At 38.4% G+C, this 47,122-nt stretch carries 32 protein-coding genes and 4 pseudogenes; 8 read left to right on the forward strand and 28 right to left on the reverse strand.

Annotated elements, in window-relative coordinates; translation table 11 throughout:
* Window positions 1-113: pseudogene (locus tag ACFINY_RS07140) on the reverse strand (DUF3792 domain-containing protein); the annotation flags it as partial.
* 481 nt (window positions 114-594) lie between these two features.
* On the opposite strand from ACFINY_RS07140, the gene pyrF reads away from it, so the two are divergent.
* The 3 genes from pyrF (at window position 595) to ACFINY_RS07155 (ending at window position 4,397) form a co-directional block, all read left to right on the forward strand.
* The gene (pyrF, locus tag ACFINY_RS07145) at window positions 595-1,440 is read left to right on the forward strand and encodes an orotidine-5'-phosphate decarboxylase (protein ID WP_375612171.1); all 846 of its coding nucleotides are present in this window, start codon (window positions 595-597) and stop codon (window positions 1,438-1,440) included.
* Between the two features lie 348 nt (window positions 1,441-1,788).
* The gene (gene hisS, locus ACFINY_RS07150; protein WP_375651243.1) at window positions 1,789-3,273 is read left to right on the forward strand and encodes a histidine--tRNA ligase; all 1,485 of its coding nucleotides are present in this window, start codon (window positions 1,789-1,791) and stop codon (window positions 3,271-3,273) included.
* 590 nt (window positions 3,274-3,863) lie between these two features.
* A complete protein-coding gene (locus ACFINY_RS07155) occupies window positions 3,864-4,397 on the forward strand; it encodes a replication protein (RefSeq protein WP_375613583.1) in 534 nt (177 codons plus the stop codon).
* Between the two features lie 876 nt (window positions 4,398-5,273).
* Here ACFINY_RS07155 and ACFINY_RS07160 read toward each other — a convergent pair.
* The gene (locus ACFINY_RS07160) at window positions 5,274-5,798 is read right to left on the reverse strand and encodes a peroxiredoxin (RefSeq protein ID WP_375612208.1); all 525 of its coding nucleotides are present in this window, start codon (window positions 5,796-5,798) and stop codon (window positions 5,274-5,276) included.
* 217 nt (window positions 5,799-6,015) lie between these two features.
* Here ACFINY_RS07160 and ACFINY_RS07165 point away from each other — a divergent pair, with 217 nt between their 5' ends.
* From ACFINY_RS07165 to ACFINY_RS07175, 3 genes and pseudogenes are all read left to right on the forward strand, one after another.
* Complete coding sequence (locus ACFINY_RS07165; protein ID WP_375612175.1) at window positions 6,016-7,644, forward strand: alpha-D-glucose phosphate-specific phosphoglucomutase; 1,629 nt, start codon at window positions 6,016-6,018, stop codon at window positions 7,642-7,644.
* Between the two features lie 1,081 nt (window positions 7,645-8,725).
* Window positions 8,726-9,061 carry a zinc ribbon domain-containing protein YjdM gene (locus ACFINY_RS07170; RefSeq protein WP_273790940.1) on the forward strand — a complete coding sequence of 112 codons (336 nt, stop codon included), beginning with the start codon at window positions 8,726-8,728 and terminating at the stop codon, window positions 9,059-9,061.
* 877 nt (window positions 9,062-9,938) lie between these two features.
* Window positions 9,939-10,019 (forward strand): annotated as a pseudogene (locus ACFINY_RS07175) (DUF4102 domain-containing protein); the annotation flags it as partial.
* 469 nt (window positions 10,020-10,488) lie between these two features.
* On the opposite strand, the gene ACFINY_RS07180 reads toward ACFINY_RS07175, so the two are convergent.
* The 25 genes and pseudogenes from ACFINY_RS07180 to ACFINY_RS07300 form a co-directional block, all read right to left on the reverse strand.
* Window positions 10,489-11,067: a NifU family protein gene (locus ACFINY_RS07180; RefSeq protein WP_375612176.1), complete on the reverse strand. Its 579-nt coding sequence runs from the start codon at window positions 11,065-11,067 to the stop codon at window positions 10,489-10,491.
* Window positions 11,068-11,126: 59 nt separating this feature from the next.
* A complete protein-coding gene (locus ACFINY_RS07185; RefSeq protein ID WP_375612177.1) occupies window positions 11,127-11,618 on the reverse strand; it encodes a universal stress protein in 492 nt (163 codons plus the stop codon).
* A 62-nt stretch (window positions 11,619-11,680) separates the two neighbouring features.
* Entirely contained in the window at window positions 11,681-12,751 is a 1,071-nt protein-coding gene (trpS, locus tag ACFINY_RS07190) for a tryptophan--tRNA ligase (protein ID WP_375700948.1), read from the reverse strand.
* Window positions 12,752-12,811: 60 nt separating this feature from the next.
* Window positions 12,812-14,383, reverse strand: a complete 1,572-nt coding sequence (gene murJ, locus ACFINY_RS07195) for a murein biosynthesis integral membrane protein MurJ (protein WP_375700949.1) — start codon at window positions 14,381-14,383, stop codon at window positions 12,812-12,814.
* 793 nt (window positions 14,384-15,176) lie between these two features.
* Entirely contained in the window at window positions 15,177-18,407 is a 3,231-nt protein-coding gene (locus ACFINY_RS07200; protein ID WP_375700950.1) for a BID domain-containing T4SS effector, read from the reverse strand.
* Between the two features lie 316 nt (window positions 18,408-18,723).
* The gene (locus ACFINY_RS07205) at window positions 18,724-20,688 is read right to left on the reverse strand and encodes a BID domain-containing T4SS effector (protein WP_375700951.1); all 1,965 of its coding nucleotides are present in this window, start codon (window positions 20,686-20,688) and stop codon (window positions 18,724-18,726) included.
* Between the two features lie 294 nt (window positions 20,689-20,982).
* Window positions 20,983-22,266, reverse strand: a complete 1,284-nt coding sequence (locus ACFINY_RS07210; protein WP_375612182.1) for a BID domain-containing T4SS effector — start codon at window positions 22,264-22,266, stop codon at window positions 20,983-20,985.
* 354 nt (window positions 22,267-22,620) lie between these two features.
* Window positions 22,621-23,580: a BID domain-containing T4SS effector gene (locus ACFINY_RS07215; RefSeq protein WP_375612183.1), complete on the reverse strand. Its 960-nt coding sequence runs from the start codon at window positions 23,578-23,580 to the stop codon at window positions 22,621-22,623.
* Window positions 23,581-23,921: 341 nt separating this feature from the next.
* Window positions 23,922-25,055 carry a BID domain-containing T4SS effector gene (locus ACFINY_RS07220; RefSeq protein ID WP_375612184.1) on the reverse strand — a complete coding sequence of 378 codons (1,134 nt, stop codon included), beginning with the start codon at window positions 25,053-25,055 and terminating at the stop codon, window positions 23,922-23,924.
* Window positions 25,056-25,364: 309 nt separating this feature from the next.
* The gene (locus tag ACFINY_RS07225) at window positions 25,365-26,963 is read right to left on the reverse strand and encodes a BID domain-containing T4SS effector (protein ID WP_375700952.1); all 1,599 of its coding nucleotides are present in this window, start codon (window positions 26,961-26,963) and stop codon (window positions 25,365-25,367) included.
* A 1,195-nt stretch (window positions 26,964-28,158) separates the two neighbouring features.
* A pseudogene (locus tag ACFINY_RS07230) lies at window positions 28,159-28,341 on the reverse strand (type IV secretory system conjugative DNA transfer family protein); the annotation flags it as partial.
* A 248-nt stretch (window positions 28,342-28,589) separates the two neighbouring features.
* Window positions 28,590-30,218, reverse strand: coding sequence for a BID domain-containing T4SS effector (locus ACFINY_RS07235; RefSeq protein ID WP_375612186.1), 1,629 nt, complete (start codon window positions 30,216-30,218; stop codon window positions 28,590-28,592).
* A gap of 516 nt (window positions 30,219-30,734) precedes the next feature.
* A complete protein-coding gene (traG, locus tag ACFINY_RS07240; protein ID WP_375612187.1) occupies window positions 30,735-32,651 on the reverse strand; it encodes a Ti-type conjugative transfer system protein TraG in 1,917 nt (638 codons plus the stop codon).
* Window positions 32,652-32,806: 155 nt separating this feature from the next.
* Window positions 32,807-34,441, reverse strand: coding sequence for a BID domain-containing T4SS effector (locus ACFINY_RS07245; protein WP_375700953.1), 1,635 nt, complete (start codon window positions 34,439-34,441; stop codon window positions 32,807-32,809).
* A 10-nt stretch (window positions 34,442-34,451) separates the two neighbouring features.
* Window positions 34,452-34,667, reverse strand: coding sequence for an antitoxin VbhA family protein (locus ACFINY_RS07250; protein ID WP_375612189.1), 216 nt, complete (start codon window positions 34,665-34,667; stop codon window positions 34,452-34,454).
* Between the two features lie 65 nt (window positions 34,668-34,732).
* Window positions 34,733-35,803 (reverse strand): P-type DNA transfer ATPase VirB11, encoded by a 1,071-nt coding sequence (virB11, locus tag ACFINY_RS07255; protein ID WP_375612190.1) that lies wholly within the window; start codon window positions 35,801-35,803, stop codon window positions 34,733-34,735.
* A complete protein-coding gene (virB10, locus tag ACFINY_RS07260; RefSeq protein WP_375700954.1) occupies window positions 35,800-36,960 on the reverse strand; it encodes a type IV secretion system protein VirB10 in 1,161 nt (386 codons plus the stop codon). The genes virB11 and virB10 overlap by 4 nt, the downstream gene beginning before the upstream one ends.
* Window positions 36,953-37,819: a P-type conjugative transfer protein VirB9 gene (gene virB9, locus ACFINY_RS07265; protein ID WP_375612192.1), complete on the reverse strand. Its 867-nt coding sequence runs from the start codon at window positions 37,817-37,819 to the stop codon at window positions 36,953-36,955. Before virB9 ends, virB10 begins: the two co-directional genes overlap by 8 nt.
* Window positions 37,816-38,520, reverse strand: coding sequence for a virB8 family protein (locus ACFINY_RS07270; RefSeq protein WP_375610599.1), 705 nt, complete (start codon window positions 38,518-38,520; stop codon window positions 37,816-37,818). Before ACFINY_RS07270 ends, virB9 begins: the two co-directional genes overlap by 4 nt.
* Entirely contained in the window at window positions 38,474-38,776 is a 303-nt protein-coding gene (locus ACFINY_RS07275; protein ID WP_375610598.1) for a type IV secretion system protein VirB7, read from the reverse strand. Before ACFINY_RS07275 ends, ACFINY_RS07270 begins: the two co-directional genes overlap by 47 nt.
* Window positions 38,777-38,986: 210 nt before the next feature.
* Window positions 38,987-39,973 (reverse strand): type IV secretion system protein, encoded by a 987-nt coding sequence (locus ACFINY_RS07280; RefSeq protein WP_375610597.1) that lies wholly within the window; start codon window positions 39,971-39,973, stop codon window positions 38,987-38,989.
* Window positions 39,960-40,445 (reverse strand): type IV secretion system protein VirB5, encoded by a 486-nt coding sequence (locus ACFINY_RS07285; RefSeq protein WP_375610596.1) that lies wholly within the window; start codon window positions 40,443-40,445, stop codon window positions 39,960-39,962. Before ACFINY_RS07285 ends, ACFINY_RS07280 begins: the two co-directional genes overlap by 14 nt.
* Window positions 40,442-42,796, reverse strand: coding sequence for a VirB4 family type IV secretion/conjugal transfer ATPase (locus ACFINY_RS07290; protein ID WP_375700955.1), 2,355 nt, complete (start codon window positions 42,794-42,796; stop codon window positions 40,442-40,444). Before ACFINY_RS07290 ends, ACFINY_RS07285 begins: the two co-directional genes overlap by 4 nt.
* 22 nt (window positions 42,797-42,818) lie before the next feature.
* A complete protein-coding gene (locus ACFINY_RS07295) occupies window positions 42,819-43,127 on the reverse strand; it encodes a type IV secretion system protein VirB3 (RefSeq protein WP_273723684.1) in 309 nt (102 codons plus the stop codon).
* Window positions 43,128-43,451 carry a TrbC/VirB2 family protein gene (locus ACFINY_RS07300; RefSeq protein WP_375613587.1) on the reverse strand — a complete coding sequence of 108 codons (324 nt, stop codon included), beginning with the start codon at window positions 43,449-43,451 and terminating at the stop codon, window positions 43,128-43,130.
* Between the two features lie 398 nt (window positions 43,452-43,849).
* Between ACFINY_RS07300 and ACFINY_RS07305 the strand changes: the two genes are divergently transcribed.
* Both ACFINY_RS07305 and ACFINY_RS07310 read left to right on the forward strand, forming a co-directional pair.
* Window positions 43,850-44,575, forward strand: a complete 726-nt coding sequence (locus ACFINY_RS07305; protein ID WP_375638527.1) for a hypothetical protein — start codon at window positions 43,850-43,852, stop codon at window positions 44,573-44,575.
* A 1,151-nt stretch (window positions 44,576-45,726) separates the two neighbouring features.
* Window positions 45,727-45,855 (forward strand): annotated as a pseudogene (locus tag ACFINY_RS07310) (hypothetical protein); the annotation flags it as partial.
* Between the two features lie 334 nt (window positions 45,856-46,189).
* On the opposite strand, the gene ACFINY_RS07315 reads toward ACFINY_RS07310, so the two are convergent.
* Window positions 46,190-47,122, reverse strand: a 933-nt coding sequence (locus ACFINY_RS07315) for a tyrosine-type recombinase/integrase (protein WP_375700956.1), incomplete at its 5' end; no start/stop codon positions are given.

Below are 47,122 nucleotides of genomic sequence, written 5' to 3' on the forward strand. Positions count from 1 at the left end.
AAGATTGCGGACCATGAAATGGGTGTGTGAAAGAGTGAATACTTTTCTTCTAGAGACGTTTCTCCTAGAAAATTCGTCTCAAATGGTGTGTTTTCAGGAATGCGAGTTTCCATGTTTTATCTCCTTGAATATGCTGGAGATACAATGCCTTTTTGCAAATTATGTTCCAAAAGTGAATAGATATGCGCCAAAAAGGAATAGGAAAAATCTAAAGCTAAGATCGAGATCATCATGGTGGGGCATTTTCTTTTGAAACTTTTGTTTAAAGCGCGTTCATAGAGAGTTTTTGTTGATCATAAAAAAGGGGGGTGAAAACGACAAGGCATGCCTATAGGGCTTTATGAGGTCATTATAATATAGATGCTGTTTTGTTTATATTCTTTCATAAATTTGAATTTTTATCTCATGACAACGTCTTGGTCGATAAACATATGATAAGCGTTACGAATGGGAATATATTTATGTTTCATAAATAAAAGCACATTTTGTATAGAGAGCTCTTTCTTTGTGTTTGCGCTATTGTATTCTTTTGACAAATGCTTTTCTTTTTGATTGTATCAAAAAGTTTAAAGAGAGACCTTGTTAGGATATAAAATGTTTCGTTCAACTTTTTTTAAAAATCGTGAAATCTATGGACCTCTTTGTATTGGCTTTGATCCGAGCCATAAAGTTTTGCAATCGTGGAAACTAAGCTTTGATTATAAAGGTCTAAAAGATTTTTGTGATATTCTCTTAACAGCAGTTGTTGGTAAAGTAGGTATTATAAAGCCGCAAGTCGCATTTTTTGAATTATATGGTGTGGAAGGTCTTCAAGCTCTCAAAGAACTGATTGAAAATGCACACGAACAAGGCATATTGGTTCTGGCGGATGCAAAAAGGGGGGATATTGGCTCTACTGCTGAAGCCTATGGTAAGGCTTGGCTTGGTCCAAGTAGTGCGTTCAAGGTGGATGCCATGACAGTTAATCCTTTTTTGGGTTTTGATGCTCTTATTCCTCTGATAAAGGTTGCAGAAGAAACAGGAGCAGGGGTTTTTGTGGTTGTTCAGTCTTCTAATCCAGAGGGGAAACAAATACGAAATGCCCTTATTGGTGATCAGACACTCTCTCTTCATCTTGCACAGTGTATTTGTGATTATAATAGTCAGTCTTCGGTTATTCATCATAATATTGGCCCCATAGGTGCGGTTATAGGAGCGACATTAGGATCTGAATCAAAAGACACAATCGAGCAGTTAAAAAATAGTCTGTTTCTCGTTCCGGGTATTGGCGCTCAAGGTGGAACAATGACACAACTAGCAAATCAATTTCCACAAAGACTTTTGCAGAATGTTATTCCCTCTGTATCACGCTCTATTACAGATGCTGGACGAAATATTGTTGATTTAAAAAATGTTATCAATCATTTTGCAGAACAAGCGCAAAGCACACTGATGTCTTGAAGATTTTTGCATCTGTAATAAATCTGAAGAATTCTGAGAGGGAGGGGTTTTGAGGGGGATGCTTTCGATTTATCAAGAATCAACTGTCGCTTTGAGGTTTCTTTCAACAAGCACAGATGTCTTTTCATTGAATGTTAAGCGGGCATTTCATGTTGAGCGGGGGCTATGTTCTTATTGAAAATGCAAATATTTTCAGTAGATTGCCTTAAGGGTAAAGGTTTGCATCTTTTAAAAGCAAAAGCTTATGCATATTGTTACCAGTTTCCAGTTGATAAAGTTATTGCAGCGTTTGTTTCTATAAGATAGACACACGTTATCGGTGAATATATATTGTTGTTAGAGAAAAACATGTCATCAAAACAAGAAAAAACCAAAGCCCGTTTACCCCGTGGGTTTGTTGATCGTACAAGTGCACAGTTGTATGCAACTGAAACAATGATTGCGCAAATTCGTGAAGTTTATGAACTTTACGGTTTTGAAGCGCTAGAAACTCCAATTTTTGAATATACAGATGTGCTGGGTAAGTTTTTACCGGATTCAGATCGTCCAAATGCGGGCGTTTTTTCGCTACAAGATGATGATGAGCAATGGATGTCTTTGCGCTATGATCTTACCGCGCCTCTTGCTCGTTATTTTGCCGAGAATTTTGAAATTTTGCCAAAGCCTTATCGCAGTTATCGTCTTGGCTTTGTTTTTCGCAATGAAAAACCAGGTCCAGGGCGGTTTCGGCAATTTATGCAGTTTGATGCGGATATTGTTGGAACACCAATGGTAGCAGCTGATGCCGAAATTTGTATGATGGCAGCTGATAGTTTGGAAAAACTAGGGTTTCAGCATCATGAATATGCCATTCGTCTGAACAACAGAAAAATTCTCGATTGCGTTTTAGAGAAAATTGGTTTGGGGGGAAATGAGCAGGTTGAAAAGCGCTTAACTGTCTTAAGAGCAATTGATAAACTGGATAAATTTGGTTCTGAAGGGGTGTGTTTGCTTTTGGGAAAAGGGCGTTTGGATGAAAGTGGTGACTTTACAAAAGGGGCGGAGCTTAAGGATAAAGAGATTGAGTGTATTCTTACCTTAACTGCTGTTGGAGCTGAAACAGCAGAAGAAACGCTTGAGGCTCTTAAAGAAGTGGTTGGTGATCATGTTCAAGGGCGTGAGGGAATTCGTGAGCTTGAGGAAATGCAAGCAATTTTTGCCGCAAATGGCTTTCAGAATCGTATCAAGATTGATCCATCGGTGGTGCGTGGACTGGATTATTATACAGGTCCTGTTTTTGAGGCTACGTTGCTGTTTGATGTTTTCAATGATGATGGGCAGAAAGTTGTTTTTGGCTCCGTTGGTGGTGGTGGGCGCTATGATGGATTGGTGGCACGCTTTCGTGGTGAAAACATTCCAGCAACAGGTTTTTCAATCGGGGTCTCGCGCTTGATCGCTGCTTTGCAAAATCTTGAAAAGTTGCCTATGAAGGAGACAACAGGGCCGGTTGTGGTGCTGATGATGGATAAAGAGCCAGAGGCGGTTGCTGGTTATCAAAAAATGGTGATGCAGTTGCGTAGTGCGGGAATTCGTGCTGAGCTCTATTTGGGGGCATCGGGGATAAAAGCGCAGATGAAATATGCAGATCGACGCCAAGCGCCTTGTGTGGTTATCCAAGGCTCACAAGAACGTGAGAGCGGAAAAATACAGATTAAAGATTTGATTGAAGGGGCGCGTTTGTCTCATGAAATTAAGGATAATCAAACATGGCGTGAAAGTCGACCAGCACAAGTGACGGTTGATGAAGATCAATTGGTCAAAACAGTACAGGATATTTTAGCCGCCCAAAAATGATAATGGTAAAAGTCTTTATCGAAGTGATTGTTTGAAATATTTTGGAAATTTGAAATTCAATTTTTAAAATTTGTGCTTTGCTCGTTTATACGTGTTGGTGCACGCGTTCAAAAGCGCGGTTTTGAAGTGTGTGCGGCATAAAAGAGAGATTTTTTAAGAGATAAATAAGCGCTATTTGCTATAAAACGTGCCCTTCTGAGGATGCGATGGTAATGCGTTAAAATGAGCAAAAAAAATTGTAACGAACAAAAACTCTGAGAAAATTAAAGGGTTTCACGTAACGCTTCTGAAAAAGTTTATAAAAATATTGACAAGTTCATATTGGCTTCATCTTTGAATTCTCATCTATGAGTATCAAATCCTTTGATGTTCTCTTCTTGGACATTACAAAATCTAGCCTTATTGCAAAAGGAGGGAGAACTAGAGCGTTTTATCCTAAAAGACTTTTTAAGCTTCAAAAAACAATGGAATGACTTAAATCGAACAATTTTTTACAGGAGCATGTTTGGATGAATTGTAAGCTGCCATAATGGTAACTTACTGATAATATGCATTTTTCATAAAGTCAATTCTTTAACGGAGAAATGAAAATGGTCCAATATGATTTTACTCTGCTCTATGAACGAAATCCCTTTATTCTTGAAAGACCTGAGAATATTGGAAAATCATTTAAACTTCCTCCTTCAAATTTCGGATTTGAAGATCTTCCGCAAATTACCTTTTCAGGCGCCTCGTCGTGTCGGCGTATGATTTTTGGGCTATCATTTAGTGGTATGAAAGCATTTTTTGTGATGTTGTGGCAGGTAGGGAAAATGTTAGATGAGGGGGATGATGTGGATTTATGGTTTGATCAGATAACATTGGATCATGATATTCTTGAAGAATTTTTGACTTGCGATCTTTCAATTCAAGAACCAGAATATCTTAATTTTGAAAGTTTTAAAGAAGGTATCAAAGAATTAGAAAAGAATAAAATTGTAGCGAAGGGGACAAAAAAAGATTGTTATTTCATCAATCCAGATATTTTTGGTCTTCCTGAATGTGATGAAGATTTTGAGTTCGATGAAGAGGAAGAGATAGAAGCACACTTTACGGTAGAATACCCGAATAAACAACTCCTTTAACCGTTTTTCTCTTAGAGAAAAATAAAAGCTTAGAATAAATGGCTATGAGAACAGCAATGAGTCTGTTTATGGTATGTGAATTGGAATGTTTGCGGGATTTTTTTTGATTTAATATTCTCTATGAATGGTTCTTTATGCAGGGCGGTTTTTATGCCATATTTTCTTCTTTTTATGAGACATAAGTTAATTTGAACTGTGCACCTCTTCAAACAAATGTTTGATCTGTATTTTCTTTCTTGGTACTTTTGTGAACTTTGCAGTAATGATGTTCATAGCTCTTGTATTTTGGCGCGTTTACGAGAGGTATTTTTACTCTTTTTAATCGTTTATTCATATGCCAATCCCACTTGCTAATGAGCAAGAAAATAGTTTTAAGGGATTCAATATAAGAAGGGATAAAATAAAACAATCTTATGATATTCGGCTCCTCTCATTCAATATGCAAAATTATAAATTATCTTTATAAATCAAAGTATTGTTCGATACAAAGTTTTTCTCAGTATGAGAAATTTAGCATTGATCTTGCATATTTCATCAATACGTTAGTCCTTGATGTTTCTGAGAGAGTTTTGCATGAATTTGCGCATTTGGCAATTGCAATCCCATTTTTTGATAGCGTGCAACAGCTTTTAACTCTTTGATTTTTTAGCGCTACAACGGGATTTTTCATCAGCAATTTTCCAAGCTTTTGCAAAGCCATTAAAACATGAAAGATTTATTGAAAAATTATTGTTGGAATATTTTCTCACAGAAGGCGCACAATCAACTTATCGTGTCTGTTTTCACGAATAGATGTTGTAAAAAGTAAACGACACAAATCTTCCTCCTCAGAAAATTTGTGTCGTAAAGTTTTATTTAAATGGACGATTGGGGAAATTAGCTTTTCAAGGCTTTTAAAACATGTTGTGGTGAAGAAACTTCGTAAGGATCTGTTGCACAATTATCTGAAAAACCCGCTTCTTCGAACCATTGTTCAACCACACCATCATCAATAACAGCAGCATAGCGCCATGATCGCATGCCGAAACCAACATTGTCTTTTGCAACCAGCATACCCATTTTGCGCGTGAATTCACCAGAGCCATCGGGAATTAATTTCACATTTTTGATATTTTGTGCTTTTCCCCAAGCATTCATGACAAAAGCATCATTGACGGAAAGACAATAAATTTCATCAATACCCGCTTGTTTAAATTCATCATAGAGTTTTTCAAAATCAGGCAGCTGAAAGGTTGAGCAAGTAGGGGTAAAAGCTCCAGGAAGAGAAAAAAGAATAACACGCTTTCCTTTAAAGTAAGCATCGCTGTTAACTTCTTGCCACCGATAAGGATTGTCTCCAGCCATTGATTCATCGCGTACACGTGTGTGGAATGTTACATTGGGAACTGTTTTTTTCATCATCATGATGCTCCTGTATTCTTTTACGAAAATTTTGTTTTAAAACAGCCTTCGTATTTAAAAACATATGGGAAAGATTGTTTTAAATAAAAGGGCTTCTTAAAAAATTCTTACTTCTAACGAGTGTGCAAATATTTCACACTTCCGTCAAGTAGAATTAATGGTCGACTTTGGATACTCTTCACCTTAAAATTATAGGAAATCATATAAAGGTATTGATATGACCATAAAGACAGTTTTAACCACGGCTTTTGAGGGGCAAAAACCGGGAACGTCTGGTTTGCGCAAAAAAGTGTCTGTTTTTCAACAACCCCATTATGTAGAAAACTTTATACAGTCTCTTTTTGATAACATTGGGCCTCTTGAAGGAAAACTGTTGATTCTTGGGGGGGATGGGCGCACTTTTAATCGTACTCTTCTTCAGATTGTGTTGAAGATGGCGGCGGCGCATGGTGTTTCTTGTATTAAAATGGGAAGGGGCGGTATTCTTTCTACACCTGCTGTTTCGCATCTTATTCGTAAAACTCATGCCCATGGTGGACTTATTCTTTCTGCAAGCCATAATCCTGGTGGTCCAGAGGGAGATTGTGGTATCAAATACAATGTTTCCAATGGTGGACCGGCTCCTAATTCTTTATGTGATGCTATTTTTGCAACATCGCAACGTCTTTCCTTTTATAAAATTCTTGAAGCACCAGATATTGATTTAGATAGGCAAGGTACGGTCTTTATGGGAGCCATGCGGATTGATATTATCGATCCTGTCGCTGATTATGTTGCTTTGATGCAAGAGCTTTTTGATTTTGACTGTATTGCTAAGGCCGTTGCTCGAGGTCTTACTTTACGGTTTGATGCCATGCATGCGGTAACAGGGCCTTATGCCCATGAAATTTTTGAAAAATGCTTAGGATTTTCTGAAGGGACGGTGGTTAATGGTATTCCTTTGCCAGATTTTGGAGGCGGTCATCCAGATCCCAATTTGGTTTATGCCAAGGCTCTTTATGATTTATTGATGTCAGAGCAAGGACCAGATCTTGGCGCAGCCTCTGATGGTGATGGAGATCGTAACCTCATTATTGGTCGTGGGCAATTTGTCTCGCCTTCGGATTCTTTGGCTATTATGGCTGAACATGCACACCTCATTAAAGGATATCGAAAAGGTGTTGTGGGGATAGCGCGTTCTATGCCAACGGGGCGTGCTGCTGATTTAGTTGCGGAAAAACACGGATTAAACTTTTTTGAAACGCCAACGGGATGGAAGTTTTTTGGAACCCTTTTGGATGCGGGGAAAGTAACCTTTTGTGGTGAAGAAAGCTTTGGAACTGGCTCTCATCACATCCGCGAAAAAGATGGTTTATGGGCTGTCCTATTTTGGTTAAATCTTTTAGCGGTAACAGAAAAAACTGTCGCACAGATTGTTCAACAGCATTGGTTCACCTATGGGCGTTTTTACACGTTACGGCATGATTATGAAGAAGTCGAAGCAGACAAAGCCTTGGCACTTATAGAGTATTTGCGTGCGCACTTACCACATGCAGGAACTGAAATTGCTGGATTTTTCGTCAAAAAAGCAGATGATTTTACATATCATGATCCCGTTGATCAGAGCGTTAGCACGCGGCAAGGTATACGTATTTTTTTCGAGAATGGCGCACGGTTGGTGGTTCGTTTGTCGGGAACAGGGACGCTAGGTGCTACTTTACGACTTTATTTTGAACAGTATGAAAGTGATCCGCGCAAACACAATTTTAATCCGCAAGAAGTTCTCCAACCTTTGCAACAGGTGGCACTAAAACTGTTAAACATACAACAAGCATTGGGGAGAGATCACCCTGATATTATCACCTAAGATCATTGGAATGTTTTTTTGTAAAGGTATGATGATTGATTACATGGGTGTGATTTTAGGGGTGTGATTTTATGTGCATAAGGGAGATCTTCCATTTTCAAGCTCTCTTTGTTTTTTCCTCCCTTACATATCAATCGGATTCCTCAAACTGCCGGATTCTTAAAACTAAATGCTGTAGGAAATTATAATCGAGCATAATCGGAGCATTTATGTCCAATGGGTTTGCTCAATGGCTTGATAGCAATTTTTGTTTAATAGGGGAATGTTTCTCATACAAAACAAAATACGATCATTGTTGCACATTTCATATGTTTGTTTTAAAGAATCTTCTCTCTCAAGACACTAAAAACGCATCTTATGCGTGTTGCTTTGAAAGGGATAACCGGCCATCCATCCATTGAGCAGCACCATTTTTACGCTTATGAGAGAGTAAGACGGCACCATTATTCACTTTGCCCGCTTTCAATGTTGGCTCTTATATTTGAGAGTATTTAGTATTTTGGATAATCGTTTTACACGGATTTTCCTACTTGTAACATGCAAACAAAAGGCTTTGGTTGTTTCAATGTAAAAGGGGTTGAGAGAATCTCAGCTTATTTATCGGCTCTCATTCAATATACAAAACCATTAACTATGATCATAAATCAGTCTGTTCTCTAACATTATGACTGTTATCTTTACTTAAATAAAAGGTTAAGTTGGGGACATCATTTTCTTGTTTCTCAATGCTGCAATAGTTTTTAGCTCTCTGAGAACGTTTTATTCAGAGATGTTCCTTTTCTAATTGTTTTGTTATCCATTCGTTAATTGCATTGGTGATGTATAAGAAAATGATTTTGATTAATTTATTAGAGAGAATGAAGTGCGTAAATTTTATGATATGCGGGGGGCTTATTTGAGTTGTATAATGATCAATCATTTTTATAAACTTGTGTATAGTATGTGAATGATAGCATTCATGAACACAGTTGGCAGATGAGGATTGAAACAAAGGGAAACATTTTTCTAAAATAATGGACAATAAGCACTTCTTGCTTTATGACCAGTCATAATGAATGTTTTTTCTAAAAAAGGGGAATTTATGACCCAATATCCCAAATGTCCTCGTTGTGATTGTCTTTATACTTATGAAGATGGTGAAAATTTTGTGTGTCCTGAATGCGCGCATGAATGGCCACAAAAAAACGATGATACGGTTCTTGCCAATACTGTTTATGATGCCAATGGTCAGATTTTAACAAACGGAGATACCGTTATGGTGATAAAAGATCTGAAAGTAAAAGGCGCTTCATCTGTTTTAAAAGGGGGGACGAAGGTAAAGAATATTCGCTTGGTGGATGGGGATCATAATATCGATTGCAAAATTCCAGGGATTGGTCAGATGAGTTTAAAGTCGGAGTTTGTGAAAAAAGTTTAAGCATTTGTCCTCTTGCAATTGTTTTTGCATTTCGTTGGTTTTCTATTTTTACATTCTTCTCTAATTGGACATATTTTTCTCCAATGGCTTCTTTTCTTGTTTCATAGATTACACCAATCAGATAGGAGCAATATGTTTTCCTTTATTGTAAGGCCATGTATCGCAAAGAAATAGCGACTCTTTCTTTTCTTTTAATATGCGGTTATGAGGGGACTGGATGTTGACTCATAAGCAACAATAAAAGTATGCGCTTTATGAGAAGAACAATACCGTAAAGTAGACAAACTTATTCCTGCTGAATTGAAAAAATATTCTCATTTTTTTTTATCAGATAATTTCTCAAACAACCATAATAGATCTGGCTTCAATGTATTTATTTTTTATGGGTAGTTACACCTTTTGCGTCATATTTATGGAAATGAGATTGAAAATGATAGAGGAAATTCTTGATTTTAAGAATGGAAAAAGGACGCTATGATCTTGATAAGGTCTTATTGCCATGCATTTTCCAGCTCTTAGTACTGCAACAATCTCTTATAAAAGTGTACATAAGAGCTATTAAAAATAGTTTTTGTTATTATCCAGTTTGTGCTGTGTAAGCGGACGATTTTGATTGATGCAATAAAAACATAATTGAAATAAGAAGAATGTCAGAATTCTCATTGCAAGTTGCAAAATGTGATCTTTGTCGAGTGTCTGAAACAACATATTGATTTATAATAATAAATTAGCGTTATTCATATTGAATTAGAACCCCGAATAACGTGGGATTCTCTCATTTCAAATCTGTTCCATGTTGAATCAATTAAAATCACTTGCTTGCACACCACACGCGGGGCTGGCGTGTGGGTAAAAATGAGGAAAGAAAGGATTAAAAATGACTCTTATGAATCGTCTTAATGAAAGAGCTGTCGCATCATTAGGGGCTGGCAGATATGATGATGGTGCCGGCTTGCTACAAGAAGTATTTTGCGTGATTTGTCGTTGGAAGCACTGAGAAAGATAGAGCAAATGAGCACTCTATCTTACAATGTTTTCTTTTTTGGGTTTTCTTTTTTTAACGAGGTCGTGTTTTCCTCGTTAAAATTGCATGACAAGATTATAAAACAAAATAAATTTAAAGTGCACACCCATGCATTGTACTTCTGTGTACGATTGGTTTGTTGAAATAACTTATGCTTCTTAAAGGGGGCTTTGAAATCTTTTTAAGGCATATGTGGAGGTGAAAGGTGAGTGAAGGTATCATTATTGGACAGATTTTTTTAACAGTACTCTATTTTTATGACTGCATGGCTTACTTCGAAAATTTCAGGAATAAAATGACGTAAGATTTTTGCACTCCATGTTTGAGCGCTGTTGAAGAGGGGCAATCGGTGTGGTTATTTTACCTATTGAGGTCAATATTTATTGTGGCATGGCTTCAACATTTATTGTGGCATGGCTTCAACGCCTAAAACTTCAGGGATAAAATGGCGTAAAAGATTTTCAATACCATGTTTGAGTGTTGCTGTTGAAGAGGGACATCCAGCGCAGGAGCCGCGCATATTGAGATAAACAATACCATTTTCAAATCCACGAAAAGTAATGTCTCCACCATCGTTGGCAACTGCGGGGCGGATACGTGTTTCAAGGAGCTCTTTAATGGTTAAGACAATATCAGCATCTTTTTCGTCATAAAACTCTTCGTTAAGGGCATGGGTTTGTGCTTGTGTTGTGGCGTTGGTGGTGATCACTGGCTCATTGGATAGAAAATGTTCCATAATTGTGCCTAAAATGACGGGCTTAAGATGTTGCCATTCCCCTTCTTTTTTGCTTACGGTGATAAAATCATAACCTAAAAAGACACCATTGATATTGGGAATATTAAACAGTTTAGCCGCTAAAGGTGAGTTTTTAGCTGCTTCTTCACGGTCACGAAATTCTAATACGCCTTCAGAAAGAACCACGCGTCCTGGCAGGAATTTAAGTGTTGCAGGGTTTGGGGTGGTTTCAGTTTGAATAAACATAGATTCTCCTTTTATAATGAAGGCTTGGGAAGATCTTACATTGTAGAATATTATATTTTTTAGGCAATAGATCTAATATCTTCATCGGCAAGATTGCTAGGAATAACAATGACAGGGATTGAAAAAGCTGTTCCTTTATTCCCGATTAATTGAACAAGGGGTCCTGGTCCTTCTGTATGTCCACTGGCTGCTAAAACAATCAGTGCAATCCTTTTATCTTCGTCGATCAGTTTAGAAATCTCATCAATTTTTTTTCCTTCACGCACTACTATTTCTGTTTCAAGCGCATGGGTGGTGCGGACTTCACTGGCAATGTCTCCTAATATTTTATGAGCACTTTGCTTTGATTCTGTACGCATAACGTTGTTTACACCCAGAAAATGTTGAAATTCTACACTATCAACGACACAAAGTAATACCAATGTTCTACTGGTATTTTGGGCATGCTGTGCGGCAAACGCAACGGCACGCCGACACTCTGGTGTTTCATCGATAATAACTAAGTTTTTTTTCTTTGGTTCTTTTTTCGGATTTTGGGGTTTGGAAATCATGCACTTTCTCTATTTTGTACAAACGATTTTTTTGCTCTCTACAGTTTTTAGTTTTATTATTTTTATGTATCTTGCAAAAATCCAATAATTTCACGAATTTTTTTCATATTTTCTTCTGCGAGCATACTAGCACGTTTAGCGCCATCATGCAAAACAGAGTCGATATAACCGCTTTCTTGATGAAGGCGACGTAATTCTTCTGTTATAGGGGCAAGCTTATGGACAACAAGGTCGGCTAGAGCTGTTTTAAAATGCGAAAATTGTTGACCAGAAAATTCTAAAAGAATCTTTTCTTTGCTAACTTTGGCAAAGGCGGCATAAATACCAAGCAGGTTATCTACTTCTGGTCGTTCTTTTAAAGCGGCAAGGGTATCGGGAAGTGGAGCCGAATCCGTTTTGGCTTTGCGTATTTTTTTTGCGATAAGATCAGCGTCATCGGTCAAATTAATGCGTGAAAAATCTGAAGGATCTGATTTTGACATTTTTTTCGTCCCATCGCGCAAAGACATAACGCGTGTGGCTGTTGTTCCAATCAGTGCTTCTGGAAGAGGAAAAAAGCCTTGTCTTTTTTCTTCATCTGTTTGCATAGAGATGCCAAAATTTAATTCGGCAATACGCTGTGCATAGTCGTTGTTAAATTTTTGTGCAATATCGCGTGTGAGTTCAACATGCTGTTTTTGATCTTCGCCTACTGGAACATGCGTTGCACGATAGACTAAAATATCAGCAGCCATCAAAGTGGGATAGGCAAAAAGCCCGAGGGATGCTTTTTCACGATCTTTTCCCGCTTTATCTTTAAATTGTGTCATGCGTTGAAGCCAGCCAATGCGGGCAACACAATTTAAAATCCAGGCGAGTTCAGCATGTTGAAAAACACGTGATTGATTAAAAATAATATGTTTTTGAGGATCGATACCGGCGGCTAAAAAGGCTGCTGTCACTGTTCTGATGGATTCGCGTAAAGTAAGGGGATCTGGGTTGACGGTGAGCGCATGCATATCCACAACACAATAGAGACAGTGATGAGAGTTTTGTAGTTCAACCCAATGCTGAATGGCTCCAAGATAATTGCCAAGATGTAAGTGACCACTCGGTTGTATGCCGGAAAAGACAAGTGGTGTGAAGGTATCCATAGGAGTGCTCTTTCTTCAATTAAGGTTATTCATTTTATTGTTTTTGACAAAGTATAGATATTATGAGCGTTTTTTCAAATTTTTAAGCGTGTGAAAAAAGGAACGGGTGTTGAATAAAAAATAGGCACTAAAATAGATCAAGAATATGCCGAGCATAATCCCTACTAAGGTGATCGCGCGCAAGAAAAAGGATGCTTGTGAGGATAAAGGAAAAGACAAAAAACCAAGCACATTCAATCCGTAATAGAGGGCTAGTGCACTCAAAAGAGTTGCCATCATGAGACATAATGTTCGCTTTATCAGTTGGAAGTCGTATTTCCAATAACCGCGTTTGATAAGGACCCCCCAAAGCAACAGTGTGTTGACCCATCCAGAGGTAATTTCAGCAATAACAATGCCTCGTGCAGATAGAATAGGAAATAATGTTAAGGCGAGACCGATATTGATAAAAACGCAAATACCTGTAAAAATCATCGGTGTTTTGGTATCTTCATGGGCAAAAAAATTAGGAATAAAGACCTTAATAAGAACAAAAGCTGGAAGTCCTAGTCCATAAAGCTCTAGTAATTGTGCAACATGGTGTGTTGATTGACTGGTAAATTGTCCTCGCTCAAAGAGTAAACTGACTATGGGAGTGGAGAGCAGCAAAAAAGCGATGGATGCTGGAAGTGTTAAAAATAGCGTTAATTCAATAGAGCGGTTTTGTAAATGGTGGGTTTCTTCATGCTTTTTACTTCGCAAAGCGCGTGTTAATTCTGGTAAAAGAACGGTTGCAACGGCAATGGCGATTACGCCTAAAGGCAATTGATAAAGACGATCAGCATACATCAAAGAAGAGACAGCACCCGATTGACTAGAAGCAATATTGGTATTAATAAGCAAATTAATTTGCGTGATGCCACCCGTAATGGCTGCGGGGAATGCTAAAGTTAATAGCTTACGAACATTAGGACTTAAATGGGGCTGGCGGAAGGAAATTTTCATGCCACTTTGACGCAAAGCAAGGGCAATTAAGGTGAGTTGAATAAGACCTGCTGCCAATACACCCCAAGAGAGATTTAAGCCGATATGCCAAGCGTCAAGTTTATAGATCCAAGCATAGGCAAGCACACCAATCAGAATAATGTTTAAAAAGAGTGGGGCAATGGCGGCAATAAAATAGCGTCGCAGTGCATTAAGCATGCCCCCCATCATGGCAGCAAGCGACATGCAGGTTAAATAGGGAAACATGATCGCCGTAAAATGAATTGTAGCGTTAAGCTTTGTTGCATCTTCGGTAAAACCTGGAGCAATAATGGTTCGTACCAAAAAAGGCATACTGAGTTCCATCGCAATCGTTAACAGTAAGAGCAGTGAAAAGAGAACGCCAAACACCTCTTCTGCAAACTTGCATGCCGTTTCGTGACCATCTTCAGTGATTTTTTTGGCAAAAAGAGGAATGAAAGCAGCATTAAAGGCTCCTTCAGCAAAAAAACGGCGGAATGTGTTGGGAAAACGGAAAGCAGCATTAAACGCATCAGAAACAGGACCAGTTCCTAGTGCTGCTGCCATAAGCATTTCGCGTACGAAGCCAAAAATACGGCTCATGAGGGTTCCGGAAGCAACTGTTGCAATTTTTTTAATCAATGTCATAAAGATATATCAACTTTGTTGTAAAAGAGAAGCGATGACAGGAGAAATAAAGCGTTTTAAATCGTAAAAATCTGATCTCTATCCTAATCAAGGATACTTTTTGAAAGCGTTTTACGACGGTGTTTATCTTTCTGTCAACAATGGTGCTTGAAGACTTTTTTATGCTCCTTGTTTACTGTTGCATTAAAATTTTTATTGTTGCCATAAAATAATTAAAATTTCTTTTTCAAACTGAAATATGGGAGTGATATCATAACAGTTTGAAGAGACATGTAGGGGGATATATAATGATAATTTCTCTTTATGGTGTGATGTCGTGAATAGTGCAACCCAATGCCGTTCTGTTTTTTATGTGAGGGGTGTGAGCCTATTAAAAGAATGCAAATAAAATAAAAGCGTGGAGCAATACGTAATTTCCATTATTTATTCATTATTAAAAAAAACAGCGCTTTAGATGTTTTAAAAAGTCGTAAGGCTAAGCCTAAAAGGTGATGGTAAAGCTGGTGATTACTTTTCACTTTTACGGCTTTATGTTCTCCCCAAATGTGGCTGCCTTCCCATTTTAGAGATTACATAAACAAGAGGATAGGAAGGCATGATCTTTCAACAGCATTTTTCTTGTTCAGGTTTCTTTTCACAGTTGATGAGGATAAAATCTGAGAAAATAAGATAAAGTTGCTCTCTCATGGTTTCCATTCTCGTTGAGGTGCGATTGATTTGCCGATGAAGGCAAGGGGGATAAAGGCTATCATTTTTACCAGAGGGGGCGAAAAAGTTAAAGTTTATGAACCTTTTAGACATTCATTGCCATTGCTTTTGCGTGTGCCGTTTTGTGAGGTTGAATATTTTCTTGTCTTTTGGGATTCTGATTGACGTTTTCTGTCATTTTTTGCACTTTAATTGCTTCTTTATCAGGCGTGTTGGAACATTTTTTTTCATTGTTTTTCTTTATAGATTGATGCTGGTTTGGTGCGAAGCGCTCATCGAATTTATGGTTATAAAAATACATGGGTTGTATATGCGGTTCTATCTCTTTTATCTGCTTGATTATTTCCATAATCTCTTTTGCTTTAATGGTTGATGTGCCAAGACTCTTCGCAAGTCTTTCAGGATTATTTTCTTTTATAACTTCATGCTCGTTTGAAGATAAGCGCTCATTGATTTTTTTGATATAAGTCCTTATCTCCCCCCTTAATTCAGGAGAGTTTGATAACATTTCTTGCTGTTGTGCTTTTGACAAGGAAAGGAGATTTTTCATCCAAGCCTTAGGCATTTCTACCGACTGTTCACACCGCCTTTGTTTTACATGATGGGTATGGAGAATGTCTCTTTCTGTTTGTTTAGAAATATTGATATAACGATCAATGGCTCTACAGAGGGGCAAAATATTTGCTTCAGCATGGGCGCGCGCGTTGTTTTTTATGCCAAATACATTGCTACCAGAAAGCTTAGAAATCGATTGGGGAGAGGTGGTAATTTGATAGGTGAGTTGTTCTCCTTCAGTATGATTTTCATGGATCATCTCAATTCTTTCCCGCAAAATATGACGATTGCCATAAATGATTTGGCACAAAGTTTCTATTTCTTTTCTTCTTGCTTGAATGGAAACGTTGTTTTTTATCCTTGTGGCAATTTCATTGTTGGTAAGGGGGGCTATTGTTTGTGCGGGGATAAGCACTTCTTGCTGGTTTTGAATTTTTGGTGCTGTAAAGGAGAGGGCGTCACCGATTTTTAATGTCTGTATTTGCTCTGGGGTGAGATCTTTTTTATTTCCCAAGATGAAAGTTCCGTTAGCATCAAGCATAAAGCCATTGGGTCCACTGCCTCTGTAAAAGCCTTTATAGGTATGACCTTCTTTTGCTGTTATAATAAGATGATGATGAATACTCTCAAGCCCGATATGTTTCATACTGTCCATGAATTCTTTTAAAATAAGTATTTTTTCTGGATTTGAGATATCCTCAAGCAGATGTTTCATTTCTTCTTTATCTTTATGTTTTAGCGATGCAATGCTGGCAAGATTCATGCGTTTTTCTGTTACAAGAGAAAAGTCGAGTGTGTGGCCAGCAACTTGCCCAAGTTTTTCAAAAAACATTCGTTGTGTGCGTCCATTACCTTCTCTGAAAGGATGCGTATAGTTGAGTTGTATCAACATTTCAGTGACATGTTCAATAAATGTTTCGCGGGTTAAGTCTTTTAAACTATTTGTTTCAGCAAGTATTTTATCTAAATTTTCTAGTCCCTCCTGTATCTGTTTTGCTGAGGCAAAAGAAATACCAGCTTTTTTCATCATTGGCATATAAGCAACGGTACCATCTTCAAATGTAAATGGTTTTTCGCGTGTTTGTCCGGCCCATTCAAAAGTATTTTTAAATAGGGTGTGATGAATATATTGGAGATATGTGGAGGTTAGTTTTTGTGGTGGTGCTTCTTGGCGCAGATGAATGATTGCTTTTGTTGTATCATGGGCACATTGCACTTTTAATTTTCCGTAGTCTTTTATTCCATATTTATTCTTTAAGGTGATACTATTGGGGTAAAAGAAATTACGGTGTATTGTCTTATTTTCTTCGGTTTCAGGTGGTGATGATAATTTCTCCTGTAAGGTGAGAGGGATGGTGTCCGTTTTTCTTGTACCAGTATCCCAGTATGCCATTGCTTTTTTGATAGGCTGTTTTTCTATTTCTGGATGATCAGAGCGTGTTTCCTTTGTCATTTTGACAGATATTGGATCATTTGTCGCTGTATTACTGCTCTGTAAAATATTTTTTTGAAAATCTTTTTGCATTTGCCTCATAGCGGAAGCCGATTGAACAATTGGTTGTGCCATTTGTTCTTTTTCTTGTGCTTGCAAACTTTTGGGCATAACTTCAACGCTGTCATGTAAAACATGAGAGGCAATCCATGGTGAAAAATAGGATTTTCCCTTTTTCTTTGTTTGAATGGATGTTTTGTCTTTGCTCTTTTCAGTTATTTCATCGTTTTTAAGAGTGGCTCTTTTTTCTTCTTTTTCTTCTGGAAGCAATGTTTTTTTCTGGGTTTTTTCTGGTTTTTGAACTTTTGGTGCTGTAAAGGAGAGGGCGTCACCGATTTTTAATGTCTGTATTTGCTCTGGGGTGAGATCTTTTTTATTTCCCAAGATGAAAATGCCGTTGGCATCAAGCATGAAGCCATTGGGTCCACTGCCTCTATAGGTACCATGATAGGTTTCTCCTTCTTTTGCAACGACAGCGAGATGATAATTTTTTTCATCCAATCCAAGCTCTCTCATAGAGTTGGTGAATTCTCGTAATAGGAGCAATTTTTCTGGATTTGAGATATCCTCAAGAAGATGCTTCATAGGCTCTGGGTTGCCATGTTCCATGGCAGCGGCGCGGACAAAGTCTTTACGTTTTTTGCTCACAAGAGAAAAGTCTAGCTCATGTCCTGCTGCTTGAGAGAGTTTTTCAACAAACAGTCTCTTTGTGCGCCTATTGCCCTCTCTGAAAGGATGCAAGTGGTGCAAATCTATCATTATACCAGCTGCTTGTTCAACGAATTCTTCGCGCGTTAAGCCTTGTAAATTATTCTTTTCAGCAAGCGTTTTATCTAACTTTTCTAGTCCCTCCTGTATTTTTCTGCCAATCGCAAAAGTTTTTGTAAACTCTTTTCTTTTCAAAATGGGCATAGAAGCAACAGTGCCATCTTCAAATGTAAAAGGCTTTTCGCGTGTTTGTCCGGCCCATTCAAATGCATGGGAAAAGAGGCGTTGATGAAGGTATTTTAGATAAGAGGCATTAAACTGCTCTGGTAGAGGTTCTTGGTGCAGTTTTATCATTTCTTTTTTTACATCATTAGAACAGCATTCTTTTAATATTTCGTTATCTTTGATGCGGTATTTATTTTTAAGCACTTTGCTATTGGGGTAGAAAAAATTTTGCGCTTCTTCATTGATTTGCTTTGAAATGGCTGCATTAATTGCAGAGTGTTGTTCTTGCAATTCTTCCTGTGTAGAGGAGGCACAATGTTCTGTGTTTTCTTTCATGCATATTTCCTTTCAAATGGTAACATTATTTTTGAAATCTTCTTTGTTTACATTTTTTGCCTTATATTATTTTCATAGCGTTTTCTTCAAAGAAGAATGCCTATTTGAATGATTGAAAAAATTGATCTTATTCGCATGGAACAAAGTTAAAGTTTATAATTTTGAAGTATTATCGTGAAATTTTATCAATGAATTCTGTAAAATAATGGGGTGTCTTATTCAAAAATTTCTGTATTTCATACACCGTCTTTGGTGCAATCTTGGCAAGATAATTGCACCAAAGTTTTGGATAAAAAGCCAACAATTAGGAGATTTATCACGACAAAGCCATTGCTTTTGATGTTTCGGCTCTGCGCGGTCGAACATGCGGCTGGTCTTCTTGTCTAGAAGTTGCTGCAACTTCTTGATGCCGCTTTGCTGTTGAGCGTTCAGGTAGCTTCGGGGACTGCGATAAGTTTTGCTGCTGTTGCAATTTTTTATCGAGATCGTTAAGCGGTTGATGACGTTTTTGTTGTTCTGCCTGATGGTTTTGCACAATTGCTTCTCTTAACTGTTTTATCGTATCAGCATAATCCTTAATGGCGGTACAAAGGGTAGGAAGATTTTCTTCAGCAGCTTTTCGTGCTCCGTTTTTTAAGCCAAGGACTTGCTTACCAGCAAGAGGAGCAAAAGATGTACAATCCTTTTCAATTTGAAATACAATTTCTTCTCCTATCTCTGGAATTTTGTGCATATCTTCTATTCTATATTGCAAAATAAATGGATCCTTATAAACAATTTGGCACCAATATTGGATCTCTCTTTGACCATATTGAACCGATGGATCTTGTTGAACTCTGCGAGCAATTTCCTGATTTGAGAGAGGTTTTATTCTCTTTTCTGAAGTGAGCGGATTTTGTAAATGTTGATTTGTTAGCTCTTCCTCCTGTGCTTGTCGCTGATGTTGTTGTTCCGTGTGAGGACCTTGGGAAATATTTTCACTTTTTGTATATTTTGAAGTATACACATAACCGTTAATAGCAGCACGTAGGGTAGGAAGAGTTTCTTCAGCTTGTTTGCGCGCATGATTTTTTATGCCAAGAACTTTTCTACCAGCAAGCTTAGAAATAAACTTAGGCCGTTCTGTAACATCCCATAAGAGCTGTTCTCCCATATCGGGGTTTTCTTTGATTGCTTCTATTCTTTCACTTAAAATAAGCGGTTCGCCATAAACCTTTTCGCTCAAAAATCGTATTTCTTCTTGATATGCTACGAGCAATAGCTCTCTTTCCATTGTATTAATAGATGGTTTTTGTTCGTGAGACGGTTTTGGTTGTTCAATTGCTGTGTGTGGAGAGGAAGTTTTTGGGACGACAGTATCGCTTTGTTTTCTGTTTTGTATACGGTGCGGTTTTCTTGAAGGCGGGACGGCATATGTTCCACTGTCTTGTGATGATGAACTGCTTTGCTGCCTGACTTTCATATGTGATGATGTTTTGGGTCTAACACTTGGTTCGTGTGTTTCAGGATTTTGAATTTTTGTGCCGTTTTGTGCTCTTTCTCTCATGCGTGGGGGAAGGGGCGGAGCCACTTTTGTCTGTAGAGAAGGGGATTCTTGAGCAGTTGGTTTATTTTGTTCTCTATCTTTTGCACGCGGTGGTCTTTGTGGGGCCATTTTTATGCGCGTGGAGGGGCTTTCTTGAGTTTCATGCTTTTGGATTTTTGCGTTGGCTTGTGTTTTTTCTCTCATACGTGGGGGCGGGGGCGGAGCCATTTTTTTTTGCGGGGAAGGGGACTCTTGAACTGTTGGTTTATGTTGTTGCCTCTCTTTTGCACGTGGAGGTCTTTGTGGAGCTGTTTTTGTGTGCGGAGAGGAGTTTTCTTGGATTTTTGAGTTGTAGATTGTTGTGCTGGTTTGTGTTTTTTCTCTCATGCGTGGAGGAGGGGGTGGAGCCACTTTTGTCTGTAGGAAGGGGGACTCTTGAACTGTCGGTTTATGTTGTTGTCTCTCTTTTACACGCGGAGGTTTTGGCGGAACTGCTTTTTTTTGTGGGGGAGGTGTCTCTTGGTTTTTGGCGTTAGGAGGCATTGTGCTGGTTTGCACTGGGCTTTTCATCCGTGGGGGAGGTGGTGGAGCAACTTTTGGGTGGTGGGATAAATTTTCTGGGCGTTTTTCTACAGTTGCTTTTGGCAAACTTTGAGAAACTTGGGGAGGGGGGGGGCTGGTGGGGGATTGTTCAGCCTGTTGTTGAAATTTTTCCATCATTTCGGTGATAAAAGGGGAGGGATTTCTTTTTTTCATGCATATTCCTTTCAAACTCTTTCAATATTGTTTTTAAATACTATTTAAAAATGTACGTTGGTTTTTATTCTGTTTTATGCTTTTTCACTTACTCTAATATGAAAGAGAATATGAAACTGAGAAGCTTCACAAGATTTGACTCTCATGGTTCAGATCATAATCACTCTCTAAATATTGTTTGATCAATAGCTCAGATTAAGTAGCGGAGGAATGAATTTCCCCATTTCTTGGCGCAAATCACCTCTGCTATGGTTGCGCCAAGACGTTGGATTCAACGTGAAAACTTATGTCTGTTTAACTGGCAAAAGCCATCGCTTTTGGGGCGGCAGTTTTGCGAGGACGAATATCTGTTTCTCTTTGTTGCGTAGAGGTTGTTGCTCCTTCATGCGTTACCGTTGAAAGCTCAACGCGTTGAGCAGACTGTGAGACGCTTTGTTGTTGATGCAAGATTTGCGCTCTCTCAGAAGATGCTTCATTGTGTCCTTGTTTTGTCTGCTGAGTTTTTGAAAGGCTCTCTCTTACTTGTGTTACAGCTGTTGCATAATTGTCAGCGGCGTCAATGAGGTGAGAAAGACCCGCTTCAGCATGTCTGCGTGCTTTATTTTTAAAGCCACAAAAGTTACGACCAGTGTATTTGTTAAAAGACTGAGGATTTCCGGCAAGTTGCTGTGCGAGTGCTTCTATTGTTTCAGGGTTTTGGAAAAGCTCTTCTGTTTGTGATTGCAAAATGTTTGTGTTGCCAAAAACAACTCCGCACCAATATTGGATTTGGGCATGGTGTCTTCTGACTTTTGAATGTTGGTGAATTTTGGTAGAAATTTCTGTCTCTGAAAGCGTTTCTTTTTCGCGTTGATCTGATTTTTGTAGAAGTTTAGTGACAGCTTCCTTCCCCATTAAGCGTTCATAGTTTTTGAGTTCTTGCTCTGGAGATTGTAAGAGGCTCTCTCTTGCCTGTTTTACGGCTTCTGTATAACAATCAATAGTAACGCATAGAGCGGAAAAACTTTCTTCCGCTTGTCTACGCGTTCGATTTTTAAAGCCCAACATGTTGGTTCCGGAAAGTTTAGTGATGCTTTCAGGATGAGCTGCCATGCGCCATGAGAGCTCCTCTCCTGCAGCGGGATTTCTTTGAATTTCCTGCATTTTTTCTTGCAAAATGTTTGGGTTACCATAGGCACTGACGGATAAATGTTGGATTTCTTCTTGATAGGTTCTAATTAATGAATGGTGTGGAAGCAATAGAATGATTTCTTCCTCTGAGAGAACTCTTGTTGTCCTTTGGGTAACTTGTGAAGTAACTGTTGCGTGTGTCGTTTCAGGTTTTCTCTGCCTTTTGGTAGAGCCGCCTCTTGTTAACGAAGCTGTTGGATTTGTTGATGCATATACAGTTTCTTCTCTTAAAAGAGATTGTCTTTCCTCATCTTCTTCCGGTATGGATGACAGTCTTTTGCTTTTTGAAGGCGTTTCTTTAGGAAGGGGGGCTGCTGCGCCTGAGACTTCTGCCGCTGCTTGTTCATAGAGCTTTATAAGTTCTTGTATTGAAGAGGATGGAAAAGGATGAGGGTGGGTTTTTTTCATGCATGTTTCCTTTCAAAAATTGTTTTAGAAAACCTCTTTGGTGCATTCTTGCCTTTTATGCTTGGATCGCTTTGAGACAAAAGAAATATCGAGCTGAATGAGCTTCCAAAGATCTGCGCTATTTGCAATCAGCTTAATGGACATTTGTGTCTTTTATACAGTTTTTTTGTGAAATATTATCAATAAGTTATCAATAGTCGGCATGAATTACAGGCGCCATTTTTAGGGCTATTTTTTGTAACATTCTAAAACAATTCTTGGCGCAATCGCGATAAAATGATTTGCGCCAAGAAACTCACTGAAAAAAAGATTACATGAAAAACAAAAAATATCTGTTTTTATGTTTATGCCCCCTTACATGGCATAAGCCATTCCTTTTTCTCCGTGTCTTTGTCGTTGAGGGCTGTGCTCTGGACTATTGTGTTCTTGTCCTCTTGTGTGATGATGACGATGATGATGGTGTCTCTCAACTTGCTGAGAATTTTCTTGACGACGTCTTTGTTCTGCCATAGGGGTTTGCGATAGTCTTGTTGTTGCGTCTTGTACAGCTTTTGTATAACCATCAATGGCATCAATGAGCGGTTTAAAACCGTCTTCAGCTGCTTTGCGTGCTTGACTTTTTATGCCAAGTGCGGAATGGCCAGCGAGCTTATGCATAGATTCAGGATTTTCAGCAAGTCGATCTGAAAGCTCTTTTCCTTTACTGGGATCTGTAAGTATTCCTTGCAAGTGTTCTTGGAAAAGCTTGTCATTGCCATAAACAATCTTACCCCAATGCATGATCTCTTCTGCATGTGCTTGGACGTGTGGATTTTTTAAAAGCATGACACTTATTTGTTCCGTTGTGAGGGAAGATGAAGATCTTCCTCTTTGTTGTGGAGAAGCAACCGTTGTATAGTCAGTTTCAGGATCTTCTGTCCTTTGATGTTTACCTCTTGAAGAAGGGGTAACGCTGCTAACTGATGCGTATAGAACATCAGTTTCGTGTCTTGGAGAAGCAACCGTTGTATAGTCGGTTTCAGGATCTTCTGTCCTTTGATGTTTACCTCTTGAAGAAGGGGTAACGCTGCTAACTGATGCGTATAGAACATCAGTTTCATGTCTTGGAGAAGCAACCGTTGTATAGTCGGTTTCAGGATCTTCACTCCTTTGAGCATGATGTCTGTCTCTTGAAGGAGGGGAAGAGGTGCTAACTGATGCGTATAGAACTTCCTCTTCTGGGGTTGGACCGCGCTGGTTTCCTCTGGTTGGTTTATTAACTTTTGCATAGAGGGCTTCTGGATTTGCAGAAGGGCTTGGATGATGTTTTTTCATACATGTTTCCTTTCAATATTTTTAGAAAACCTCTTTGGTGCATTCCCCACTTTTAGTTTTGATAACTTTTATATAAGGAAGATATCCAACCGAATGACCTCCAAAGATTTTGCGCTATTCATATTGATATGTAATGAACATTTATGTCTTTTATACAGTTTTTTTATGAAATATTATCAATAAGTTATAATAAATTACAGAATCCATTTTTAGGACTATTTTTTGTAATATTTTAAAACAATTCTTGGTGCAATCACGATAAAATGATTTGCACCAAGAAACTCACTGAAAAAAAATTACATGAAAAACAAAAACTATCTGTTTTTATGTTTATGCTCCCCTTACATGGCAAAAGCCATTCCTTTTTCTCCATGTCTTTGTTGTTGTGGGCTGTGCTCTGGACTATTTTGTTCTTGTCCTCTTGCATGACGATGATGGTGGTGATGTCTGTGTTCTGGGTCTCTTTCTGGACTTTCTTGTCTTTGACCTCTTTCTCTTTCATGCTCCCGTGTAAACTGTTTATGGAGCTTTTGTGCCGTATGTATATGCCTTTCAAGAGCTGAGCAAAGGGGAGAAAAACCATCTTCAGCTTCTCTGCGGCTTAGAGATTTTACACCAAGTATTTTGTGACCTGCAAGCTTACCAGCGCTTTCAGGATTTTCTGCAAGGCTCCATAAGACTTTTTCTGCATTTTGAGGGTCGTCAAGAATCTTAGCCAGTTGTTGATTCAAAGCATGTTCGTTACCATAAACAACTCTGCACCATTCTTGCGTTTCTCTTACACCATATTGAAAGTCTACGCTTGTTAAAAGCTTTGTTGTAACCACATCTTTTGGGGTTCTGGGAGGGGAGATTCTGCCTCCGCCAACGCCTTGATAGATGGGATTTTCTAGTTGTTCAGATTCTTGCCCGCCTTCAGCTCCCATGCCAACCGTTGCATAGACGGATTCGAGTGGTCTTTGGGGAGAGTGCCTACCATTTTCACCAACTTCAAGCTCTGCATAGAGATGTTCTGGTTCTTGGGGATGTCGTCCACCCTGTGCACCTTCACCAACTGTGTCGTAGGGTGTTTGCCAATTTTGTGCTGCCAAATCCGTTATTGAATAGGGGTTTACGAGTTTGTCGGTGCGTCGCCCATCACTTGGTCTTTCACCAAGTCTGTCATAGGGATTTCCTAGTGGCTTTTGGGGAGCATAGGCCGTTTCTGATGGTTGTTGAAGTGTATATTGAGGTGAGGTGCGCTGTTCTTTGGGTGGCTTATTAACCCTTGCGTAGAGGTCTTCTACATTAGAAGCTCCTAGGTTTTGTTGGTCAAGTGGCTTTTTGGGAGCATAAACCGTTTCTGGTGGTTGTTGAAGTGTATATTGAGGTGAGGTGCGCTGTTCTTTGGGTGGTTTATTAACCTTTGCGTAGAGGGGGGCTTGGCTCTGGGGTTGTGGGTTCTGGGGGGCTGGTTGTGGGTGACTTTTTTTCATGGCTGTTTCCTTTCAATATTTTTAGAAAACCTCTTTGGCGCATTTCCCACTTTTTGATATTTTTTAAGACAAAAGAAGAATATCAAACTGAATGGTCTCCAAAGACTTCGCGCTATTCATATTGATATGTAATGGACATTTATGTCTTTTATACAGTTTTTTTATGAAATATTATCAATAAGTTATAGTAAATTATAGGATTCATTTTTAGGACTATCTTTTGTAACATTTTAAAACAATTGGTGGGCGCAATGGAGATAAAATGATTGGCATAAAGAGTTCTGTTGGAAGGCAAAAGTTTACGCGTTTTTAGCCGGTAAGAGCCAGCGATGAGGAACGACTAACTTTCAAGCTGCGAGCTTGGCATTGTGCTTCTTGGGTGTTCTTTACTGTATTCGCAATTTCTTTTGCTTTGCTTTCCGATGTCCCAAGGAGGCACGCTAGTCTGGTATGGTCTTTTTCTTGTATGGCTTTACGATCTTCTGAGGATAGACGATTGTGTAGTTGTCGTGAAAAGGTATGGAGTTCTTGTCGCAGTGAATGAGAATGCAATAAAGCTTCCCTTTGTTGTTCTTCTGGTAAGGCAAAAAGGTTTTGTAAATTTTTTCTAGGTTTTTCGACAGTGTGGTTCAGGCGATTTTGTTCTCTTTGGTGTTGCTCTAGAATTGCATCTTTTGTTTGTTGTGTTATTGCGCCATAATTTTTAAGGGCTTGGCTGAGTTGTGGAACAGCCTGTTCGGCTTGTCTGCGATTTGAACTTTTCATGCCAAGTATTTTACTCCCTGCAAATTTAGAAATTGATTGAGGGTTTTGTAAAATTTCATCGGCAAACTGATTTCCTAAGTTTGGAGCTACCGTTATGATATCTAATGTTGTCTTTAAGGTGTGGGTTTTACCATAAACAGTCTTTGATAAATTTTCGATTTCTTTTCGACTCCCTTCAACATAAGCGTCATTTGAAATCCTTTCAAATAACTCTTCATCGGTAAGAGGGGCTAATGTTTCTTTTGGGATCAGTGTTTCTTTTAAGCTTTGAACGTTGGTTTTTTGAAAGCAGAGGCGGGCACCGTTTTGTAATGTTTTGACTTGTTCTGGGGTGAGATCATCTTTGTGTCCGACGACGAAAGCCCCTTCTATTTCCATGACAAAACCTTCTGCTGAAAAACCTCTAAAGACGCCTTCATAGGTTACATCTTCCTTTGCTGCAACAACAACACGATCGTTAATTTCATCCAGTCCAGCGTTTCTCATTTGGGAGACAAATTCTTTTAAAACAAGGGATTTTTGCGGATGGGTGATATCTTCAAAAAGATCTTTCATCGGTTGGGGATTGCCATATTGCATGGCTTCAATACAGGCTGCTGTCATGCGTCCTTTTGTGATGAAAGAAAAATCAATGGTATATCCTGCTGCTTGTCCAAGTTTTTCCATAAACATTCGATTGACGCGCCCATTCCCTTTTCTAAAAGGATGTGCGTGCTCGAGCGCCATAAAAACTTCAGCGGCATTTTCAGCAAATTCTTGGCGCGATAAACCTTTTAAATTGTTCTTTTCATTAAGTGTTTTTTCGAGTTGTGTGAGTTCTTTTTGAATCTGCGTTCCAATAGCAAAAGGAATTTCATAACCTTTGGGACGCATCGCCGGCATATGGGCAGAGGTGCCGTCTTCAAATGTAAAGGATGTATCGCGGGTGTGGCCCGCCCATTCAAAAGTTTTGTAGAAGAGGCTCCAGTGGATTAGTTTTAGATAGGAAGCATCAAATTTTCGTGGGGGTGGTTCATGGCGAAAATTGACGGCTGCTTTAGTGACGTCATGGGTACTGCGTTGATACAGTTTTTTAGGGTCTTTGATGCCATATTTATTTTTGAGTGTTTTGGTTCCTTTATATAGATAATTTTGCTCTAACATGTAATCTCTCCTAAGTAGGTAGGGTGGTGGTTGATGAGCGTCTTAAACGCTGCATGTGAAAAATTCCCCTTCGCGTATTCTTTTGAGATTTTGGTTGTTATGAGAGGGAGCACTTTTCCCTCCAGTGTATGGGATGTATCAATCGTTTTGTGATGCTTTTGAAAAGCTTTTCTGATGTTTCCTTTGTTTATTATCTTGTACTGTAAAATGCTGGTATTTAGGACGCTGATATGAATCCCATAAGTAGTCAGAAAATGGATTTTCTATAAATTGACTCTGGGTAAAGTCTTCGTTTTTTGAGGTGTAAGGAAGAGGTCAAAAAGAAAAATGTTGCTTAAAATTGTTTTTTCCTTTAACAAAGTTGTTTGCAAGAGCGCTTTGATGAGGAGCGTGGATATAGCGGGTGTAATCGCTCTTGGTTAGCGGATGGTGCTGGTACTTTTCATACACAGCTCTCAGATTGGTGAATCTATGGGTAAAAGCAGTCATCAAAAATTTTTCTCCATTATGTTTTTCTTATTGTTCCATATGAATATCTTGCCATACGAACATCTCTTTTGTGTATTTTTGCAACAAAATGTTTTTTATTTTTGTATTGTTGCTCTTATTATATTGCGCTGCTTTAAGATCCATAAGAGAGGAAACCCTTTCTTTGGTTGGGGAGAAAAGCCTTTTTCAGCGCTTTATCATTAAAATAGAACACTTTATGATATCGTAAAGAGGGAAAAGCTTGTATAAGAATGATTTATTCATTTTGATGTATATCTTAAATATTTTTTGGGAAAAATCGATGTTCTTGAGTGTAGGTGTTTTGAGAGTTGTTGTCTCAAAGATCAACCGTTTTTTTTTCTTAAGTCTTGATATTGGTGATTAGCGTTGTGAAATGTTTTTGCTTGTTTGTAGGGGATAAATTATAAACAAAAAGCTTTGTAGGAATGTATTTTCAGGACGCTCTCAAGTGGAAATGTTGGTTTGGTTATAGGTGATTTGAGGGGGGGGACTTTCTTGTAAAGACGATGGGTATTGGTAAAACGATACACAAAATACAAAAAGGAAAAAACACGGATTTTTTATCATGTTTTCCTTATGTATGAAGAAGCGGTCAAAAACTTTTTGTTAACGGGTTTTAAAAAAATAGAAATGTATGTTTTTTTTGTGGTTGGTCTTTTCATAGTCAAGATCTCATAATAAGAAGTTAGTTTTTCTTTTGTGGAGCAACGCGGTTTTTTGCAGCTGCGGCTAACATTTCTTTCCTTCTGAAATAGATGGCGCAACCACATCGCGAAGGGGAGCCTTGCATCAGAATAATTTGTTCATCTTGACGCATTTCTCGAATAACTTCGTGGGGTAAAATGAGTGCTCTTTTTAAAATATTCATATAACCACGAAAATCGACTCCATCTAAGACAAATAAAATAGGCTTTTGTAGCTTTCGTCGGTAGTAATCATGACGTTTAAAAGGAATTAACAATTATCCTGTCCAATTGCTTTGGATATGGTGTATATGCTATGTGCAAAATTGGTGGTAGGGCGCTTAAGTAGTCTGTTTTTTGCATGTATGATAAGAATATTAAAATATCTCTTTCACATAGGTGTTTAAATCAAAAAAACAAAGTTTCATATTTTTTAGTTGGCCATAGCAAGTGTATTTGAACGATTTTGTGTGCGTGTGTAGAATTGGCTATGAGTGTTCCTTGCTTTTTGAACAATGTCGGTAATTTCTCGTGCTTTCTGTTCTGATATACCAATACTTTGTGCAAGTGTTTCATAATCTTTGTTTGTGATCGCACTACATTCGTTTGATGAGAGACGATGTTCTAAACTGTTTATAAAAGTACGGAGCTCTTGGTGTAATTGAGGAGATTGAGACAAGATTTCTCTTTGTTTTTCCGGTGATAAAGCAAAAATATTTTGCAAGTTTTGACTGGGATTCTCTACCGCTTTTCCAAGGCGTTCTTGTTTAATTTTATGGTCTCGAGTGACTATATTATAGGTAGCTTCTACAGTATACACATAATTCTCAATTGCAAGAGAGAACACATCAAGATAATTTCGAGCGTGTACACGTGCCGGATTTTGTAGACCGCATATACTAAAACCTGCAAGAGGAGAAACAGAGTGCGGTGCCTGTTTAATCTGATTAGCAAACTGTCTGCCTAATTCTGGATTTTTAATAATCTCTTCTATCTGTTCGTTTAATACGTTTGCGTCACCATAAACAGCTTTTGCGTAAGCTCGGACTTGCTTTTGAGCTTTGAGAACGTAACTATCTAGCGCAACTGTTTTGGCACATTCACTTTTTGTGAGAGGCGCTAATGTTTCTTTTGGAATAAGCGTGTTTTCAAGCTCTTTGCTGTTGGGGGCGGTAAAGGTAATGATATCACCAGGTTTTAGTGTTTTTAATCGTTCTGGTGTGAGATCATCTTTGCTACCAATGATGTAAGTTCCTTGCATATCGAGTATAAAACCTTCTGAATAACAACCTTTATAAGTTCCTATATAGGTTTCTCCTGCCTTTGTTGCCATAACAAGGCGATCATCCACGTTGCGTCCCGTATTGTTTATGTGGTCCATAAATTCTTTTAAAAGACGTATTTTGGGGGGATTGGAGATATCCTCAAAAAGATCTTTCAACAGTTGTGTATTGCTATATTGCATTGCTTCGCTACAGGCAGCCATCATACGTTTTTGTGTGACAAGCGAAAAGTCAAGCTGATGTCCTGCAGCTTTGGCAAGATTTTCAAAAAAGACTTGTTCTGTGTGCTCATTGCCATCTATGAATGGGTGGATTTTGTGAAGAGTATAAAATAGACTCGTTGCTTCCTTGACAAATTCTTCGCGTGTTAAGCCTTGCAAATTGTCTTTTTCGGCAAGCGTTTGATCTAATTTTTGTAAGAGTTCAGGGATTTCTTCACCGGTTGCAAAATTATTGCCCCATTCCATTCTTTTCATTTCTGGCATGGCGGCAATGCTATCGTCTGTAAATGCGAAGGGGATATGGCGCAGATGTCCAGCCCATACAAAGGTATTTTTAAACAATTGTTGGTGGATATGGCATAGATAAGTTGAATTAAAATATTCTGGCAGGGGTTCTGCACGCAGATTGATCATGGCTTTTTGCCTATCATGTGAGCATTTTTCCAGAAAGCGTTTTAAATCTGTTTCTCCATATCTATTTTTGAGAATTTGGGTACCAAGATAGATATAATTATGGGGTGAGGGAATTCCTTTTGTTTTTTCTTTTGCTTTGGGCATTGTTATATTCCTTATAATGTTACATTGTCTATGAGAGTGTGTTAAACTTTTTGTTTGAAAATCCCCCACGCATATTGTTTTGAGATGTTGAGACTTGGGTGAGGAAAAAATCCCTCAAATTCGTAGGTGTTTTTGAGTGTATCAATCTTTATCTTGGCACTTTTTTCTTTTACTGAGAGAGAATGGTTCATTTGGGTTGTTTTCATGCATATTGTCTTTTAATTTTTTTGTAGAAAAATTTCCCTATAAAAGCGGTGCCTTCAAAAGTTTCCTGATAGGATTCTCAAGGCATAGATATGATTGGTATTTATTATTTGGAGATGAGGAGAGTGCTTTATAAAGAAAATTGGCATTGGTAAGCACAGGCATAATACCATCATTTAAAGACTTTTCCCCATATTTTTCTTGTTGTATCAAGCGGGAATTCCTTCTTTATAGGCTTTTATGAGATAGAATCTCTGCTTTTATCCTTTGATGTTTTTGTTTTGATGCATGGCCTCCATTAGAGGGTGTTTTTTAGTTTTTCTTTTGTGGAGCAAAGCGGTTTTTTGCAGCTGCGGCTAACATTTCTTTTCTTCTGAAATAGATGGCGCGTCCACAACGTAAAGGGGGTTGTCCTTGCATAAGAATAATTTGTTCATCTTGACGCATTTCTTGAATAACCTCATGGGGTAAAATCAGGGCTCTTTGTTGGTAATTGACGTTGTATGAACTTTTTCCTAAAGATAAGCCTCTTGATTTGTTCGTTCCGGTTACTTCAACGGTCATTTGACCACAGCGTTCTGAAATGTCTTTGGCAGTTTGGAGATCTTTAATGGCAGCATAGCTGACAAAGGAACAACTTTCAAACCATGAACGTGCTCCTGCTTCTCCAAAGTGGTTGACCAACTGGCCAGAGGATTGATAGAAGAGCATCAAGGATGTACCGTATTTACGTCCACGGTCGCGGGCTTCTTCTAAAATATTCATATAGCCTAAAAGATCAACTTCATCTAAGACAAATAAAACACGCTTTTTATAGTTACCGTCTGCTGTAACCATGGCATTGAGAAAGGCGCCAATAATCACACGTCCAATAGCTGGATAACTGTTTAAAATGCTTGCGGGGAGATTGAGAAAAACATCTGTATTGCCATTGGTAATATCTGAGGAAAAAAAATCATCTCCGCAGACAAGATCTGCATAATTGGATAAAGAAAGCCATTGGGTGTCTTTTGAGGCGGTGGTATAAACCCCTGAAAAGGTTTGTTCTGCCATTTCTGTAAAAATACCAACCATTTCACGAATAAAAGGAGAAGGTGTTGTTTCTTGAATCATGCGTAATTGATTAACAACAGCTGTTTCTGATTGAGAGAGAATACCACGCAATGTTTTTAAATTGCGCTCGCTGTCTTCATATTCATCAGAAAATACAACATGAGCAAGAAGAGCTGTTAATAGATTATGGGCTTGTGTTGAGAAATATTCCGCTGAAGAATTGTCTGATTTTTTATCTGTAAGAAGCAACTTTGAAAAGCTTACAATATTCGCTTCGCGTTGTGTGCGTGGTACGCTGTCGTCTAAAAGCCAATCGATGACATTAAAGTTTTTTGTTAACAATGAGTTGGGATCGAGAACAATGACATTTCTATTTCCCATTTTTTGACGCGCAAATTTGACCATTGGGGCAACTTCTGTTGAAGGATCAAGACAAATAATAGACCCTGGATAGGTTAAACACGTGGGAACTACTGTACTTGTTGTTTTATAGCCACCAGAACCAGCAAAAAAGATCATATGAGTTGAACCAAAATCAAGATTAAAGGTTAGCAAAGGGGCTGTTCCACCCTTTCCCCATGTTGTTTTATTGCTAGGTGCAAAGGGAATGTTGCACACATTATCTTGATCGACACGGTATCTTTCACCCACAACAATTTGCCCATTGGCAGGAAAGATTTTTGCTGCCTCTCTTAAATTCATCCAAGCGGCCTCACCAAAAATACCTTTTTTTGCACGCTTGACCTTACTTTTAGGGGGAAGGGTTGTTACGAATTGAATGATGGAAAAAAAAACACCAATGATGATGCCAAAAACAACCATGGGGTCCATGAATTGAAGAGCATAGCCCCATGTTATTCCTTGTTGGCCAACATAGGGACTTAAACGTTTTATTTCACCACTAATATAGTAAAGAGCGGTTGTTCCAAAAAAGACAACGGAGACAAAAGTGATCATTTTACGCAGGTGCAGTTTTTGCGAGAGACTATACAACAATGAAACAGCAGCCGTTAGTGCTAAGACTAATAAAGGCTCAGAACGAAGTGTCCAATAAATTTGATCGCTTTTTAGTCCATTTGTTATAAACAATAAAAAATGAGGGACAAGGAATATCGTTAAAGCACCTAAAGCGATCGGTGTTAAAATGAGTACCATTTGTGTTTTGGTATATTTCATTGTATTTTACTTTCAATTCTGTCAGAATATGTTGCGAAGTGCTCTTTTCCAAGTGTGTGATATGAACTCTCATCTCTTTTTGCAAAGGTGCAGATAACGCCAAACAGTTTTCGTTTATGAGCCTTTCTCATTAAGGAGGAAGGTTTTGTCTATTCTTAGCAGGCCATAGCGAATGCTTTGGAACGGTGCATTGTGCATACTTGTGCTTGCTGGTGTACTTCTTTGGTTTGCTTAATAATTTGTGTAATTTGTTTGGCTTTATTTTCTGATACACCAATGCTTTGAGTCAATGTTCCATAATCATTATTTTGAACTGCGTTATGTTCATTTGGTGAGAGACGGGTGTTGATCTTTTTTACAAAGTTGCTGAGCTCTTTTTGACATAAAGGATTTTTTGCTAAAGCTTCTTGCTGTAATTCTTTTGGCAAGGCGAAGAGGTTTTGTAAGCTTTGACTTGGCATTTCTACCATTTTTGCAAGGCGACTTTGTTCTGTTGCATGTTCTTGCGTAATTTCCTTTTCAGCATGTCTCACTGCATGGGCAAAATTTACAACGGCAGTACAGAGCATCTCAAGATGATTTTTAGCGTTTGCACGTGCCTGATTTTGTAGTCCACATAAACTGAAACCGGCAAGATGAGAAATAGAGTGCGGTGCTCTTTCAATCTGGTTGGCGAGCGGTTGGCCTAAGTTTGGATTTTTGATGATTTCTACCATCTGTTTGTCTAATGTTTTTGTACTACCATAAACAATTTTTGACAATTGCTGAACCTGTTTTAGGCTTGCGTGGACACAAGAATCTTCTGCAACCATTTGGGCCGTTTCATTTTCTGTCAAAGGGGCTAATCTTTCTTGTGGAATGAGAATGCTTTCAAGCTTTTTTGTTTTGGGAACGGTAAAAGTAAATCTATCACCAGGTTTTAATGTTTTGAGTTGTTCTGGCGTGAGCTGTTCTTTATTGCCGATGATGTAAGCGCCTTTCACATTGAAAGCAAAGCTATCATAACCAGCACCCCTATAGGTACCTGTGTAAGTTTCACCTTCTTTTGCAACCATAACAGGACGATCATTAACATTGCGCCCAAGTTCTTTCATGTTGTTCATGAATTCCTTTAAAAGAAGTATTTTATTGGGATTAGAGATATCTTCAAACAGATGTTGCATTGGCTCTAGGTCACCATTTTCTGCTACAGCAACACTGGCGAGCATCATGCGTTCTTTTGTAACAAGTGAAAAGTCAAGCTGATGCCCTGCGGCTTTGGCGAGATTTTCAAAAAAGACCCGTTGTGTACGTCCATTTCCTCCCCTAAAAGGATGGAGTTGGTGAAGGAAGTTAAATAAGCTTATTGCTTCAGCGTTAAATTTCTCACGTGTTAAGCCTTGCAAATTATCTTTTTCGGCAAGCGTTTGATCTAATTTTTGTAAACCGTCTTGGATTTCATCGCCGAGTGCAAAAGGATTTTCCCATCCTGTTCTTTTCATTTCGGGCATGGCGGCTGTGGTGCCATCTTCAAATGTAAAGGGGAGATGGCGCAGATATCCAGCCCATTCAAAGGTATTTTTAAATAAGTGGTGATGAATAGAGCATAGATAGGAGCTATCAAACTTTTCTGGTAAGGGGGCTTCACGCAGATTAACCATTGCTTCTGCTGTATCATGTGAGCATTTTTCCAGAAAGGATTTTAAGTCTTTTATTCCATATTTATTTTTGAGTGTTGTGGTGTTTGGGTAGACATAATGATGGGGAGAAACTGTCTGTATATTTTTTGTCTTTGCTTTTGCTTTTGGCATTGTAGCTTCCTTATAATTTTACGTTATCCATAAGAGTGTTAAATTCCTCGAGTGAAATATTCCCCTTTGCGTATTCTTCTAAAATTTTGAGTGTTGTAGGATGAAGCGCTACTCCCTCTATCGCATGGGTGCTGATGGCTGCTTCAACGGCTTCACGGCGTTTTTTTAATTCTTCTTCTGTCATCGATAAAAGGTTTTCTCTATTTTCTGTTTCGTTGATTTTCATGCATTTTTTCTCTTATTTGCAATCGTTGCTTTAAAAGAACCTTTGGCAGCCGGTGTGATCTTCTTTTAGTCACCTCCAAAGATGTTTCGTTGTTTGAAGGGATCGTAATAAATTTCTGTGACCTTAAATTTTCCTTCAATCCGTTTGCATTGGATGATGATATCAATCATTGAAATCAACAGGCCTCGAATATCATCACGCTCTAAATCACCACCGCCTTCACTTTCTTTGACCAAAAGGGTCATCTGCTCAAAGGCTGCAAGGGCTGTTGATGCGTGAACCGTCGTAATGGAACCTGGATGGCCTGAATTGACATTGCGGATATAATAAAAGGCTGTACCATCTCGAAGTTCTTGCAAAAGAATACGATCAGGACGCATCCGTAAAGATGATTCAAGCAACTCTTTGGGGCCAACGGAGGCTAAGCCTTGTCCATCTTTTGAATAGAACATTGAGACATGGTTAGGGTGTGGTATCACCAATTCTTGCGTGTCTTCAATGGTGATAATACGCTCTTCTTGAGGGATTTTGGCGATTAATGCTTTTGATAATGTTGTTTTACCCGAACCGGTTTTTCCCGCAATTAAAATATTTTTCTGGCATGCTACAGCTTGATTTAAAAAAGAGACAAAGTCTTTATTACAGTAGGCATGAGCTAAGTTATGCTCGATGATTTTGAGTTCGTTAAAACGAGAATGATAGTCATGCAAGGGCGTGAAAGAGACCTGTTCACAGAGCGAGAAGAGGCCCTTATTTGCGAGCTCTTCGAGAGAAAAACTCTGCGATGACGGTTTGCGAATTGTCATACTAATCGTGTCTTTTTCGACAGCGGGTGGAATGACAATTTGAATACGCTCATTGCCTGGTAGCGTTGCAGATAATATTGGGTTTTTGTCCGATATGTTTTGCTTGGAATAGGATGCTACAACTTTCGCAATCCCCATAAGCTCATTAAAAGAGAGCCCCGGTGCTTCTATTGTTTTCCATCCATCAAATCCTTCAATCATGACTTGATAGGGACGATTGATAACAATTTCAAAGAGTCTATCATCTTTCAAAAAAGCACTGATGGGTTCAAGTTTTGTGAGAACAATCGCAACGGTTTCATCGCTCATGGTATGTAAGTTTGAGTTCATTCTAAAGTTACCGCCGAATTTTTGTAAAAGTTTCTTGAAACAGCTCGATTGATAATCTGTTTTTTGTTTTCGATGACTTTCAATTTATAAACGCTGGAAAAATCTAAATCGCGGGCAACAAAGATATTCACCATTTCCCCTTGGTTTTTGGATAATGTTGGAGGAATATTGGCGTAATTTTCTACGAGAATGTTTGCGATGTTTTGTCCTGAAGAGATTGTTTCAGTTTCTTCTTTTTCCTGTTTTTTTGATAAACGTTTATTGGCATAGTGTGTTGCATCTTTTATTAGTGAGACAAGAAGCGCAGACCCAATCCTCTCGAGCCAATGGTTATCAATATCTCCATCCATACCAGAACGCCCTAAAGCATCCGTTGCCGGTGAAGCTAAAGATATAATGATACCATTGGGGGTTTTTGCTCTATTCCATAGTACAAAGAGACGTGTTTGGCCTTTTTTCAATCCGGCGCGATATTCACCAACAATTTGGGTGCCTTTATCAAGAAGCACAACACGACCATTGTCTGATAAGATATCTCTGGAGATGATACAACTGGCAAAACCTTGTTGATCACTGTTGATGGCTGTTTCTAAAATACAAGGAATAGAAGTTCCCATCGCGATGATGTAGTTTCGATTGCCAAGGGTTGAAGCACGAATACCTTCAAGCACTGTGGGTTTGAGAAGATGATTAAAACGTTGTGTCGTTTCATCAGGTTTGCTTTCAAGTTGGTGAGGCAAAGCACCATTATTTGTTTGTGAATCTATTTTGCCTTGTTGTGTACTTGCATAAGCTAATACAGGAGCACGTTGTGCTGCCTCCAGCAGTGAGTTATCAGAATTTAATTGATTGATGTTTGGTGTTGGTAGCTCGACTTTTGGTAATAGAGCGTTATTTCGTTGAGGCTGTTCAAAGGGGGGAGGGGTAGGCTTTGCAGGATGAAAAAGCTCTGTTTGTTTTATAACTTTTCCTTCTTTTGAAGATTCAATTGGTTGCTTTTTGTCTGTAACAAGTGTTGAATAGGCTAAATAAAGACAGACACTGAAAAGAATAATAAGAGCAATAGCTTTCCCCACATTGTTCTGTTGACTTTTCCCTTGAGCATTTTTTATTGTATCGCGATCATTAATGCTTTTTTCATCCACGGTGTTATTCATGGCTGCTTCCTAGGTTCACTTTACGTTGTACAGATGGTGATGTCGTACCTGTTTCAGGATTAATTCCTTTTGGTACGAACCTTTTGTTAAAGATGCACAATACTTCATTCCCACGTCGTAGCGTGAATTGTGCAGCTGTTGCATGAACAATAACCTTGTTGCCTTTAATCGATTTGGGAATAAGCGCTTCTTGCCCATCAGGCGATACAATGTAAATGGCAGGGATTTCAATGTTGCCTAAAAAGGTAAAGGTTGTTGTTTTCCCATTATCATAGACAGAAGCAGGTTCAATAAGAGATGAGCCTTGAGCTTCATAAGCCCAATTGCGTGGTCCAAAATCTTCATGGATATTTAAAATATCATTGACAAAGTTTTCTTCACGTTGTTTTTCTTTTTCTGCTTCGGCTAATTTCTTACGTAAGGCTTCATCTTCTGGATAACGAAACTTTACCAAGAAATACGTCTCATTGCCGGCTGAAACATCGCCTTCACGGACTTGTAGCTCGAATTGATAAGAGCGTTGTGTTCCATCTTGGCGGCTTGTGACAATTTGTAAATTTGTCACAGGCTGAACTTCACGTGGTTTGAGAAAAACAAAGTGTCCAGCCGGTGCAACTTGCCAAGCAACCGAATTTCCAATTCCTACATAGGTTACTTCTTCATCAACGGCAAATTCTAGTTGAACCGAAGAGCGAATGGAGCCAATGATTTGTACGACGTTGTAGGGGTCATAATTGACAAATCTGATGCGGTTATCTTTACGTGCACTGACAGGCGCTGTTTCCGCAAGTGAGAGAGCTGTGTGAAAGCTGACAGTGATCGTAAAAATTAAAGAGATTGTTTGTAAAAGTCTGATCATTTTATTACCTCTGGATCAGATCTATATTCCGATACTTGAAAACCAAGAGGGTTGATAAGACGATCAGACGTTGAAATGTGTGCGTTCACGTAGGAAAAATTTAAGATTGAAATCCAATGGGAAATATTTTCTTTTTCATTCAAGTCTCTGATCGTTTTATAGTAACGAACTTGGATAAGATCTTTACTTATAAAAGAGATTGATTTGATTGTGATCGTAGCAATCATGTTATGATAAATATTTTGCGGACTTTCTGGATTATTGCCCGCGTACCATTTTGCAAAACGGTTTTGTTCTTTTGGAGAAGATAAAAGAGAGACTAAGCGAAAATTGTTTTCTGCTTCTGATGCTTGAAAACCTTCACGAGCGCGAACATATTGGCTGGCAAAATAACGCGTTATCGCTTCATCATAGTCGTTAGGGGATTCTTTTAGGGCGCTTACAGTATCAATAATACCTGTTGAGTTATCAACGCGGATAACAAAAGGCTCTACCGTTTTCAAAGGTGTCAAAGCTGCGACAGCTAAAGCCAGCGCAATTGTCATCAATCCAAAAAGCACTGTTAAAGCCATGGAGATTTTCATCCGCACGCGCATGCTATGCATGCGATCAATGTCAAATGAGCGCGCTTCTTTTATATATTCTTCAAGGGCATCACTTTTCACGCATAACCTCCACAGTTTTATCAGATCGTGCTTCATGAATAACCGGCTTTAATAAAGCTGAATTGGCTGTTACTTTTTCACTTTCCAAAGTATTGAGAATGATGGGAGTGGTAACAGGCTTTACACTCTTTTCTGGGTAGACAATGTTTTTATTGTCCCAATTCCACTTATCTTTATTTAAAGCGCGTGTATGTTTGCCATTACAGCGTGGTGGTTTTTTAGGGCCACTCAAAGAGGCACAACCAGTAAGAGCGATTGTTAGGACCATAACAAAAGTTATTTTTCGTTTCATTTTTTGAACTCACAAATATCTTGGAATACAATGCATGAGAGCCTTTGTTCTGAACATTTTTACAAGTTTATGTGATGCAAGGTTTTGATTGGTTTTATTGTTAGACCCAAGATGTTAGATCTTATCTGGAACAGGATCATGGCGTGTACGCCAAAGGGCGCACACAAGGCAAAAACAAAAATGCTTATTCTTTTAAAGAGGTGTTTTATCTTAAAATCGACCACGACCGCCTCCAGATTTACCTGCTTTTGCTGCCGCCCCTGCCGCACTTCTAACAGCGTTACCGGCAGCTCCTGAGATTTGTGAAGTAGCACTTTTTACTGCATTGCCACTCGCTCTTGCACCATTGGAAAGCATTGTAAAAATCTGTCCTCCTGAAGAGACACCAGCGTTAAAGTATGGTCCGCCAGAGGCCAGCGCTGTTGCAATACCAGGAAGCGCACGGAAGATAATAACTCCTATGATCGAAATGACGATGACAGGGGGAAAAAGAACATAAATTGATTCATATGAAACTTTGAGAACCTGTAGGATAACTTGACATATAATGGTTCCAAGCATGATTACGAGAACTTGTAAAATGGTAAAATTGATCAAAGTTGTAATCCATGCATCGGAGTATTTTCGCGTTGCATTGAACAAATACAAACTAATGAATAGAGGCCCAAGACCTATAATCATGACGAGTGCAACTTGTGCAAACATTTGCACAATAAAACCACCTATACAAAAAAGAATAACCGCGAGAAGCATGATAGAACCAAGAAGACCCACAATGATCTTTTCAAAAAACCAAGCATTGTATAAGACTTCTTGATAACGTGAACTTGCCTTTAACAAAATATAATCAAAAACATTGGAGCTTGCAGGATTACTGTTAAGCGCATTCCCAATAGCATTGGATAAATCATTGAAGAAAATATCCTTGACATAAGTATTAAATGTATCCGCATTCGTTGCCATTGTTGTAACAACAACGATTTTAACAACATTATTGAGAAGACTATGCATGGAAAGCGCAACACGACCTGTCATAACATTATAGCCATAAAGAAAGATAAAAATGATTGCGGCGAGATTTAAGGGCGCTGAAATAGCAGAAGATAGCCCACTCACCGTTGTGTCCATCACATTATCGAGGGGTTTTAAAATATACCCAGAAACGCTTTCAAAGGGAGAAAAACTAAAGTCTGACATCTGTACGCGCACTTTCAAGTTTTTCTTTTAATTGTTTTTCTTTTTCTTTTAACTGTTTTTCAATATGTTTATGCTTTTGTTGTTCCTTTTCTTCACGCAATTCGTCTTTTGTTTTCGTATCTCTTGCTTGAATCATATCAAGAGACTGAAGTTTTAAAGAATTCACTTGAAGATCGGCTTGAAGAAGAGAAAGTTTTATTTGAAGCTCTTGTTGAAGGGCTTGCAATTCTTCAGGCTTAGTGTCTTTTTTTGATTGAATATTTTCAAATTGATGATTTATTTCTTTGATTTTATTTGCAGTGTCAGTTGCTGTTTTATAAATAGTTTCAGCTGTTTCTGATTTTGCAGCATTTAATTTTTGTGTGTTCTCGAGTGCTTGTTTATAATATTCATCTACATCGGGTGTCGTTTGTGATATTGCATGAGAAATAAAAGAAAAAGATAACAGTGTAACTAAGCCATATTTTTTCATTGATTTTTTCTCCTTTGATAAAATATGGGCAGCCATTTGTCAGGGTCAGCTCCATATTCGTTGATAATTTCATTCATGAGTTCAATGTTTTTTGTTGTGCCGCTTAAAACGGCGATCTCATCATTCATTCCACGTAAGTTAAGTTCTGCAACGACGGAACTTTGTCCTTGTTTGATGAGAAAACGACGGGATTCTCTGCTTAACTCTGACTGTATCAGTTCAAATTCACGCTCAGTAAGTTTGAAAGCTTCGACATAATCATTGTAATTTGCTTTTTGATTTGGAAAAAATATTTGGGTGGGGCATTGCTCAATGATTGTGTGCGCGATTGTTGAGTTCAAAGCATCTTTAGGGCTTTGTGTTGCAAAGAGCATCATGCCATTTTGTTTACGAATTGTTTTTAGCCGATCTTGCGCAAAAGCTTTAAATGAATCATCTTCTAAAGCTTTCCAGAATTCATCAATGACGATAATGATGCGCCGCCCATCAATCAGATCAAGAATGCGGTGAAAGAGATACATCATTAAGGGGCGCCGAATTTCTTCATTATCTAAGAAATCGGTCATGTCATAGCCAATGAACTGCGCATTTAAATTGAGATCATCTTGGTCATTATCAAAAACCCATCCTAAATCATTGCCTCTAATCCAGCGTTGCAGCCGTATGGCAATTCCTTCTTTGGATGTGTTGTCAAAAAACAGTTGAAGGGCACCAAGAGAGCGCTGGGTTGGGGGTAAGTTTTCCAAGGAATCAATGGCTTTGGCGATATCTTGTCGCTCTTCTTCTGTTACGATTTGCCCTTCAGCGGTCACCAGCTTTAAGATCCAATTACGAAGAAAGATTTTATTTTTTTCGGTGTATTCCATGCCCTTTAAGGGAGCAATACCCGTGGGCTGCCCATTTTTTAAAGGTTTGTATTTCCCTCCTCCAGCCCGTACAAAAATCTCTGCTCCTTGATCTTTATCAAAAAAAACCATAGTTGGATTGTGTTTTTGTAATTGTGCAAGAAGAAAATTAACAATCACTGTTTTACCAGATCCTGATGGACCACAAACAAATGTGTTTCCAAGATCGCCATAATGAAAATTAAAATAGTAAGGTGAACCAGCCTGTGTTTTTAGCAATGCGACAGCAGCTCCCCAAACATTATCGTTCAGTTTGCCAACAGGGAAAGAATGGAAGGGCGATAAAGCAGCAAAATTTCTGCTGGTAATGGCGCCTGAACGCGCACGATAGCTAAAGTTTCCAGGAAGCTGTGCCCACCATGCTGCTTCCAATCCTAAATCTTCTCTGGCAATCACGGCTCCCCCATTGGTTAAATGGGAACGTGCTTTTGATAAGTTTTCAGACAATATTTTGGGATGATCAGCAAAAACAGCTAAAGAAATGTGGTGTTCTCCCAAAACAAAACGGTTTGATTCTAAATCATCTAGCGCTTCATCCAGTGCATCGATTTGTGAGCTAGCACGGTCAGCTGCATTGATCATTTGATTTTGTTTGCGGCTCATAATCGCACTGGCGGCTGCCTTACTTTTAAAGACAAAGGATTGTGTTAAAATGAATTCAAATGGCACCGTAAGCAGACCATCAGTCATACCTGGGCGTGTTTTAGAAGGATACTCTTTCCATCCAAACATGCCCACAAAGCGTTCATTGCTTTCATGGCGAATTTCGATAATTTCTTTCCCAAAAATAACACGATCCGAGTAAATTGTTGAAGCAATAGTTCCAAATGTGAGAGGAATACGCTCACGTCTTCCCCCCACTAGCTGGTGGAGAAATTCACTTTGTTCGGCAAATAAAAGTCCTTCATGTTCATAGATTGATAGTAGACGGACTTCATACTCTTCCAAACCTTGCATAAGATCTTGACTTAACTCTTCGAGTTTACGAATAGCTTCTTCATCGGGCTCAGATTGTGTTTTCTTCGCTTTGCTCAAGCGCTGAAAAAATGAAACCAGCTTTTCTGTTTTATCCGCGGCCGGATTCCAAACCAGTGAAATAAATAGATCATTTCTATACAGTTCTTGCGAAACCATTTTCTTTTTATATTTTTCATCTAATGTTGTTGCAAAAGATGAAAGAAAATGACCTTCTGGGTATATCGTTTCACGGCGGCGGATGATGTGAGAATATAAAGCAAGCCGTTCATCTGCGATATTTTTTAAAAGGGTGTTTAATTGGTTGTGTAAAGAATTTAATTGATCAATATCCGCGGTGTCGAAATTTATACCCTCAACAGCCATCACAACCATTAAACAGCGTGAATTTAAAGCAACGACATGTTGGTTGATGTAGCGTATATAGGGAATATATTCTTCAGGCAAAGTTTCCCGTTTCATTATTGACATCTGTTTCACCAATTTCGTTCCTTCAGCTTAGTTCCTTATAAGTGCGGATAAGGCGTAAAGGGGAGGTTGAACCTCCTCCCCATCGGTTGAGGTTTTTTTGTTTTCCTCGGGTATTGAGCCATGCAAATAATACGCGAAATTGGTTGTGATCGTACTTTGTCACTTCTCGCAAAATAAAGTGTATCCCAATCCCAAGACCAAACATGGTAAAATCACTGGTCAAAATGAAAAGAATGGATGTCGCCATGACATTGAGCGCCATGGCTTCCATTGTAACACCAGCAAACATGGCTGGGCGCGTACAGGCAAGGAAAAGAGTATCTTCGTTCATTTATGTTGTGCCCGCTAATTTACCGACAAGAGCAGGGGCACCAAAAACAATAGCAATCCCCAGAACACAGTAAGCTGCTTTGCGTAAATCAATAAAGCCGTACATCCAGCCAATCCCCACAGCAGCAACACATATAATAGCAATAAGCTTTGCCGTTGGACCCGTCATCATTGTGACAATGTTGCCTAAAACACCATCAAGATTTCCCAGACCACCTCCACCAGTAGTAGAAGAAGCAGCATAAGAAAAATCAGATACAAAAACTGCCGTAAAAAGCAGCATGGTCACGATAAAAATGATGTTTTGGAATCTATTATCTGTCATTTTACCTCTCTTTAACAAATAATATTTGTTCATATGTCGACATTCCATTGCCTCTAACAAACTGGAAAGTGCTGTCATTTGATGACAGTTTAATTCTTCTCGTTTGTTTGTTTTAAAAGCCTTGATCGTGGATCTGTGCACTCTCAAGCTCTTCTTCGTAAAGAGACAGAAGTCTTTTCAAATTGAGATTGTGTTACATGAAAATGGCAATTTTAAGTTGTGTATATTGGTAAAAATAACAATATTAAAATAATTAAAGAAAGAATATCATTCTTTACAAAATGTAGTTAATCTGCAACACTTATATTTGGATTTTTTCTTTAAAAACAAGGGGATTGCTGATCAATAATCTGACATGATAGGAAAAAAACGAATTTTTTGAGCGAGCGTGTTAAGAGATGCTATTTAAATTGATTGTTATTATTTACATTATGGGGGCTACGGTGTGGGGATTAAGCCAATATAAAGATAAAATGGATTTCAGCATTCTTAAAACATTTGAGACGCAAGATATCCAAGATATTGTTGATCTCTATCGAGAAGAAAAAAAGTTGGGTAGATCTATCACCAAACAGCAATTAGAAAAAAATGAACCAGCTCTCGATTTGCAGAAGAGTGTTTCATTAAATGATGTTGCAAATAATGCTGTTGTTTTTCATGGTAAGGCTTCTGTTACAAGTGGGGTTACATTTAAATTACTGACGCCTGCTGCACAATCTTGGCGCTCACATATCTCCCGTGATATTCATCTTTATGGTGTTGACACATGTGCACCCCGTCAAAAAGCAAGATTAAATGATCAAGAATGGCCCTGTGGTGCGGTTACAACGGCTTGGCTTGTCACCAAAACACTTGGGCAGGATTTATCCTGTAAACAGGCTTTGATGCACAATGGTGTTTATTATGCGCAATGTTTTGTTCAAGGGGTTGATTTAGCTGAGGAAGGTCTTAAAGAAGGTATGTTGGTACTCTCAAAAGAGGGGAAAAATCCTATTCCAGCCCAGTATCATCATGCGGAAGAAAAAGCACGTGGCAATAAGATTGGTCTTTGGTCGAGTGATTTCACTGAACCTTTAAAATGGCGGCGAGATAATGGATCCTATAACCCCTTTGCTAGTCCATGATTGGTTTTAACGAACATATTTACTTAAATTTTTATAGAGAAAACTTTATCAATAAAATTGTACCAAATCGTAGAGCAAATTTGAATAAACGGTGAGATTATTTTCGTTTAGGAAGTAAATGGATGGTACTTTCCTTTTCAAGGGAGGGTTGCTTTCAAAATCGCTTCTCTATTTTTACTTATGTGTTTTATAAAAGCGGGAAAATGTCATTGTTGGTGGCAAAGCATTTTTGAGTATTTGTGTTTGAAGGAGAAAGTGAGGCGATAAAAAACGCTCAAGAAACGGATTTCTAGAGCGGTGTTGATAAAAGTAAAAAATAAACAGACCCAAAAATGGTGTAACGTTTGATATAACGGATAAAATCTTTCACAATGCCTTAAAAGAATTCATAGCAAAAGTTTTTTCATCAGAATTTTTGTCTTCAGGATTGGATCACGTTTTTTACTTCTTTAAAAGTGATCAATCTGTTGCATTCCTTGAAAAGCTTTCATAATTATCTGCTTTTAAATTCAGACTTTCAAATGATGGATGGATTTCAAATAGACTCTATACGAAGAAATCTTCGTAAAATGATTTGCATTGCTGATTGTTTTCTATATATCACAAAACGTTTCTATTTAGGCCTCGATGGAGGAACAATAATCAACATACAAATAGGTAAAAAGAGTTCATACTTTTTTGTTATAGCTTTGTGGTTTAATGATCGTGAGACTTAAGTCTTATAATGCTCATAGGCTTTTTATAGGGCTAAGGGCGATGCCTATTGCAATGTAACTATTTGAAATCAGTTGAACAAAAGCATTAATGCGCCTTCTGATTTCATCGTTTGTATTCAGTTTGGGCTCTTTCCCTTCTTATTGTATTTTATGACAAACTCATACGATGGCTATTGTGAGCTCTTCTTGCGTTACTTTACTCAGAGTGTTCACTTTGAAAGCAAGCAAGTGGATAGTGGGGCTGTATTCTCATACAGTGTGAAAATTCAACCCTCATTTGGGGGGGATAATATTAACAGATAAGGTATTTAAAGAGGAGTAAAATGAAAAAAATTATTTATTATGCATGACTCTATTATTCGTCGTGGGGTGTGAAAAACCTATAGCGTAGAAGATTTAAAAAAAGATGCAAAATTAAGAGAAGAATGGGGAACGAAGTGTTCTCTTTCAGGACAAGCTGTTAAGGAATCTAAAAACTGTCAAAATGTTTTACAAGCAGATACTGAAATGTTTTTCTCGCCAAAGCTTGATGTTACAGACCGTGGTCATGCATCTCAACAGTAAAGTGTGATATAAAAATTCTAAAATAAAGAAGTTACGGCTTAACGAATGCTCGCTTCTTCAATTGTTATAGCGGAATTTTTTTATCATTTTTCATCTTTCAGATGAGCTCCCCAAATCATATTCGCAATCCTATTGTTTGTTTCAACTTTATCAGATTGAGGATTATAATCATGAGAGAACTGGATAGCATTGTCTTATAGAAATATCTCTCAAGGTATCCAAGCCTATTTTGCGACGCTGTTCGTAAAGGGTATATAAAAAGCAAGTAAAATAAAATAGTTATGTCTAATATGGGGGAATAGGTGAATCTTGATTCTATTGAGTTTTTTTGCCTCTATCCCTCATCTTTTTGAAGCTTTTTTATCGCCTCTATAGCTAACCTTTTACGGTCTGCGCTCTTTGTGTAAAGAGATGCCATAGCATCATTTGTCCAGCCAAAGAGTGCTTTCAATTGTGATACTGTTGCACCAGAGTTAGCTGCGCGTGTTGCTGCTAATTTTCTTAATCCATGCGCCGATTTTTTAATTCCAGCAGCATTACAAGCGTCTCTAAATGTATCGCCAAAGCTTTCTTTGGAGAGTTTTTGATTAGTTTTACTACAGATGAATGTTTCTACTCCAATAGGACCAGCTTCAAGCGTTTTGGCTAATTCCGGTAAAATAGGTAGAAAGACATCTGTTTGGAATTTACTTTTCTCTGTTTTGAGATGAATAATATTGTCTTTGACATCTTTCCAGCCAATGCGAACCGCATCACCACGACGCAAGCCCGTATACAAAAGGACATCAATCCAGACACGTTCATGGGTACCATGGGACCATCTTTGATAATATTTCTCAACATCTTCTTCTGTCCAAACAGGAAAGCCGCTTTTATTTTTAAGAGGAGGTTTTTTGACGCCTAAAGCTGGATTATTTTCCAAAAGACCTTGATCAATTGCCCAATTAAAAAGTCCATTAAGGGCTTTCAGAAAGTTTCTAGCCATTGCTGGTGTTTCTTTGCGCCGTTCAACACCGGCTATGATATGTTTCTTTTCAATTGCTTGGTATGGAATATTTCCTATGGAGTCGCATATCTTCATAAGAATGTATTCTTTTTGTTTCTTTGTAGTATTAGAGTAGCTATGCCAATTAGAGCTGTTAAAGTATTGTTTAAGCAGCCATGCAAATGAACCTTCAACAAGTTTACCAGTTTTTGATTTAGGAAGTATAAGCCCTTGTAACTCGGCAAGTGCGCTTTTGTAGTTATCAACAAACTCTTGCGTTCC

The sequence above is a fragment of the Bartonella sp. AA23NXGY genome (genome assembly GCF_042197165.1).
GTDB lineage: Bacteria > Pseudomonadota > Alphaproteobacteria > Rhizobiales > Rhizobiaceae > Bartonella.

Excerpts from the sequence above, each read along its gene's own strand:
- pyrF (WP_375612171.1), top strand. The coding sequence starts at position 595 with ATGTTTCGTTCAACTTTTTTTAAAAATCGTGAAATCTATGGACCTCTT.
- ACFINY_RS07205 (WP_375700951.1), bottom strand. The coding sequence starts at position 20,688 with ATGAAAAAAAGAAATCCCTCCCCTTTTATCACCGAAATGATGGAAAAA.
- ACFINY_RS07290 (WP_375700955.1), bottom strand. The coding sequence starts at position 42,796 with ATGTCAATAATGAAACGGGAAACTTTGCCTGAAGAATATATTCCCTAT.
- ACFINY_RS07165 (WP_375612175.1), top strand. The coding sequence starts at position 6,016 with ATGACCATAAAGACAGTTTTAACCACGGCTTTTGAGGGGCAAAAACCG.
- ACFINY_RS07220 (WP_375612184.1), bottom strand. The coding sequence starts at position 25,055 with ATGAAAAAAAGTCACCCACAACCAGCCCCCCAGAACCCACAACCCCAG.
- ACFINY_RS07305 (WP_375638527.1), top strand. The coding sequence starts at position 43,850 with ATGCTATTTAAATTGATTGTTATTATTTACATTATGGGGGCTACGGTG.
- hisS (WP_375651243.1), top strand. The coding sequence starts at position 1,789 with ATGTCATCAAAACAAGAAAAAACCAAAGCCCGTTTACCCCGTGGGTTT.
- ACFINY_RS07275 (WP_375610598.1), bottom strand. The coding sequence starts at position 38,776 with ATGAAACGAAAAATAACTTTTGTTATGGTCCTAACAATCGCTCTTACT.
- ACFINY_RS07295 (WP_273723684.1), bottom strand. The coding sequence starts at position 43,127 with ATGAACGAAGATACTCTTTTCCTTGCCTGTACGCGCCCAGCCATGTTT.
- ACFINY_RS07170 (WP_273790940.1), top strand. The coding sequence starts at position 8,726 with ATGACCCAATATCCCAAATGTCCTCGTTGTGATTGTCTTTATACTTAT.
- ACFINY_RS07245 (WP_375700953.1), bottom strand. The coding sequence starts at position 34,441 with ATGCCAAAAGCAAAAGCAAAGACAAAAAATATACAGACAGTTTCTCCC.
- ACFINY_RS07200 (WP_375700950.1), bottom strand. The coding sequence starts at position 18,407 with ATGAAAGAAAACACAGAACATTGTGCCTCCTCTACACAGGAAGAATTG.
- ACFINY_RS07235 (WP_375612186.1), bottom strand. The coding sequence starts at position 30,218 with ATGCCCAAAGCAAAAGAAAAAACAAAAGGAATTCCCTCACCCCATAAT.
- ACFINY_RS07210 (WP_375612182.1), bottom strand. The coding sequence starts at position 22,266 with ATGAAAAAAACCCACCCTCATCCTTTTCCATCCTCTTCAATACAAGAA.
- ACFINY_RS07185 (WP_375612177.1), bottom strand. The coding sequence starts at position 11,618 with ATGATTTCCAAACCCCAAAATCCGAAAAAAGAACCAAAGAAAAAAAAC.
- ACFINY_RS07225 (WP_375700952.1), bottom strand. The coding sequence starts at position 26,963 with ATGTTAGAGCAAAATTATCTATATAAAGGAACCAAAACACTCAAAAAT.
- ACFINY_RS07285 (WP_375610596.1), bottom strand. The coding sequence starts at position 40,445 with ATGAAAAAATATGGCTTAGTTACACTGTTATCTTTTTCTTTTATTTCT.
- ACFINY_RS07155 (WP_375613583.1), top strand. The coding sequence starts at position 3,864 with ATGGTCCAATATGATTTTACTCTGCTCTATGAACGAAATCCCTTTATT.
- murJ (WP_375700949.1), bottom strand. The coding sequence starts at position 14,383 with ATGACATTGATTAAAAAAATTGCAACAGTTGCTTCCGGAACCCTCATG.
- virB9 (WP_375612192.1), bottom strand. The coding sequence starts at position 37,819 with ATGATCAGACTTTTACAAACAATCTCTTTAATTTTTACGATCACTGTC.
- traG (WP_375612187.1), bottom strand. The coding sequence starts at position 32,651 with ATGAAATATACCAAAACACAAATGGTACTCATTTTAACACCGATCGCT.
- ACFINY_RS07280 (WP_375610597.1), bottom strand. The coding sequence starts at position 39,973 with ATGTCAGACTTTAGTTTTTCTCCCTTTGAAAGCGTTTCTGGGTATATT.
- trpS (WP_375700948.1), bottom strand. The coding sequence starts at position 12,751 with ATGGATACCTTCACACCACTTGTCTTTTCCGGCATACAACCGAGTGGT.
- ACFINY_RS07300 (WP_375613587.1), bottom strand. The coding sequence starts at position 43,451 with ATGACAGATAATAGATTCCAAAACATCATTTTTATCGTGACCATGCTG.
- ACFINY_RS07180 (WP_375612176.1), bottom strand. The coding sequence starts at position 11,067 with ATGTTTATTCAAACTGAAACCACCCCAAACCCTGCAACACTTAAATTC.
- virB11 (WP_375612190.1), bottom strand. The coding sequence starts at position 35,803 with ATGAACTCAAACTTACATACCATGAGCGATGAAACCGTTGCGATTGTT.
- ACFINY_RS07250 (WP_375612189.1), bottom strand. The coding sequence starts at position 34,667 with ATGAAAATCAACGAAACAGAAAATAGAGAAAACCTTTTATCGATGACA.
- ACFINY_RS07215 (WP_375612183.1), bottom strand. The coding sequence starts at position 23,580 with ATGAAAAAACATCATCCAAGCCCTTCTGCAAATCCAGAAGCCCTCTAT.
- ACFINY_RS07270 (WP_375610599.1), bottom strand. The coding sequence starts at position 38,520 with ATGAAGCACGATCTGATAAAACTGTGGAGGTTATGCGTGAAAAGTGAT.
- virB10 (WP_375700954.1), bottom strand. The coding sequence starts at position 36,960 with ATGAATAACACCGTGGATGAAAAAAGCATTAATGATCGCGATACAATA.
- ACFINY_RS07160 (WP_375612208.1), bottom strand. The coding sequence starts at position 5,798 with ATGATGAAAAAAACAGTTCCCAATGTAACATTCCACACACGTGTACGC.